The following is a 55,711-nucleotide window of genomic DNA, read 5'->3' as shown; positions in this document are numbered from 1 at the left end:
GAGCGTTTTCGCGGGCAGCGGCGCGCTCGAAGCGGCACTCGCGCCCCATACCGGCAACGCGCTCGGACACGCGCTGCTTGGTATCGCGCTGCGCGCGCTAGGGCGGGGCGCATTCGTCGTTTCGCCCGCGCTCGTGCTGGCCGGCTTGCCCTGGCTGCTCGGTTTTTCCTGGCGCGGTACGCTGCGCTGGGCCGATCGCGCTTTCGGCCTCGGTTTGAACATCGGGCTCGGCCGCACGTCCTCGGGCGCCGCCGGCGTGCGTGACGACGAACCGCGCCTGGCACGCAGCGGCCTGAACAGCTCGGTCATTCCCACGACGACGACGAACGCGATGGCCCCGAAATCGACGGGCCGCTACGCGCGGCCGACGGCATGGCAGCCGCCGCCGGCCGCGGGCGTGAAGGCACGTAGCGCCGCTGCGTCGAGCGCGGTGCGCGGCAGCGGTATTTCGCGCGACGGACGAGGCGCGCAGGCCAAGCCGCTCGAGCCGCCTTCAACGGTCCCTCGCGGCACGCCGCACGGCCCCAATTGGCGCTCGAGCGACGCCCCCGGTGGGACACGCGCTCCACGCCCAGCGCAGAACCACACGGTCACGCCGCTGAGCGCGGCCGCAACGTCGCATCGTCGGCCCGCGCCGCCGGCAGCCCAGAGCCGCACGATCGGTGCGCAAGTCCTGCCGCTCGCGGGCGGCAGCGCAGCGACGGCCGCCGCCGCGACCGGCTACGCCGGAGCACGCGTCGCGCAGACGGCCATGAGGAGCAGTGCGCCGACGATGGCATCGGCCTCGGCGGTGCCACATGGTGCGCCGGCAGCCGTGCAGCGAAGCGACGGCCCTTCGCAGCAGCAAGCCGACCAGCGGTCGGCTGGACCGACGCAGATGCCGCAAATCGAGATCGCGCGTCGCCCCGAGGCAACGGCCGCACCGGCGCGCGGGGTGCTCGAGACACTGAAGGCGATCGAAGCTAACGCCGCGCAGTGGACCGCACTCGCGAGCTCGAGCCTGGCGCGACGTGGCGCGGCCGCTGGGCCGCAACCAGCCGCCTCGCCCGAAACGCCGGCCCGTGCCGACACGGGCACCGCGGCACCGGCACGGGCCAGCGCACCCATCGCGGACCCACCGCTCGCGAGCGACGAATCGAACGAACCACCGCCATACACCCCTTCCGCCCCGGCGCGGATGGAAGACGACGAGTGGCCAGACGCCGCTTCGAACACGGCTTCGCCGCCGAATGCCGCGGCGACGGAGGCCGCCCGGGCCCCCGAGGCGGCGCTAGCGAGCCCGGTGGTGCCGGCCGCACCGGTACTGATAGAGCTTGCGTCATCCCCGAAGCCCGAAGCGCAAGCCGCCGCGGCGATGCAAACACCGCCGCCGGCCCAACCGATGGCGCCTCCGCCGGTCGAGCCGGGCCTGGCCGTGCCCAGCGCATCATCCGCGCCGATCGTCACGCACACCGCGCCGGATCTCGACGAAGCGCCCCCGGCGGCCACGTCATCCGTCGCCGCGCCGATGCCGGCAGTAGTAGCGCCGGCCGATTCGCCTACCGTCGCGCCGCCTGAGCCGGCGGCCGTTGTGGCAACATCCGCCGTTACGGAATCGACCGCAGCCGCATCGACCTTCACCGCATCCCCGGCCGCCTCGTCCGCCGACGAAGACTCCGCCGAACCCGTTTCGCGCGCCCCGCTGCGCGGCCACGCCCCGACGGAATTCACGTTCCAGGCACCGGCCGCATCGGCGGTCGAGTTGCCGTCGCTCGAGCTGCTCGAGCCCGCGGCGGCGGAGACGGAAGAAATCCCGGCCGAGCACCTCGCACAAACGGGGCAATTGATCGAGCAGCGCCTGCAGGAATTCAAGGTGCCGGTCGCCGTCGTCGGCGCATCAGCCGGCCCCGTCATCACGCGCTTCGAGATCGAACCGGCGCTCGGCGTGCGCGGCAGCCAGATCGTCGGATTGATGAAGGACCTGTCGCGCGGGCTCGGGCTCACGTCGATCCGCGTCGTCGAAACGATCCCCGGCAAGACCTGCATGGGCCTCGAGTTGCCGAACGCGAAGCGGCAAACGATCCGGCTCTCGGAGATTCTCGCGGCCGCTCCGTATCGCCATTCGGCCTCGAAGCTGACGCTTGCGATGGGCAAGGACATCACGGGCCATCCGATCGTCACCGATCTCGCCAAGGCGCCGCACATGCTCGTCGCGGGCACGACCGGCTCGGGCAAATCGGTCGCGATCAACGCGATGATCGTGTCGCTGCTGTACAAGGCCACGCCCGAGGAAGTCCGGCTGATCATGATCGACCCGAAGATGCTCGAGCTGTCGGTCTATGAGGGCATCCCGCATTTGCTCGCGCCCGTCGTCACGGACATGAAGCTCGCCGCCAATGCGCTGAACTGGTGCGTCGGCGAAATGGAAAAGCGCTACCGGCTCATGTCGGCCGTCGGCGTACGCAATCTGGCGGGCTTCAATCAAAAGCTGCGCGACGCGCAGGCCGCAGGCAAGAAGATCGGCAATCCGTTCTCGTTGACGCCCGACGCGCCCGAGCCGCTTTCGCCGCTGCCGCTGATCGTCGTCGTCATCGACGAACTCGCCGATTTGATGATGGTGGCGGGCAAGAAGATCGAAGAGCTGATCGCGCGGCTCGCTCAGAAGGCGCGCGCTGCCGGCATCCACCTGGTCCTCGCCACGCAGCGTCCGTCCGTCGACGTCATCACGGGGCTCATCAAAGCGAATATTCCGACGCGTGTCGCCTTCCAAGTGTCCTCGAAGATCGATTCGCGCACGATTCTCGATCAGATGGGCGCCGAATCGCTGCTGGGCCAAGGCGACATGCTGTTCCTGCCCCCCGGCACCGGCTATCCGCAGCGCGTGCACGGCGCGTTCGTGGCGGACGAGGAGGTGCACCGCGTCGTCGAGCATCTGAAGCAGTTCGGCGAACCGGAGTACGTGGAAGGCATCCTCGACGGGCCGGCAACGGAAGGCGCGGCGCAGGACTTGTTCGGCGACGCGCCCGATGCCGAAGCCGATCCGCTCTACGACGAAGCCGTGGCCTTCGTCGTGCGCACGCGCCGCGCATCGATCTCCGCCGTCCAGCGGCAGCTCCGGATCGGCTACAACCGCGCGGCCCGTCTCGTCGAGCAGATGGAAGCGGCGGGACTCGTTTCGTCGATGGGCGTCAACGGCAGCCGGGAAGTCATCGCGCCGCCGCCTTCCGAGCCCTGACCGGCCGCGCCGCGTAAAACATGCGCGGCAATTGCAAGAATTATCCGCCGCCGGCCCTATTTCGCTGCGAAGCGGCAATGCGCCGTGGTAAAAGCCCGTGGACGGCATGCGAATGCCGTCCGATGGCCCGGCACGACAGTTGCATACTGGGTCGAGACAAGTCGCCGCGCCGGAATCGGTCGTAGGCGCGGTCGTGCGCGGCCTTCGATCGCAGTGCCGACGATATACGTTCATCCCCTGCCGCCCCGCCCCCCGTGAGGCGGTAGCTTCGAGCCTACGCGCTTGCTCTGACGCGTAGGCTCTTTTTGTTTATGCCGGCCGCGCGTGCGGCGTGGGACAGCGCGCCTACGATGACGGCGTGAACTTGAAGTCGACCGGTGAGCCGATGGACAGACGCGTCGGGTCGGCGAGCAAACCCGTGACCGGATCGCGCCGGAAGACGTACGCGCTGTCGCTATCTTGGTTGCCGACGATGAGCCAGCGGCCCGTCGGATCGATCGCGAACTCGCGCGGCGTCCGCCCGAGCGTCGATTGCCTGCCGACGAGCTTCAGCGAGCCATCTTGTGCATCGACCGCAAAAATGACGATTTCATTCGCGTCCCCTCGGTTCGTCGCATAGAGAAACTTGCCGTCTGGCGACAAATGAATCGCGCCGGCGCCGATCTTGCCGGCGAAGCCGCGCGCCGCGAGCGGCAGCACCTGAAGCGGCGCGAGCTTGCCGTCCGCATACCGCAGGGTCGTCACCGTACCAGCCAGTTCACTCGTCAGATACGCGTCGCGCCCGTTCGGTGCGAACACGAGGTGCCGCGGGCCCGATCCGGCCGGCATCTGCACATATCCTTCCGGCACCGGGCTCAGCAGGCCGCGGCTGCCGTCGTTCGTGTAACGGTACTCGTAGAGTTTGTCGTTGCCGAGATCTTGTGTAAAAAGGTAATGGCCGTCGGGCGTAAACACCGTCGAATGGACATGCGCATTGTCCTGCCGGCCTTTCACCGGCCCTCCCCCCTCATGGTGCACGACGAGCACGGCCGCGCCGACGTGACCGTCCTCCTGCAGCGGAAAGACGGCAAAGCTGCCGCCCGGATCGGCGGCGACCGAATAGTTCGCTGTCAGCAGATAACGGCCGTCGGGCGAAAACGCCAGATAGCACGGGTCATTGCCTTCGGAGGAGACGCGATCGAGGAACGTGAGTTGACCCGCGCGCGGATCGAATGCGAAGGCGCTGATGCCGCCGCGTTCGCTCGCCGGGCCAGTGTCGCCGGGTAATTCGTTCACGGCATACACGTAGCGCGCATCCGGCGTGACGACGAGGTACGACGGGTTGACGGTCTGAACCGAAGAAACGGGGCTGACCTGGCCGGTGGCCGAATCGAACCGGTAGACGTCGATGCCGCGACTCGTGCCATGCGTATAAGTGCCGATCAGTAGGTCGTAAATGGGGCCGGGCTGAATAGAGCCTCCTGCCTGAGCGGTCGGCGCATCCTGCGCGCTAGCGGTGGCGGCTCCCAATGTCCAGGCGAACAGGAACCCCGCGAGCCAGCCCCGAGCGCCGCTCGAGCGCGAGCGTGCCCCCCAAGGCGACGCGTGAACGACGTTGGACATGTCAACCCTCCGTTGAGCATCCGACCCCATGCACTGCGCCAATCTGAGGAAATACGCAGCGGGCCGGTACTTTGCATGGGGTCCGAGTGGGGCGCGCGCCGCTTCGTCTCGCAAGCACGCAAAGGGCCTGAGCGGACGCCGCGCGCCGACTCGATTCCTACAATTCCAAAGGAAGTCAAAGGAGCCGTTATGAATATCTTCGTCAGCTTGGGTCCGATCGCCGCGCTGATCGCGGGCGTTTTGATTCTGATCGTGCCGCGACTGCTCAACTACATCGTCGCGTTGTATCTCATCATCATCGGCTTGCTGGGGCTGCTGGGGCCGGGCGCCCACTCACTGCATCTTTGAGCGAGCGCGCCGAGCCCGTTACCGCTCAGCCGTTGACGAACTGCTCGAGCCGCAGCTTGCCCTGCAACGACAAGCCGCCGACGGCATATTGGCCGTCGCCGTCGCGATGGCGCTTGAAGCAGGCTCGCTCGATCAAAAACGCCGCGGCCGTTTCCATGGCGTTGCGCGTCAACCCGAGCGTACGGGCGTCGAGAGCGAGCAAGGCGTCGTCGCTGAGCTCTCGTGCTGCGGAAAGGATCGTGATGCAATCGACCTTCGACGGATTCTGCATGGCGTCGTTTCTCTCTATGAGGTTTGATGACAGGCGCAATGATGGCCGCGTACGCAACGCGCTCTGGATGGCTTGTTCTATCGGAAGCGCACGGCCGGAATCCCCGAACTCCGATTGTAGCCAGCGATTGCGCGCCACGCCAACGCAAAATCGTTTTCGCGGCGAGGCGGCCACCCCGAGGCGTAAGCTTTGCTCGATCTCGCGCGCCGGCGTGTACGCTCGCCCGCATTCGGCATCGCATTCATATCGGTAGTTGTATCGACGTTCGCCCCTCGAGCAGGAGAACAACCAACACCATGCCTGCGCACATTGAAGACTACGCACTCGTCGGCGACGGCCATACCGCCGCCCTCATATCGCGCGACGGCTCGGTCGACTGGCTGTGCTGGCCGCGCTTCGATTCGGCGGCCTGCCTCGCCGCTTTGCTCGGCTCCGAAGAGCACGGCACCTGGTACATCGGCCCAACGGCCGGCGAGCCCGTTACGCGCACGCGGCGCTATCGCGGCGAAACGCTGATTTTAGAAACGGATCACGAGACGCCCGACGGGGCCGTCACGGTGATCGACTTCATGCCGCCCGGAGACGGCCGTTCAGAGCTCATTCGCATCGTCGTCGGCAAGCGCGGCACAGTCCCGATGCGCATGTCGTTGACGTTGCGCTTCGACTATGGCTTGTCCGTGCCGTGGGTCACGCGGCTGGCGCGTGTCGGCGAGCGCCGCGGCAATGGGATCAAAGCCGTGGTGGGGCCGGATACGGTCGTGCTGCGCACACCGGTCGAGTTGCACGGCGAGAACATGCACACGGTGGCGGAATTCACGGTGTCCGAAGGGCAGCGCATTCCGTTCACGCTCTCCTATTCGGCCTCGCATCAACGGTTGCCGCCGGCGAGAGACCCGCTCGCCATGCTCGAGCATACCGAGCGCTATTGGCATGACTGGATCGCCAAGTGCGGCGTGCGGGGCCGCTACGCCGAGCCGATCCGCCGTTCGCTGATCACGCTCAAGGCGCTGGCCTACAAGCCGACGGGCGGTATCGTGGCCGCGCCCACGACGTCGCTGCCCGAACGGCTTGGTGGCTCGCGCAATTGGGATTACCGGTTCTGCTGGCTGCGAGACGCGACGATCACGCTGCTCGCCCTGATGCGCTGCGGCTACTACGACGAGGCCCGCGCATGGCGCATCTGGCTCGAGCGCGCGCTCGCGGGCTCGCCCGCGCAAGCCCAGATCCTGTACGGCGTCGCGGGCGAGCGGCGCGTGCCCGAAACGGAGATCGACTGGCTGCCGGGCTACGAGGGTGCCCGGCCCGTGCGGATCGGCAATAAGGCCGTCGGCCAACTGCAGATCGATGTCTATGGCGAAGTGATGAACGCATTGCATCTCGCACGGGTCGGTGGGCTGCACGCCGACGAAGACGTGTGGACGCTGCAATGCCTGCTGCTCGAACATCTGGCGACGATCTGGGCGGAGCCCGACGACGGGCTCTGGGAAGTGCGCAGCGGCCCGCGCCAGTTCACGTTTTCGAAGGTGATGGCCTGGGTCGCGTTCGATCGGGCGATTCGCTCGGCGGAAAAGTTCAAGCTGCCCGGACCGATCGACCGCTGGCGCGCCCTGCGCGATCGCATCCACGCCGATGTCTGCGACAAAGGATGGAACGAGGAACGCCGCACGTTCACGCAGGTGTACGGCGGGGACGAACTCGACGCGAGCCTGCTCCTGATGCCGCTCGTGGGCTTCTTGCCGCCCACCGATCCGCGCGTCACGGCAACGACCGCGGCGATCGAGCGGGACTTGACCTTCGACGGATTCATCCGCCGCTACCGCACGCACAAGGTCGACGACGGCATGCCGCCCGGCGAGGGGGTCTTTCTCGCCTGCAGCTTTTGGCTGGTCGACAACCTCGCGCTGCAGGGCCGCATGGATGAGGCGCATGCGACGTACGAGTGCTTGCTGCACCTCGTCAACGACGTCGGCTTGCTCTCGGAGGAGTACGATCCGCAGACGAAACGCTTCACAGGGAATTTTCCGCAGGCGTTTTCCCACGTCGCGCTCGTTCATACGGGTTTGAACCTGATGCGTCACGAGGAATCGATCGCGCGGGCGACAGGTCATCCGGTCGGCGATGGAACCGGCAAGCGCCGCGACACCGGGAGCGATAGCGACGCCGATGCGGACAGCGGGGCGCTCTAGCGTTCCCCAATTTCGGCGGTGCGTGTCGGCCGATCGGCGCGCACGCACGCGCCCGTATGCCGTGCATTACTGCGAGAGCGCGCCGTTATCGGCACGATTGCTGCGAAGCAGTATTCGGGAAAGTACCCGGCCGGCGCCCTGAATTGCTGCATTGCACCACGCCCCTTTCTCCTTTATCATCGATTTGAGCAATTGAGTAGTACTAGTAAGGTAAGTAAGGTAAAACCGCCACGAGCAACCGTTCGGTCCCTTCAGCCGCGACGCCGAGCGCCGCATTTCGATAGCCCCGTCCCTACCCCGCGGGAGCCTCATACCATGCTTTACCAGTTTTACGAGTTCCAGCGTGCGCTCTTCAATCCGCTGACCGCCTGGGCGCAAGCCGCCTCGAAGTCGTTCGCCAATCCGGCGAGCCCCTTCGCCTACGTGCCCGGCGCGACGCGTCTATCGGCGGGCTATGAATTGCTCTACCGGCTCGGCAAGGATTACGAAAAGCCCGAGTTCAACATTCATCAAATCGTCAAAGACGGTCACAACATTCCGATCATCGAACAAACGATCATCGAAAAACCGTTCTGCCGGCTGCTGCGCTTCAAACGCTTCGCGGACGATCCCGATGCCGTCGCGCAATTGAAGGACGAACCGGTCGTGCTCGTCTGCGCCCCGCTGTCGGGCCACCATTCCACGCTGCTGCGCGATACGGTGCGCACGCTGCTGCAAGACCACAAGGTCTACATCACCGATTGGATGGACGCGCGCATGGTCCCGCTCGAGGACGGCCCGTTCCATCTCGACGACTACGTGGCCTACATCCAGGAATTCATCCGCCACATCGGCGCGAAGAACCTGCATGTGCTGTCCGTCTGCCAGCCTACCGTGCCGGTGCTGGCGGCCATCTCGCTGATGGCGAGCCGCGGCGAGGACACGCCGCGCACGATGACGATGATGGGCGGCCCGATCGATGCGCGGCGCAGCCCGACGTCGGTCAACTCGCTGGCCATGCAGCGCTCGTATCAGTGGTTCGAGAACAACGTGATCCACACCGTGCCGCCGAACTATCCGGGGGTCGGACGTCACGTCTATCCCGGTTTCTTGCAGCATGCGGGCTTCGTCGCGATGAATCCGGAGCGTCACGCGGCCTCGCACTGGGATTTCTACCAGAGCTTGCTGCGCGGCGACGAGGACGATGCCGAGGCGCATCGCCGTTTCTACGACGAGTACAACGCGGTGCTCGACATGGCCGCCGAGTATTACCTCGACACGATCCGCATCGTGTTCCAGGAATTTAGCCTCGCCGAGGGCACCTGGGAAGTCGACGGCGAACTCGTTCGCCCGCAGGACATCAAGAACACGGCGCTGTTCACGATCGAGGGCGAACTCGACGATATCTCGGGCTGCGGGCAAACGCGCGCCGCGCACGATCTGTGCACCGGCATTGCGGCGAAGAACAAGCACCACTTCACGGCCGAAAAGTGCGGGCATTACGGCATCTTCTCCGGCCGCCGCTGGCGCACGATCATCTATCCGCAATTGCGCGACTTCATTCTCGAGCACAACAAGGAAACGAAACGCTCGCGCGAGCCGGTCGAGGCCTAAGCGAAACGAAGCGAATCGAAGCGAAATGGCCGCGCGGCGCCGCCAAGGCGCGGCCGGCCATTTCGTCATTTGCGCATCAGGTAGGCGAGCAGCAACTCGGTGTTCATGCGTACCATCTCCGCGCGCTCCGACGCGGAACTGAAGTCTCGGCCCAGCGAAGCTTCGAGCGTGTAGCGATTCGACACGATGTAATAGCCAAGGCCCGAGAGCGCGACGTACAAGCGCAGCGGATCGATATTCGAGCGAAACAGCCCCGCGCGTTGCCCGCGATCGAGGATCGAAGACAGCGTCGTCACCATCGGCGAAATCATGTCGCGAATGCGCGGCGATTTTTGGATATAGCGCGCTTCGTGCAGATTTTCATTATTGATGAGGCGCAGCAAGTCGGGATGATCGCGGTAGTAGTCCCAAACGAAGTGGGCGAGCCGCGTGATGGCTTCGACGGGGGCGATACCGTTCAGATCGAGCGTCTTTTCGGCTTCCGTGAGTGCGCCGAAGGCATGCTCGAGCACTGCCGTGAATAGCTGCTCTTTGCTACCGAAGTAGTAATAGAGCATTCGCTCGTTCGTCTCTGCCCTGCGGGCAATCTGATCGACGCGCGCGCCGAACAAACCACCATTCGCGAATTCTTCGGCCGCCGCGAGCAGAATACGGCGCCGCGTCCCTTCCGGATCTCTTTTGATTTTCGATTGATTCATGGTGGCCTTTTTGCTTCGTGAGCCGCGTTGCCCCGCCACGCCACCGGCCCTCCTCCACCCATGCCGGCAACATGAACGAGCGCGCCATTTTTTTCGGAAACTGCGTGCGTCTCGTGCGAAAAAGCGCTTCGATTATGGCACAAGGGCCACCGATCGCAATCCGGGAAATCGGCGATAATGCGCTCTTTTCCCGCACGCCGAGCGCACCGCCGCCGCGCCGCGGCCCATGCATCCTCGGGCCGGCGCCCGCGCGGCCCGCGTGCTTTCCGATGTTCCGAACGTGACCGATCGTGTGACTCTCGCAGACCGCATCGAGGATCTGCTGCCTCAAACGCAATGCACGAAGTGCGGCTTTGCCGGCTGCCGGCCCTATGCCGAAGCCGTCGCCCAAGGCGAGGCCGGTTATAACCAATGCCCGCCCGGCGGCGCGCAAGGCATCGCGCGCCTAGCCGGCCTGCTCGGCCAACCCGTGATCCCGTTGAACCCCGCGAACGGCGAGGAGCGGGCGCGTCCCGTGGCCGTCATCGACGAAACGCTTTGCATCGGCTGCACGCTCTGCATGAAGGCGTGCCCCGTCGATGCGATCGTCGGCGGGCCGAAGCTCATGCATACCGTCGTCGCCGAACTGTGCACGGGGTGCGATTTGTGCATACCGCCCTGCCCCGTCGACTGCATCGAGATGGTGCCCGTGACGGGCGAACACACCGGCTGGGATGCATGGAGCGACGCGCAGGCCGCGGCGGCTCGCCTGCGGCACGATCGACGCTCGGCGCGGCTCGAGCGCGAGCGGCAAGCCACGCAGGCGCGCGCCGCGGCCCGTCGCGCCGAAACGGCCGCCGGCACGGGCGGCTCGCCGGCTCGATCGCCGTCCGACGACGAGGCCGCGAAAAAACGCGCCATCATCCAAGCCGCGCTCGAGCGCGCACGCCAAAAGAAGGAAGCGCTCGCGGCCCCGGGCGCTGCGCCGGCGCGCCGGCCGGACGCCGGTGCGAGCGACGGCTCCACCGCGCCAGGCGACGCGCCGCCCGACCGCGACGATCGCTAGCTTGTCCCGCCACCGCCCGCACGAGCGCCCATGAACGCACAAAAACGACGCGCCATCTACGAGACGCTGCAAAGCCTCAATCCTCACCCGACGACCGAGCTCGAGTACGAGACGCCGTTCGAGCTGCTGATCGCCGTGATGCTGTCCGCCCAGGCCACCGACGTCGGCGTCAACAAAGCCACGCGCAAGATGTTCCCCGTGGCGAACACGCCGCAGGCCATGCTGGCGCTCGGCGAAGCGGGCGTCACCGAGTACGTCAAGACGATCGGGCTTTATCGAACCAAGGCGAAGAACGTGATCGCCACGAGCCGCATCCTGCTCGAGCAGTACGGCGGAGAAGTGCCGGCCGAGCGCGAAGCGCTGGAAGGCCTCCCCGGCGTGGGCCGCAAGACGGCGAACGTCGTGCTCAACACGGCATTCGGCCAGCCGACGATCGCTGTAGATACGCACATTTTCCGCGTCGCGAATCGAACGGGCCTGGCACCGGGCAAGGACGTGCGCGCCGTCGAAACGGCGCTCGAGAAGTTTACGCCGCCCGAGTTTCGGCACGACGCGCACCACTGGCTGATCTTGCACGGCCGCTATGTCTGCAAGGCCCGCCGGCCCGAATGCTGGCATTGCGCGATCGAGCCGCTGTGCGAGTATCGTCCGAAAACGCCGCCGCCCGAGCTTTGAAGCCCGGTGTTGCCGCCGAGCAGCCCGCCTATCGATTCAGAGATTCGCTTCGAGCGAAACGGCCTCGTCGCGCGGCCCGCCGCCGGCGCGAACGAGCCAGAGCACGGCCGCAAGGACGGCCACCCCACCGAGCCACTGAAGCGGCATCAAGCGCTCACCGAGCAAGATCGCCGCGAGCAAAACGGTCACGACGGGCTCGAGCGTGGACAGCATCGACGTGCGTGCCGCCCCGAGCCGCGTCAGTCCCGCGAAAAACGCGAGCATGGCGGTAACGGTGGAGACGAGCGCAATCGCGACGAGGGCAGCCCAGGCCGACGGGGTGGCCGGCAGATGCGGCGGTGCCCCCGCAAGCGTGCGGACGATCGATACGCCGCTGAACACGGCGCCCGCGGACAAGCAGACGATGGCCGTCGTCGCGAGCGGATCGACGCCGCGCGTGATCCGCGCTCCCGCCACGATGTAGAGCGAATAGATCACGGCGGATGCCAGCGCAAGACCGATGCCGAGCGAATCGCCATGACCGCCGCCGACCATCAACGCCGAGCCTGCCAGGCACAGCACGAGCGCGGCCGCCTTGACGCGCGTGAGGCGCTCTCCGAGCCAGAGGGCGGCCAGCACGGTGACGAAGGCCGGATAGAGATACAGCAGCAGCGCGACGAGGCTCGCCTCGGCATGCAAAAGGGCGATGAAGTAGCTGAGCGACTGCCCGACGTAGCCAAGCGTGCCCATCGCCACGATGCCCGCAAGCGTGCGCCCCCGCGGCCAGCGCACGCCCCGCCGCCGCGCGAGCGCCGCGAGCAGTGTCCCGCCGATGAGAAAGCGCAAGGTCAGCAGGCCCAGCACATCGGTGCCGCCCGCGTAGGCATAGCGGCCGAAGATCGGCATGGCGCCGAACGACGCGGCGGACAACGCTACGAGCAAGGCGCCGCGCACCGTGTCGGCGCGCGATTGAGTCTCAGGAGCTGGCATTAGGGACGCAGATTAGGGAGGCAGTAGTGTCTCGGTTGCTATGGTTGCGTACGCTGTGCTCGTCGCTCCCCTCGCACCGGACACGGCGGCCGCCGAACGCCCGACAGGGGACGAAGCGCGAGCCCGTGAATTCTACCCGCGCGCGGCCGAGCGAGCCGGCAAGCGTGCGCGGCGGCGCAGCGTAAAATAGCGGCTTGCCCGTGAACGGCGGATGCGATGCGCCGCACGTCGTCCGCCGTACCGCGCTACCCGCAGAGCACCTCAGCTGAGCTCACTACCTTAACGAGAAAGTCGATCCCCACGATGTTCAATCCGAGCCGCGACGAAGTCCGACGTTTTTTCATCGATACCTGGCGCAAGCAGCGCTCGGGCGAGATTCTGACGCCGCTCGAAGCCATTGCAGCCGATTGGATCGTCGAGCACCCGGAGTACCACGCCGAGTTGTCGGACGAGTCGGCGGCGGCGGCCGACTATGCGCCCGAAGCGGGCCGTACGAATCCGTTCCTGCATCTGTCGATGCATCTCGCGATCAGCGAGCAGCTTTCGATCGATCAGCCGCCCGGCATTCGCGCGGCCCACGAGCGGCTCGCCGCTCGGCTCGGTTCGACGCACGAGGCCCAGCACGCCATCATGGAGTGCCTCGGGGAAACGATCTGGGAGGCGCAGCGCAACAACACGCCGCCCGATACGGACGCCTATCTGGCCCGCATCGAACGGCGAGCATCGAGGGATTGAGGGATCGGCGATGAACTGCGACACGTTGTCGCAGGGACGTTTTCGGGCGCTCGATAGCCCGATTTGCAGCTGATTTGCGGCTTATACGCAACAAAAAACACCCCGCGAGAGCGGGGTGTTTTTTTTCGGGCCAATCTCGGCGCCCGGCAACCAGCGTCGCCGGCGTTACTTCTTGTCGACGAGATCGCCAGGAAGCGATTCGAGGTACGCGCCGATGTCCTTCATGTCGCTCAGCGACAAGCTTTGCACCTGGGCCTGCATGATCGCGTTGCTGCGGCCGAAGTCCGGGTTGCCCGTGCCCGTCTGGTATGCGCGCAGGGCCCAATAGATGTAGTCGGCATGCTGGCCGGCCAGCTTCGGATAATCGCCGCTGACCGGTTTGTTGAACGTGGCCCCGTGGCAGGCCGCGCAGTTGTGCGATTCGACGAGCGCCTTCCCGTTCTCGATGCTGGCTGCGTGGGCCGTGCCGATAGCGCCCACGGCCGCCACGAGCGCTGCTCCCGCAGCTTTGGCAACGAAGCGCAGTGCCTGATCAGGCTTGTTCATGAATTCTCCTATCCCGCGAAATGAGGTAGCTGAAAGCGGCCGCGAGGACGGTCACTTGTCGGGATTGTTCGGCGACGACGCCGTTTGCGAGGCGTAGTACGCGGCGATATCGGCGATGTCCTGGTCCGACAGCGAGGACGCGACCGCATGCATCGTCTGGAAGTGGCGATCGCCCTTCTTGTACTCGTGCAGCGCGTTCTCGAGGTATTGCCGATTCTGCCCGCCGAGCTTGGGCACGCGATAGACCTCGGGGAACGCCGTGCGGTACTCCGGAATGCCGTGGCAACCGATGCACATCGCAACCTTGCCCTGGCCCGCCTTTGCATTGCCGACGACATCGGCCGCCTGCGCGCTCACCGCAAACCCCGCGAGCGCGACGAGCGCTGCGGTCACGACGTGTTTGCCGACGAAAGAGTTCATAGGTTCTAACCTGGCTTGAGGGGAAACGAGCGCCCGCGTAAAACCTGCGGGCAATGGCGCTGCGCCGTTCTTGTTGTCGAAATCGCAACGAGCGGCCAAAAAAATCGCGGCAATTGTACCGCGCCGCTCGGCTGGGCGTCCACCCGGCCACGCCGGGCCGTCGCCCCGCGCGAGCCGTCCGACACGATAAAGCGGAGCGGCAAAGCTGCCTAGCCCATCTGACTTATACTGGGCTTTTTCTCACTAGAGCAGGCCGCCATGCGCTTCGAAGGCTCGTCGCAATACGTCGCCACCGACGATCTCAAGCTCGCCGTCAACGCGGCCATCACGCTCAAGCGTCCGCTGCTCATCAAGGGCGAGCCGGGCACGGGCAAGACGATGCTCGCCGAGGAAGTCGCGGCCTCGCTCGGCATGCCCCTCTTTCAGTGGCACATCAAATCGACGACCAAGGCGCAGCAAGGCCTGTACGAGTACGACGCCGTCTCGCGCCTGCGCGATTCGCAGCTCGGCGACGCGCGCGTGCAGGATATCGCGAACTACATCGTCAAAGGCGTGTTGTGGCAGGCGTTCGAGTCGGACGTCCCGGCCGTGCTCCTCATCGACGAAATCGACAAGGCCGACATCGAATTTCCGAACGATTTGCTGCGCGAGCTCGATCGCATGGAGTTCCACGTCTACGAGACGCGCGAGATCGTGCGCGCCAAGCACCGGCCTCTCGTCGTGATCACGTCGAACAACGAAAAGGAGTTGCCCGACGCATTCTTGCGCCGCTGCTTCTTCCACTACATCCAGTTTCCCGATCCCGTCACGATGCAGCGCATCGTCGACGTCCATTACCCGGGCATCCGCGAGGAACTGCTTCGCGCGGCGTTGACGAGCTTTTTCGACTTGCGCGGGGTGTCGGGCCTCAAAAAGAAGCCGTCGACCTCGGAACTGCTCGACTGGCTCAAGCTGCTGCTCGCCGAAGACATCCCGCCCGAAGCACTGCGCTCGCCCGATCAGAAGCAGATCGTGCCTCCGCTCGCGGGCGCGCTGCTGAAGAACGAGCAGGACATGAGCCTCTTCGAGCGCCTCGTCTTCATGAATCGCCACAACCGCTAGCGCGGTTCGGATGTTCGCGCACAAAGAGGCACCGGCATGCTGATCGACTTTTTCTATTCGCTGCGCGCCGCTTCGCTGCCGGTGTCGGTCAAGGAATATCTGACGCTCGTCGAAGCCCTGCGGGCAAGCGTGATCGCACCTTCGCTCGACGAGTTCTACTATCTCGCGCGTCTCACGCTCATCAAGGACGAGCGCTACTTCGACAAGTTCGATCAAGCGTTCGGCGCCTACTTCCGCGACGTGCAGCAACTGACCGACGAGGCCTTCGACCTTCCGCTCGACTGGCTCGAGCAACGCCTGCGCCGCGACCTGACGCCCGAGGAAAAAGCGCAGATCGAAGCGATGGGCGGCCTCGACAAGCTCATGGAACGGCTCAAGGAATTATTCGACGAGCAGGAGGAGCGCCACGAAGGCGGCAACAAGTGGATCGGGACGGGCGGCACGTCGCCGTTCGGCAATGGCGGCTATAACCCCGAAGGCGTGCGCATCGGCGGAAAGCCGGCCGGCAATCGAACGGCCGTCAAGGTCTGGGAGGCCCGCGGCTACCGCGACTACGACGATCAGGTCGAGATCGGCACGCGCAACATCAAGGTCGCGCTGCGGCGGCTGCGCCGCTTCGCGCGTGAAGGAGCGGCCGAAGAGCTCGATCTGCCCGACACCATTCGCAGCACGGCGGCCAATGCGGGCTGGCTCGACCTGAAGATGGTGCCCGAGCGGCACAATACCGTGAAGGTGCTGATGCTGCTCGACGTCGGCGGCTCGATGGACGATCACATCTTGCGCACGGAGGAGCTGTTCTCCGCGGCGAAGGCCGAATTCAAGCATCTCGAGTTCTACTACTTCCACAACTGCGTCTACGACCATCTCTGGAAGAACAACCGGCGCCGGCACGTCGAGCGCATGCCGACCTGGGACGTCCTGCACAAGTACACGCCCGATTACAAGCTCATCTTCGTCGGCGATGCGACGATGAGCCCCTACGAGGTGCTGCAGGCGGGCGGCTCCGTCGAATACAACAATCCCGAAGCCGGCGCCGTTTGGCTGCGCCGGCTCGCCGATCGGTTCGAGCACCATGCATGGCTCAATCCGGAACCGGAAGGATTGTGGGAATATCGGCAGTCCGTCTCGATCATCCGTCAGTTGCTCGGCGACAGGATGTATCCACTGACGCTCGCGGGCCTGGAATCCGCGATGCGCAAGCTCAGCAAGTAGCGCATCGTGCCGCACGTCGAACCCGATCGCTCGCTGCCGCGCGCGGAATCGTCGACACACTGCCTCGCCGCTGCGCGTCCTCGTCCGGTCCCTTCGTCGTTCAGTCGTTTTTGGTCGTTTAGTCGTTTAGTCGATTAGTCGTTCAGCCGCTCAACCCGCCACACCACCGATGACTTCCCCCCACGCCCCCAACCTGCCCGACTCGCCCTCGCTGCGCCGCACACTGCTGCAACCGCTCGCCGACACGTCGCTGCACGCGATCGTCGCCGGCTTCATCGCCATGATGACGGGCTACACGAGTTCGCTCGTGCTCGTGTTCCAAGCCGGCCGCGCCGCGCAATTGTCCGACGCGCAAGTCTCGTCATGGATCTGGGCGCTCTCGATCGGCATGGCCTGCTCGACGATCTTCCTCTCGCTGCGCTTCCGCACGCCCGTGGTCGTCGCCTATTCCACGCCCGGCGCGGCACTCTTGATCGCGGCGTTGCCGCATGTTCCCTATGCCGACGCGATCGGCGCCTTCATCGTCAGCGCCGTGCTGATCACCGCGGTCGGGTTGACGGGATGGTTCGACGCGCTGATGAAACGCGTGCCGGCCGGCATCGCCGCGGCACTGCTCGCCGGCATCCTGTTCGAGATCGGCATCGAAATCTTTCACGCGGCGCAGTATCAAACGACGCTCGTGCTGACGATGTTCTTCGTCTATCTGTTCATGAAGCGCCTCGCGCCGCGCTACGCCATCTTGTCCACGCTCGTCGCCGGCACGGCTGCCGCGGCCGCCCTGGGGCTCATCGATTTCAGCCGGTTTCACGTCGCGCTGGCGCACCCGGTGTTCACGATGCCGCACTTCTCGCTGTCGGCCGCCGTCAGCCTCGGCGTGCCGCTGTTCGTCGTCGCCATGGCATCGCAGAACATGCCCGGCCTCGCCGTGCTGCGCGCCGACGGCTACGCGACGCCGTCGACGCCGCTCGTCTCGACGACGGGCATCGCCTCGCTCCTGCTGGCTCCGTTCGGCTCGCACGGCATCACGCTGGCGGCCATCACGGCGGCCATCTGCACGGGCCCGGAGGCGCACGAGGACCGCAACAAGCGCTACACGGCGGCGATCTGGTGCGGCCTGTTCTATCTCGTGGCCGGCATCTTCGGCGCGACGATCGCCGCCTTGTTCGCCGCGCTGCCGAAAGCGCTCGTCGTCTCGGTGGCCGCGCTCGCGCTGTTCGGCTCGATCATGAGCGGCCTCACGAACGCGATGAGCAGCGTGCGCGAGCGCGAGGCCGCGCTCGTCACGTTCATGGTGACGGCCTCGGGGCTCACGCTGCTCTCGATCGGCTCGGCATTCTGGGGCCTCGTCGCGGGCGTGCTCACGCAGCTCGTGCTGAACGCGCGGCGCGCGTAGAGAAGGTGTGCGGCCAGCGCCCCTTTCGCTGGCCGGCGTTCGCCACCTGAACCCGAGAGGCCTAAAATAGTCAGATTCGTAGCGGGTGGCGCCGTTTTGACGGTGCGACCCTGATCCAACCCATACAGGAGACGCTTCGCGTCAACGAACCGCCATGACCAATGCTCTCGACCAACTGAAGCAGTACACGACCGTCGTCGCGGATACCGGCGATTTCCAACAGTTCGTGCAGTACAAGCCGCGCGATGCCACGACGAACCCCTCGCTGATCCTGAAGGCGGTGCAAAAGGACGCATACAAGCCGCTGCTCGAGGAAACGGTGCGGGCCCACGCGAGCAAGCCGGCCACGGCGATCATCGACCACCTGCTCATCGCGTTCGGCCGCGAAATCCTCAAAATCATCCCGGGCCGCGTCTCGACCGAAGTCGATGCGCGGCTCTCGTTCGACGCCAAGCGTTCGATCGACAAGGCGCACGAGATCATCAAGCTCTACGAAGCGGACGGCGTCGAGCGCGAGCGCGTGCTGATCAAGCTCGCCTCCACGTGGGAAGGCGTGCGCGCCGCGGAAGCACTGCAAAAGGACGGCATCAACTGCAACATGACGCTGCTGTTCTCGCCGGTGCAAGCGGCAGCCTGCGCGGAAGCCGGCGCGAAGCTGATCTCGCCGTTCGTCGGCCGGATCTACGATTGGTACAAGAAGCAAGCGGGTAGCGACTGGAACGAGGCCACGATGGGCGGCGCGAACGATCCGGGCGTCCAGTCGGTGCGCCGCATCTACGCCTACTACAAGCACTTCGGCTACACGACCGAGGTCATGGGCGCGAGCTTCCGCACGACGAGCCAAATCGTCGAGCTGGCGGGCTGCGACTTGCTGACGATCAGCCCCGATCTGCTGCAAAAGCTGCACGACAGCGACGAAAAAGTCGAGCGCAAACTGTCGCCCGAGGCCAGCGCCGGGCAGAAGATCGAGCGCATCGCGGTGGACGAATCGTCGTTCCGCTTCCAGCTCAACGACGATGCCATGGCCACCGAAAAGCTCGCAGAAGGCATCCGCGCCTTCGCAGCCGACGCGATCAAGCTCGAAAAGCTGATCGACGCGCTGCGCTGAGCCGGGCCGGCCGATCGAAGCGATGTCCTCGTAAATCTGACTCCGGTTTGAAACCCCGCCCTCCGGGGCGGTGAGCCGAAACCCCGGCCTGAAGGCCGGTTGTGGACAGTTGCTAGGAGGGAACGATGATGGTGGTTCAACCTTATCTGTACTTCAACGGCCGCTGCGACGAAGCGCTCGCGTTCTACGAGCGAGCGCTCGGCGCCGAGGTCACGTTCAAGATGCGCCACAAGGACGCCCCCGGCGAACATGCGGCCGCCGGCGAAGCGGGCGAGCGCATCATGCACGCGTCGTTCAAGGTGGGGCAGAACACGCTGATGGCTACCGACGGCATGCCGGGCGAAACGACGCCGGCCACCTATTCGGGCTTCAGCATCTCGGTGTCGCTCGATAGCGTGGCCAAAGGCGAAAAAATCTTCAACGCGCTAGCCGAAGGCGGCGCAGTGCGCTTCCCGTGGCAATCGACGTTCTGGGCAAAAGGCTTCGGCATGGTCACCGACAAGTTCGGCGTGCCGTGGATGGTCAATGTCGAGAACAAGGAGCCCTGAGCGAACGGCGATCTCATTCGCCTAACGTGCAACGCAGGGGCCCGCGCATCGCCCCCGAGCAGCCGAGGGTTCCGGCGTGCGGCCGCGAGTCCGCGCCGCCCAGCCGCGAGGCACGGCTGTGGCCGATATCAACGAGCGCGATGCATTTGCGCCCGGGCCGAGGCGTCGCCTTCGATGTGCCAGTGGCGCTCCGTATCCGCCAGCAGGGCTCTCAACGCATCGACCTGCTCAGCAAACCACCCGGCGACCCAGCGCGGCCCCGGCAGCGCATCGTCGGGCGCCACACGCGCACCGCTCCCCTGCTCGTTCGAATGCGCCGTGCGCCCGCCGGGCAGCGGCGCCGCGAGGCGTTGTCCGGCCCGCGATTCCGAGCCGAAGCGCAACGCGCGCGCCATCGTCAGCAATGCCGCCCGGTCGGCGTACGCGTCATCGGGCTCTCCCGCCGCCTGCGGATGCATGGCCGCGCTCGTCGACATCATTTCGAGCGCGCTCAGCGTCGAACGATGCAGGCGCTGAATCGCTTCTAGCCGCTTGAGCGGAATGTCGACCTCTTTCGCCACCGACGGCATCAGCGAGCGCAGCTTGACTAGGCGGCCGTTGAGCTGTGCGAAGGCGGCAACGTGCGTCTCGACGTCGAGCGGCTGCCCGCGTGCGATACGGGCGCGTATGCGCGCGCATTCGCGCAGGTTGCGGGCGAGCAGATAGCGCCACGAGTAGGTGGCGTAAAGCGGCAACGCAAACGAAAACGCGAGCGCGACGGCGATGCCGATCAGCACGTTCAGCGTCCGCCATAAGCCGGTCGCGACGGTGCTGTCGCCGTGCCCCGCGACGATGCAGACCGTGATGGCGGCGAGGAGCGCGATATAGCCGGCCTGGCCGATCGCGTAGTAGCCGCAAACGCCGGCCGCGATCGACATCAGCACGTAGTGGAGCGGCATCGAGCCGATCGAGTGCAACTGGGCGATCAGCAAGAGGCCCACGAGCGCGCCGAGCAACGTCCCGAGCGCGCGGTCGGCCGCCTTCTTGCGAATGTTGCCGTGATGCTGCAGGCCGCCGATCACGACGAGGACCGTCACCGAAGCCCAGATGCCGTTCGGCACGTGGATGCCCGAGGTGACGAGGATCGAAACGAGCATCGCGAGCCCGACCCGCACGGCGTGCAGCATGCTCGCGTGCCGGTATCGGTAGTAAGGCGAGACGATGACGCTTGCGAGCGACATCGCAAGCCATCGGAAGGGGCGGAAGCGTTTGATCACGGGCTCGATTGTCGGCTAAACGCGGCAGCGCGTCGATATGCGCGACGAACTTGCCGCACGCAACGCCAAAAGGGGCAGCACGAGGCTGCCCCTTTTGGCGTACATCGATCCAATCAGAGCCTGGCTCGAAGCCTACGCACCGTCCGCAACGTGCGAGCGGCGCGCAGCGTCTTCAACCTTCGACTACGTCGAGGTAGTCCTCCGGCCGCGTACGGTCTTCGGCATGGCTCATGCCGATGGCACGCACCGCGAAGCTGACGACGATCGCCACCACGAGGTTCACGACCAGCGACCACACCGCGGCATAGCCCGGGATCGCATAACCGCCGAAATGCAGCGCGTAGATCGAGCTCTTCAGGCCGGTCGACCCGGCCATCCAGGTGCCCACGGCGATACCCACCGCCCAGCCGGCCAGCAGGCCGCGGGAATCGAGCTTGCGCGTGTAAAGGCCGAGCACGATGGCCGGCAGCGTCTGGATGATCCAGATCCCGCCGAGCAGCTGCAACTGAATCGCGTAGGTGAGCGGCAAGCCGAGAATGAAGGCCACCGCACCGACCTTGACGATCAGCGACACGAGCTTGGCAACGCCCGTTTCCTGCTCGTGCGACATGTTGCGGTTCACGAACTCCTTGTGGATGTTGCGTGTGTACAAGTTCGCCGCGGCGATCGACATGATCGCGGCGGGGACGAGCGCGCCGATGGCGATCGCCGCGAACGCCACGCCGACGAACCACGACGGGAAGAAGTGCAGGAACAGCGCCGGCACGGCGAAGTTCGGGCCGAACGCCTTGAAGTACGGCGCAAATTCGGGCATATCCTTCACGCCCGAGGCCAGCGCCATGTAGCCGAGCAGCGCGAGCAGACCGAGCACGAGCGAGTACGCGGGCAGCATCGCCATGTTGCGGCGGATCGTGTTGCCCGAGGACGACGACAGGATCGCCGTGACCGAGTGCGGGTACAAGAACAGTGCAAGCGCCGAGCCGACGGCCAACGTCGCATAGGCACTGTACCCGTTCATGCTGGCGACGTCAGGCGCCTTGAGCAGCAGCTTCGCCGGCGGCACGACGCTGAAGATGTGGCCGAAGCCGCCCAGCTGCGCCGGAATGACGATGATCGCGGCAATGATCGTGATGTAGATCAGCAAGTCCTTGACCACGGCGATCATGGCCGGTGCGCGCAGCCCCGACGTGTACGTGTAGGCCGCCAAAATCGCGAATGCGATGATGAGCGGCAGATCGCCGACGAAGCCCGAGGTATCGAAGCCGAGACCGCCGATCACCACTTCGATGCCGACGAGCTGCAGCGCGATGTACGGCATCGTGGCGAGGATGCCGGTTACGGCGACGGCCAGCGCCAGCGTGCGGCTGCCGTAGCGTGCGCTCACGAAGTCGGCCGACGTCACGTAGCCGTGGCGCTTGGCGACGGCCCACAGCTTCGGGAACACGACGAACGCGAACGGATAGATGAGGATCGTATAGGGCAGCGCGAAGAAGCCCGTGGCACCCGCGCCGAACACGAGAGCCGGCACCGCCACGAACGTGTAGGCGGTATAGAGATCCCCGCCGAGCAGGAACCAGGTGACGATCGTGCCGAAGCGGCGGCCGCCGAGGCCCCACTCTTCCAAATGCGCGAGATCTCCGCGCCGCCAATTCGCGGCGACGAAGCCGAGGATCGTCACCCCGATGAAGAACAGGACGAAGACAAATGTAGCCGTGGCGTTCATCGCGCGTCTCCGGAAGAGGCGCCCGGCGTCGAACGCGATTTGGTCTTGAAATAGACGACGGCAGTAATGACCGCGCTCACGAGCACCCAGAACAGCTGGTACCAGTAGAAGAACGGGAAACCCGCCACTTGCGGTTCGACCTTGTTGTACGACGGCACCCAGATCATGGCGATCCAGGGTATTACCAGCAACCAGAGCCAATGTTTCGAGGCTCGATTGGCGTCGGCATTGTGAGCCATGACGTCTCCTCTTTTACTCTTTATCACCCCGCGGGCAATCCCTTTTGGGGGATCTTCCGTATCTTGACCGGCCCGAAACCCGCATGGCGAGCGGCTGGCCGGCATCTTCAGCTTAATTAAGCTCTGAGAGAGTATAAGACCCTTGCCCGCGTGGTCAAGCGGGGGCTGACCCGGGGAGCGGACGAGCGGACGAGCGGATGGACTCGCCCGCGACGCTATGTGGCGCGATGGCGAGCGCGCGTTCCCCGAAGCTCCATGAACCGGTTAGATCTCGAACGTCGGAGACGCGGGCGACCGCGCGTTCGCCCGATCCGCAGCATGCACCTCGCGCAGCGCCTTCACCCAACGCCGCGCAGGCAAGCCGAGCCGGTCCTCGATCAACCGCGCACGGCCCGTGAGCGCCGCATACGGAATCGCGAGCGCCGGGCCCGAGAAGGCGAGCGCGATGCGATTGCCTTCGTGCACCTCGGGCAGCGCGATCACGCGGCCGTCGAACGCCGCATTCAAGTGCTTCATGTTGCGCACGAAGCTCGGGTGATCGCCGAACAGGTTGATCGTCGCGATGCCCGCGCCCGTCAAGCAGGCGCGCACGGCGCGATAGAACGCGATCGTGTCGTGCACGGGACCGCGTGCCGTCGCATCGTACAGATCGATCTGCAGTGCGCCGATCGTACCGTGGTTGGCTCGGTCGTTCACGAAATCCCAAGCGTCCATTTCGTGCACGGTCAAGCGCGAATCGTCGTGCGGCAGCGCAAACATCGTGCGCGCGGCCACGACCACCGCGGGGTTCAGCTCGACGGCCTCGACGCGGGCGCGCGGCAAGAAGCGGTAGGCGAACTTGGTCAAGGCCGCGGCGCCTAGGCCCAGCTGGACGACGCGCTTCGGCGTCGCGAGAAACAGGAGCCACGCCATCATTTGCTGCGCATATTCGAGCTCGATGCGGTCGGGCTTGCTGATGCGCATGGCGCCTTGCACCCACTCGGTGCCGAAGTGCAGGAAGCGCACGCCGCGCTCCTCGGAAAACGTGACGGGTGCGAAACGCGGCTTGCGCGGCATCTCGATGCGCGCGGGCGCGTCGCCGTCGAGATCCGCGGCTGCGGCGACGCGTGCCGCCTTGGAAGAAGCCGCCGTTTGCGCGCGACGGGCGCGCTTGCCTTGCTGCTCGTCGGCTCGGCCGCGTGCGAATGCGCGCGCTTCGGCGGAAGCGCGCTTGATGAGATCGGTCATGGAAAGATAAGTAAGCGCCAAGCGCCGGGTTGAATCGGCGAGAGGATAGCACTGCTGCGCAGGCGAGCCGCAACGAGAGAACCCGCGGCCCGCTTTGCGCCCCCTAGCGCCGCACTAGCGCCCGCCCTTAGCGCGCCAGCCGCGTGAGGCGCCGCGCGATGAAACGCGGCAGCCGTAGCACGAATTCGGCCAACAGCCGCAGATACATTCCGACGAGCAGCACGTTGGTGCGGCCATAGCGGAAATGCGAAACGCCGCCTTCCTCGCGCTTGAAGTAGCGCACGGGTGCATCGATGTTGATCGGCCTCACGCCTTCCCAGCACAAACGCACGGCCGCCTCGGGATCGAAATCGAAGCCGCGCATCCCGCGCCGATTCGCCATCAGCGCGCGCAACGGAGCGATCGGATAGACGCGGAACCCGAAGAGCGAATCGCCGATGCCGGCCCACAGCGTTTCAATGTTGGCGCACAAGTTCGAGAGCTTGCGGCCGAACACGCGCTCGCGCGGCGCACTTTCGTCGAAACGCGGACGCCCGAGCACCATGCAATCGGGCCGCGACAGCGAGGCCGCCATGAACGCGCCGATCAGCTCGGCCGGGTGTTGCCCGTCGGAATCCATCGTCAGCGCGTGCGTGAAACCCTGCGCCGCCGCCTCGTCCAGACCCGCCAGCACCGCCGCGCCTTTGCCGCGGTTATGCGGCAAGACGATCACGCGCAAGCCGGGATCGTCCTTTTCCATCGCCGCGAGGCGAGCGGCGCTGCCATCCGTGCTGCCGTCGACGACGACCCAAACGGGCGTCCACTGCGCACGCGCCTGGCGCACCGTGTCGTCGACCTTCGTTCCCGGGTTGTAGCTCGGAATGAGGACGAGATGAGTCGTCGAGGCTGCCACCGAAACCCTCACCCTGCCGCCATGCCCGCATCGTCCGCTTGCCGCAGCATCCGGCGGCGCGCCCGCCAGGCCCGCCACGAACGCGGCGCCGCCAGCACGGCCGACAGATAGTAGATGGCCTTGAAGAGGCGCAGCGACGGCCAAATGGGCGTATCGCCGAAAACGTCTCCGGCGAGCACCGACATGAGCGCCTCTTTCACGCGGAACACGTTGCGCGGATTCATGAACAAATCGCGCATCGCCGGGGCCGTCATCCGGTAGATGAACCACGAGAACACTTGCGGCCCGCGACGGATGCCGCGGTCGAATTTCGCGAGCGCCGCCTCGGCCCGAGCCGGATCGCGCAGGCATGCGTCGATGGCTTCCGCGCCCATGAATGCGCTTTGCATCGCGAGCATCACGCCCGTCGAGAACACCGGATCGATGAATGAGAAGGCATCGCCGAGCAGCAAGAAATTGCGCCCATGCGTCACCTCCCCCGAATACGAGAAGTTGCCGGTGGCTTCGACGTCCGAGACCAGTTGCGCGTTCGCGAGCCGCTCGGCAAGCGGCGGACACAGCGCGATCGTTTCGAGAAAGAATGCCTCGAGCGACGCGCCGCGCGGGCGCTGCTTCAGGTAGTTAGGCCAGACGACGGCACCGATGCTCGTCGCGCCGTCGGCGAGCGGTATGAACCAGAACCAGCCGTGCTCGAACCAGTAGATCGTGATGTTGCCTTCGTCGGCGCCCGAATGGCGCCGCGCGCCGCGAAAGTGCGCATACAGCGCGCTGCTGTTGTGCTTCTCGTTGCGCCGTTTCGTGCGCAACCGATTGGCGAGCAACGTATCGCGCCCCGATGCGTCGACGACGAAACGCGCGCGGCATCGGTATGCCTGGCCATCGTCGCGCGTCGCGCTCAAGAGCGCCCCGCTGCCGTCCTCGAGAAACTCGACGTCGCGCACTTGGCACCCTTCCACGACGTCGGCGCCGTGCGCTGCCGCATTGCGCAACAAAATCTCGTCGAGTTGCGAGCGCCGCACCTGATAGGCGTAGGGCATCGACTTATCCCACGCTTGTGCGAAAGCAAAGCGCTCCAACCGATCGCCGTGCTGCGGCGAAACGAATTCCGCGGCCGGCTTCACGATGCCGATCTCGCGAACGGCCTCGCCCACGCCGAGCCGTTCGAACAGCCGCAAATTGGCCGGCAGCAGCGACTCGCCGATATGAAAGCGCGGGTGGCGCGCCTTTTCGAGCAATTGAACGCGATACCCGGCATCGGCCAGCAGCGTGGCCGCCGTCGAGCCCGCGGGCCCGCCGCCGATCACGGCGACGTCCCAGTGCGGCACTTGCTCCCGGCGCTCCTCGCGCTCCTCGCTTGATCGTATCGTCACGGATTAGCTCCTCGCTGCCGGGCGGGCCGCCCGGCCCGGTCAAAGGTGAGCGCAGCCGGCACGCGCCGCGGCAGCGGACGCCGCACCGCCGCGCGCCATTCGGCTTTCATCGTGGCGCGGATAGCGGCATTCAGCGAACGCGATGGTCGGCGACATAGGCCGCCAACGAGCCGAGCGTCGCGAAGATTTTCGCATTGTCGGGATTGTCCGAGCGCAACTCGAAGCCGAACTTCTTCGAGATCAGCAGTGCGATTTCGAGGATGTCGATGGAGTCGAGCCCGAAGCCTTCGCCATAGAGGATCGTATCGCCGGATACGTCGGTGATCCTAACGTCCTCGAGATTCAATTCCCGAATCATCAGCTCGGCGAGTTCTCTTTCCAGTTCATTCATCATACTGACAACGGACTTGACTGCGGGGAGATGCGGCTCGCACCGTGCCGACGCCTGGCCAGCCGGTGAAGCCGCGTGCAGGCCCTCCCAGCAATAAGGGGGCCCGTTCAGGTGAGCGATTCTAGATGATGCGTTTCGTGACGTATACTTGGAAAGGTTACTGAATGACGCAGCCGAACAACCGTTCGTCTTCGCCGAAACGTCATGCCGATGGGCGTCCCGCCTGGGCGCACGGGCAATGCGGCCGAAATGGGCTGCCACGGGCGCGCCGATGCCCGTACAAAAAAGGTTACAAAACGAATTCACCGGCGCCACGCGAACTCCGTATGATCCGATCGAACACAGCAGTCATCGTGGCCGGCGAGCATTGCCGGCGGGTTATCACCATGGTATTCGGTTCCTTTTCTTTCGAGCGGTTTCATCGGGGTGTCATAAAGCATCGTGTGAGCCGGGGAGGCATCGCGTGACGCCGACGGGATCGATCGTGCGCACAGCGGCCGGTGTGGCGCTCATCGTCGCCTATGAGGCCGGAGCGCATCACGCCGTCGCCACCCCTGGGCTCGAAGGCCTCGGGCTGACGCTCGTGCTCGCCCCCGCGGCCCTCCTCGCCTTCGGCGCGGCGCTGCGCTCGCCGCGCCGCTTCCTGCTCGTGCCGCCCGTGGCCATCGCCGCCGCCGTGCTCTGGATGTGGCGCGGCACGCTCGTGCGCCACTACGAATGGGGCCTTTTTCTCGAGCACGTACTGTTCAACGGCGCGCTCGGCTATGTGTTCGGCAAGACGCTCGCGCCCGGTCGGGAGCCGCTGTGCAGCCGGTTCGCCGCCGTGGTTCACGGGCGGCCGCTGGCGCCGGAGATTGCCGCCTATACGCGGCGCATCACGGCCGCGTGGACGTGTTTTTTCGCCGTCATCGTGATCGTTTCGGCGCTGCTGTTCGCGACGGCTTCGATCGAGGCGTGGTCGACGTTCGCCAATTATTTGACGCTGCCGCTCGTGGCAACGATGTTCGTCGCCGAGCACGCATGCCGGCGTTTCGCGCTGCCCGGCGTGCGCCGCTCGAGCATCGCGGAAAGCTTTCGCGCCTATCGACGCTCGACGCGAGCGGGGCTCGCCCCGTTTCGCTGAGCGCCATCCGGCCCGCTAAAATCGCCAACGACCGCGCCCGGTAACCTGCCTTTAGACGTTATGCCGCATTTCCCGCTCGTTTCCCACGCTTCGCCCGATCGAACGATCGCCTGGCGCGACGGCACGCCCGTGGCGGTGCGCGAATTTCTCGCCGACGTCGGCGCACTGGCCGCCGCATTGCCGGAAGGCGAGCACGTCTTCAACGTCTGCAAGGACCGCTACCGCTTCACGGTCGGACTCGCCGCCGCACTGCTCGCCGGCAAGGTGAGCCTGCTGCCGTCGAGCCATACGCCTGAGACGGTGCGGCAACTGAAACAGTTCGCACCGGATGCGTTCTGTCTGCACGACGCGGACGACTGCACGGTGGAGCTGCCGCGCTTTCGCTACCCGCTCGCGTTGGAGAACGCCGCATTCGTCGATGCGACGCCCCCGCAAATCGACGGCGCGCGCGTGATGGCCTATGTCTTCACGTCGGGATCGACTGGCCGGCCGGTGCCGCATCGAAAAACGTGGGGGTTCCTCGTCAAGAACGTGCGCGCGGCGGCGGCACGGCTCGGCGTGCTCGGCGCCTTCGACGCCACGCTCGTCGGCACCGTCCCGCCGCAACACATGTACGGTTTCGAATCGACCGTCTTGCTGGCGCTGATCGGCGGGCTGGCCTTCAGCAACGGCCAGCCGTTTTATCCGGGCGACGTGCGCAGCGAGCTCGCCGCCGTGCCGGCGCCGCGCATCCTCGTCACATCGCCGATTCATCTGCGGGCACTGCTCGCTTCCGAGCCCGCATTGCCGCCCGCATCGCTGATCCTGTGCGCGACGGCGCCGCTTTCCGAAAAACTCGCGGCGCAAGCGGAGGCCCGTCTCGCGGCGCCGCTGATGGAAATCTACGGCAGCACCGAGACTGGCCAGATTGCGACGCGACGCACGGCTCACGGCGCCATCTGGCAATTGTTCCCCGAAGTGACGTTGACGGCCCGCGAGCCATCCGCCGATAACGACGACGATGGCGAGCAAGTCTGGGCCGCCGGCGGCCATGTCGAGGAGCCGATTCAAATGGGCGACGCGCTCGAGCTCATCGACGACACGCATTTCCTACTGCATGGACGCAAGGCGGATCTCGTCAACATCGCGGGCAAGCGCACCTCGCTCGCTTATCTGAACCACCAACTGACGGCCATCGACGGCGTCGACGACGGCGCATTCTTCATGCCCGACGACGCGGAGCCGGAACGGCCCGTGCCGGGCGACGAGAGCAGGCTGTCCGTCAAACGGCTCGTCGCGCTCGTGGTTGCGCCGACGCTTTCGCTGGCCGAACTGCAACGGCGCCTGCGCGAACGCATCGATGCCGCGTTCATGCCGCGCCCGCTGCTATTCGTCGACGCCCTGCCGCGCAATGGCACGGGCAAGCTGCCGCGTGATGCACTCGCGCCGCTCGTGGCGGCGTTGCTCGAGCGACCGGCCGGCATTGCCGGCGGCACCGGCAGCACCCTCGATGAGCGGGAACGGCAAGCAGGGCAGCGTGGGCAACCCGGCGAACCACACGGGCCAATCGAGTTCGAGATCGCGGCCGACCACCCCGCCCTTCCCGGTCATTTTCCGGGCCGGCCGATCGTGCCCGGCGTCGTCTTGCTCGATTGCGCGATCGAGCGAATCGGCAAAGCCCTCGGGCGGCCGCTCGATGCCTGCGACATCGGATCGGCGAAGTTCACGGCGCCCGCCGCGCCGGGCGAGCCCCTCATGCTCTCGTTCTTGCGCGACGAGCGCGGCGCGATTCGATTCACGATCCGTGCAGGCGAGCGCACCGTGGCCACCGGCGTGCTGACGGAGCGGACATCGTCATGAGCCTGCACGCTCGATCCGATCGCTCGATCTGGGCTCAGCGCGAAGAGCGCGGCAACTTCGCCGCGCTGCGCCTCATGACGAGGATTTCGCTGCGACTCGGGCGACCGCTCGGCCGCGTGCTGCTGCGCGCCATCGTCTTGTATTTCCTGTTCCTCGCGCCGGCGGCAAGGCGCGCCTCGCGGACCTATTTGACGCGCGTGCTCGGGCGGCGCGCGCGTTGGCGCGACGTTTACCGGCATCTGTTCGTGTTCGGCACGACGATCCACGATCGGGTCTACCTGCTCAATGAACGCTTCGATTTATTCGATATCCGCGTCCATGGCGGCGAGCTCGTCGATGCGGCGCTCTCGGGGGGGCGCGGCGCGATGCTCATCGGCGCGCATTTCGGCAGCTTCGAAGTGCTGCGCACGATCGGACGGACGCGGCCGAATCTGCGTGTGGCGATCATGATGTACGAGGAGAACGCGCGCAACGTCAATGCCGCCCTGGCCACCGTCAATCCCGCTGTCAAACAGGACGTCATCAGCCTCGGCCGCCCCGAGGCCATGCTCGAAGCGCGCGAATATCTCGACGGCGGCGCGATGATCGGCATGCTGGCCGACCGCACGCTGCGTCAGGACGGCGGCGACACGCTGCTGCCGCTCGAATTCCTCGGCGCACCCGTGGGATTTCCGTTGGGCCCGATGCGAATGGCGGCCATGCTCAGGCGGCCCGTGATCTTCCTCACGGGCGTTTATCGCGGCGGCAACCGCTATGACGTCCATTTCGAAGCGCTCGCCGATTTCTCCGATACCGCGCGCGCGCAGCGCTCCGAGCAGGTCGAAGCCGCGGTGCGACGCTATGCGGCGCTGCTCGAACGACACTGCCGCAGCGCGCCGTACAACTGGTTCAATTTCTTCGATTTCTGGCGCGAAAGCGAAAAGACGGAAACGACCGGCAGCGCAGCATCGGTGCACGCGCAACGCGCCGCATCGCCGCCGTCAAGGACCTTCGACGCATGACACCCTCGCTGCCCCGCACCGCCCGCACGCGCCGCCTCGGTCGAGCGCCGGCCGCCGCCCTGGTGGCCGCCTTGTGCCTGGCCATGCCGTTTCACGGCTTCGCCGCGGCGGCCGCCGCGGGCGGACAAGACTGGACACTCGACCGGTTGATGTCGACGCTCGCGCAACGCAAGGCTGGGCGCGCGAGCTTCGTCGAAACGCGATATCTCTCGATCGCGGCCAAGCCGATCGAGTCGTCGGGCGAGCTCGCGTTCGCAGCGCCCGATCACCTCGAGAAGCTGACCGTGAGCCCGAAGCCCGAGCGGCTCGTCGTCGACGGCGACAAGCTGACCATTACGCGTGAAGGACGGACGTACACGATCTCGCTCACGCACTACCCGGAGCTCGATGCGTTCATCGAAAGCATCCGCGCGACGCTTACCGGCAATCGTTATGCGCTCGAGGAACGCTACAAGGTGTCCATCGGCGGGCACGGCGACGATTGGACGCTGACGCTGACGCCGATCGATTCGCGCATGCTCAAAGCCGTGCGCACGGTCACGCTCGACGGCACGCGCGATTTGCTGCGCACCGTCGTCATCGAGCAACCTGACGGCGATCGCTCCGTCATGCGGCTCAGCCACGCGGCGAACGAGTGATGCGCAACGAGACCTCGAGCCGATCCCATGCGCGGCTTCGCGCGCTGCTGACGCGGCGTGCGGTGCAAGCATGGCTGCTGTTTCTGATCGGCTGCGCGCTCGTCGTTCAGCGCGCCCACTTCACGGCGGACCTGTCGGCGTTCCTGCCGCGCGCACCGAGCGCCGAGCAGCGCGTGCTCGTCGATCAATTGCGCGACGGCGTGATTTCTCGGCTCATCCTCGTCGCCATCGAAGGTGGGGACGCCGCGACGCGCGCAGACATCTCGCGCGGCATGGCCGCCACGCTGCGCCGCGATCCGCGCTTCGTCGCGGTGAACAACGGCGAGAGCGTCGGTCAAGCGCGCGACGAGCGCTTCGTCTTTGCACACCGCTATGTATTGAGTCCCGCCGTAACGCCGCAGCACTTCTCGACGCAGGGGCTCCACCGCGCGCTAGGCGAAAGCCTCGACTTGCTGAGCTCGTCGGCGGGGCTCATGACGAAGGCGCTGCTGCCGCGCGATCCGACCGGCGAAACGATGGCCATCGTGAGCCAATTCGACGGCGAAGCGCAGCCCGCGTTGCAAGACGGCGTCTGGGCCTCGCGCAGCGGCCAGCGCGCCGTGCTCGTCGCGCAAACATCGGGCGCCGGCTCCGATACGGACGCGCAGGAAGCCGCGATCTCGGCCATCCATGCGGCATTCGACGCGGCTACGAAATCGCGGCCCCATGCCGCGTCCTACCGGCTGCTGCTGACCGGGCCCGGCGTGTTTTCGGTGCGCACGCGCGACGCGATCAAGCACGACGTCGAACGCTTGTCCTCGCTCAGTCTCGGCCTCATCGTCGGCTTGCTGCTGCTCGTCTACCGCTCGCCGCGCACGCTCGCCCTCGGGCTCGTGCCCGTCGTTTCGGGCATCGCCGCCGGCCTCGCCGCAACGAGCCTCGTCTTCGGCACCATCCACGGATTGACGCTCGGGTTCGGCACCACGCTGATCGGCGAGGCCGTCGATTATTCGATCTACCTGTTCGTGCAATCGGCACGTCCCGGCTCGTCGCAGCAGGGCCGCATGCCGGCGCGCTCGAGCGACGCCGTTCGTGCGTGGATCGGCGCCTATTGGCCGACGATCCGGCTCGGCATGCTGACATCGGTCTGCGGCTTCGCATCGATGCTGTTCTCGGGCTTTCCCGGGCTCGTGCAACTCGGGGTCTACTCGATCGCGGGGCTCGTTGCGGCAGCCACGGTCACGCGGTATGTGCTGCCTCACTTGCACGAGCGGGCCGTGGCCGTGCGCGATCTGTCGCGTCTCGGCGCCACGTTGGCGCGCGCAGCGCGCATCGCGCCGCGGCTGCGCTGGCCGTTCGCCGCGCTGATGATCGGCGCCGTGGCCGTGCTCGCACTGCACCGCGGGCAACTCTGGAGCCAGGAGCTCGCTGCGCTGAGCCCCGTGCCCGCATCGAGCCAGGCGCTCGATGCGGCGCTGCGCGCCGACGTGGGCGCGCCCGACGTACGCTATCTCGTCGTCATCTCCGGGCCGACCGAACAGCGCGTACTCGAAGATTCGGAAAAGATCGCCGCCCGGCTGCAACCGCTCGTCGATTCGGGCGTGCTCGCCGGGTTCGAAAGCCCCTCGCGCTATCTGCCGAGCGATGCCGTGCAACGGGCGCGGCTCGCCAGTTTGCCGCCGGCGGACGTGCTCGAGGCACGAATGCGCGCGGCTGCCGCCGATCAAGCCATCGAGCTCAAACCCGACGTCTTCGCACCGTTCATCGCGGACGTCGAGCAAGCGCGCAATGCGCCGCTGCTCACGCGGGCCGACCTGCGCGGAACGTCGATGGGACTGGCCGTCGATGCGTTGCTCACGGAACGTTCGGGCAAGTGGCAAGCGGTGCTTTCGTTGCGCGCGCCGAGCGCAACGAAAGCACCGGCACCGGCAGCGGCAACGGCGACGACGCTCGCGGCATCGGCCGCGCAGCAAGCGGCAAACGCGGATGCAAACGCGGACACAAACGCAGACGCAAACGAGCCGAGCCTCGACGCCGGCCGAATCGAGGCGGCCGTCGCGGCGGCCGGCGTGCCCGGCGCGCTCTTCGTCGATCTGAAACGAGAGGCCGATGCGCTCTACGTCGGCTACGTGCGCGAGGACATCCGCTTGTCGCTCGTCGGGCTCGCGGTGATCATCGTCCTGCTCGCCGCTTCGCTGCGCGACGCCGGGCGCGTCGCGGGGACACTCGCCCCGCTGCTGGCCGCCGTGCTCGTGGTGACGGCCGGCTTCGCACTCGCCCGCGAGCCGCTCACGATTCTGCATTTGATCGGGCTGCTGCTCATCGTGGCGATCGGATCGAACTATGCGCTTTTCTTCAATCGCCCCCAAAGCGCCTCGCATTCGGCTTCGTCGGACGCACCGCATTCGATCGCACCGCAAACGCTCGTCTCGCTGCTGATCGCGAATCTCGCCACCGTCGCGGGCTTCGGGCTGCTGGCGCTCTCGCACGTGCCGATGCTCGAGTCGTTCGGGCTGACGGTAGGCCCCGGCGCGATGCTCGCCCTGCTCTTTTCCGCGATCCTCGCGCCGCGCAATGCGCAAGCGAGCGAAGCGCGGATGCGCCCGGCACGGGCAAGTCACGCCGCGGCGGCGACGGCCGATGCGCCACGCAGAAGGACCTCATCACCATGAATCCCACGTTACGGCCACTGAGCTCGCCCACGTCGAGCATATCGGCCGGTTCGCCGCGCCGTTGGCGGCCGACACCCGCCATCTCGGGCATCATCGCCACTCACGCGGGCGCCGCCGCGCTGGCGGCGGCCCAGCCGGCCTGCTGGCCCTATGCCGCAGGCGCCGTCGCCGCGTCTCATGCCGTGATGGCGACGGCTGGTCTCTGGCCGCGCAGCGCCTTGCTCGGTCCGAACTGGACGCGGCTGCCTGAGCACGTAGGCGCGCGCATCGCGATCACGATCGACGACGGCCCCGATCCCGAAGTCACGCCACGCGTCCTCGATCTGCTCGATCGTTACGACACTCGGGCGACATTCTTTTGCATCGGCGAACTTGCGCTACGCTACCCGAGCGTCGTTCGGGCGATCGTGGCCCGCGGCCACGCCGTCGAAAATCACAGCCAGCATCATCGGCATCATTTCTCGCTGATGGGGCTGCGCGCGATGCGGCGCGAGATCGAGGCGGCGCAGCAGACGCTGAGCGGCTTGACCGGCGAGCCGCCGCTTTTTTTCCGCGCGCCGGCCGGGCTGCGCAACCCTTTCCTGGAACCCGCGCTATGCGGGCTCGGACTGCAGCTCGCCAGTTGGACGCGGCGCGGATTCGACACGCGCGCACGCAATGCCGAGTTGGTCGCCGGCCGGTTGCTGCGCGATCTTGCGGCGCGCGACATTCTGCTGCTGCACGATGGCAATGCGGCCCGCGACGCGCAAAGCCGCCCCGTCATCCTCGACGCGCTCGAGATCGTTTTGCGCGGCGTACGCGATGCCGGGCTGTCGTGCATGACGCTGCGCGCGGCGCTCACGAACCCGCTAACGGCTTCCCCGCTCGTGCGGCCCGCCGAAACGACGGCAGTACGCGGTTCCCGTTGAATCGCATCGACTACAGGGATCGACCGACGTGAACCCATTGGAACTCACCCACTTCACCGCGACGAGCTGCATCGGCCGGGGGCTCGTCCCGACCTTGCAAGCGCTGCGCGAGCCGCGCAGCGGGCTCACGCCGTGCCGATTCGAACGTGCCGAGCTCGACACGTGGATCGGCGAAGTCGAGGGCGTCGACGACGAACCCGTTCGCACCGACCTGCGCGATTTCGATTGCCGCAATCACCGGCTCGCTCAATTGGGCCTGCAACAAGACGGCTTCGCCGATGCGGTAAGGGACGCGATCGCGCGTCATCGTGCCGAGCGGATCGGCGTGTTCCTCGGCACGAGCACGTCGGGCATTCTAGAAACCGAGCAGGCCTATCGCCGCCGCGATCCGCAAAGCGGCGCGCTGCCGGCCGATTTCCGCTACGCGCAAACGCACAACTGTTATTCGCTGGCGGCGTTCGTGCGAACCTACTTCGGGCTCGCCGGGCCGGCCGCGTCGATTTCGACCGCCTGCTCATCGGGCGCCAAGGTATTCGGCTCCGCGCGGCGCATGATCGAAGCGGGACTGATCGATGCCGCCATCGTCGGCGGCGTCGATTCGCTCTGCTTGACCACGCTTTACGGCTTCAATTCGCTCGAGTTGCTTTCGCGCGAGCCGTGCCGTCCGTTCGATCTTGCGCGCCGCGGGATCTCGATCGGCGAAGCGGCCGCCTTCGCATTGCTAGAACGCCCTCGCGGCACGCAGGACGACGCCGTGCTACTGCTCGGCATCGGCGAATCGAGCGACGCCCATCACATGTCGAGCCCGCACCCCGAAGGGCTCGGCGCACGGCTGGCGATCGAGGGTGCGCTCGCGGCGGCGGGTCTGTCCGCTGCCGACATCGACTACATCAATCTGCATGGCACGGCGACGCCGAGCAACGACGCGGCGGAGAGCCTCGCCGTCAACGCCCTGTTCGATGCAACGCCATGCAGCTCGACCAAGGGCGCGACAGGTCATACGCTCGGCGCCGCCGGCGCGCTCGAGGCGGTGATCTCCGCCCTCGCGCTGCGCCATCGGTTCCTGCCGGCCGGCGTGGGGTCGAGCGCGCCAGACCCGGCGTTGAACCTGCGTTACGTCTTGGACAGCACGAACGCCGCCGTGCGCAACGTGCTCAGCAATTCCTTCGGCTTCGGCGGCACCAATTGCAGCCTGATTCTCGGCCGCGCCGATGCGGCTCGCGAACGGAGCGCCACGCGATGAAGACGATCAGCGTTCATATCGATGGCGTGGGGCTGATCGGTCCTGGGTTCGCCAACTGGCCGCAAGCGGTGCAGGCGCTGACGAGCACCGCCGAGTACGCGCACGCGCCCGCCGTCATTCCGCCGCCGGCCGCGTTGCCGGCTGCGGAGCGCCGCCGCACGAGCGCGACGGTCAAGCTCGCGCTCGCCGTCGGCGCCGAAGCGGTGCAAGCCGCCGGCCGCGATGCGGCCCAGCTCGCCGCCGTTTTCGCCGCATCGGGCGGCGATGGCGAAAACTGCCATGCCATCTGCGACATGCTGGCCGGCGAAGACCGGTTCATCTCGCCCACGCGCTTTCACAATTCGGTTCACAACGCACCCGCCGGATACTGGAGCATTGCCGCGCACGCGATGGCCGCATCGCACGTGCTTTGCGCTCATGACGGCAGCTTCGCCGCCGGGTTGCTCGAAAGTGCATGCCAAGCGGCCGTCGATGGCCACGATGCGCTGCTCATCGCCTCCGATACGGGATACCCGCATCCGCTCAACGCGTTCCGCCCGATCCGCGATGCATTCGGCACGGCTCTCGTCCTCGCGCCGATCGAGACCGCGCGCACGCTGGCCCGCATCGACATCGCACTGACGGACGCACCGGCCACGATGCTGACGCGCGCACCGCTCGAAGCCATCCGAACGGACAATCCGGCAGCGCGCGCGCTGCCGTTGCTCGAAGCGCTGGCGATGCGGCGCCGAGCGGCGGTCGTGCTCGACTATCTCGACGAACTGCGCGTGCGGATCGACGTGACGCCTACCGATACTCGTAAGGAAACCGCACAGCCATGAATACGGAACGACGGCTCGTCGCGCCGCTCGATCGCGCTTGGATCGCCGCGCATATTCCTCACAGCGGCGCGATGTGCCTGCTCGACGAAGTCGTGCGGTGGGACGACGAAACGATCGAGTGCATCGCGACGAGCCACCGCGAGCCGCACAATCCATTGCGCAAGGACGGCCGGCTCGGCGCCGTCTGCGGCATCGAGTACGCCGCCCAGGCAATGGCGGTGCACGGCGCCGCGCTCGGTGCGCAATCCAATCGGCCGCGCGCGGGATTTCTCGCGAGCGTGCGCAGCGTGAAAATGTCCGTGGCGCGACTCGATACGTTTGCCACACCGCTCGACGTGACGGCGGCACGGATCGGCGGCGACGCCGACAACGTGCTTTACCGCTTCACTGTGCGCTGCGGCGCGCAACTGCTGCTCGAAGGACGGGCCGCGGTGATCCTCGACGCTCGCACTGCGATCGTTCGATCTCACGACGTTTGAAAGGAGAATGCTTTGAAGAAAATCCGCCCACTGCTGCTCGCCATCTTCGTCGGCACGGTTCTGAGTCCTACCGCGCATGCGGACGTGAAAACGACGGCTCATGAAGCAAAGGAAAACATCAAGGCAGCCGGCAAGAAGTTCGGCGAGGACACGCGCGAAGCGGCGCACGAAATCGGCCACACGGCGAAGGCCGCCGGCCACGCGGTGGCGAGCGGCACGCGCCGGGGCTACTATGCGACGAAGCACGCGATTCGCAAGGCCGTGGGGAAAGACGACAGCGGCGCGGCAAGCGAATAGCACCGAGGCCGATGCGCGAGTGCGGCGAGCCGGCGGTGAGCGCCGTGGCGCATTGCCGCCGGCGGCCGATCGCTACCGGCGGATGTGACGCATGGCGGTTCGGGCTCGCGCTAACCGCTAGTCCGAGTCCGAGTGCCGCTCCGCCGAGTTCGTAATGGCATGGCCGCCCTTCGAAATGTCCTGGCCGGCCCCCGCCACCGTGTTGCACGCAGCCAGCAAGACCGTGGATGCGAGCGCAAAGAGTGCGATGAGTCGTGTCATGAGTCTTCTCCCTTGGCAAGCGTACCCGTCTCTCAGCAAGGGCCATGCCCGGCAGTCCATGCGCCCACGAAAGCAGCGATGAAGTAGCAATGCAATGGCGCGGCGCGACACCTTCGCCGCGCGTAAGCCCCTTCGCGACGTTCTCTCCTCGTAGACCCGCCTTGCCCCGTTCGCTTCGTGAAGATGGCGCGAACGACTGACGTTTTGGCAGCGCTGGCTGTAGATCAAATTCCTCCGATCAATAAACTGTAGGGCCGTGCACTCGCCGAGTGGTTCGCTGGGTTCGCACATGCCGCGTGGGGTCTGCGCGAATAACCGGGGGTACACGAATGCCAGCGCTTTCGTTGATGACACAACCATGCCGCACGCGGCGCATGCCGCCGCACGCGCTCACCGCGCTCTTCGTTGCACTGTCGCTCGCGATGCCGGAGATCGCCGATGCCGCCGGACCACTGCCGAGCGGCGGACATTTCGCCGCCGGCGCCGGTTCGATCAACGGCAATGCCTCGTCGCTGACGATCAATCAAACATCGTCGAAGGGCGTCATCGATTGGAGCAGCTTCTCCATCGGCACGAGCAACCGCGTCGACATCATCAATGGATCGGGCGCAACGCTGAACCGTGTCACCGGCGGCAATCCGTCATCGATTTTCGGCACGCTCTCATCCACCGGCAGCGTCTACCTGATCAATCCGCAGGGCATCGTCATCGGCTCCGGCGGCGTCGTCGCGACCGGCGGCCGCTTCGTCGCCTCCACGCTCGATATCGAAAACAGCGCCTTCATGCAAGGCGGTCCACTGACGCTCTCGGGTACATCGGCCGGCACGGTCGTCAATCTCGGCAAGATCGCCTCGAGCGGCGGCGACGTCTTCCTCGTCGCGCGCAATAGCGTCGCCAACCTCGGCGAGATCCGTGCACCAAAGGGCACGGCTGAGCTTGCCGTGGGACAAAGCGTGCTGTTACACGATTCATCCACGAGCAAGCAAGTCTTCGTGCAGACGGGCAGCCGCGGCACCGTCGTCAATCAAGGCACGATCGAAGCTGCGCAAATCAGTCTGCAGGCCGCCGACGGCAACGTGTTCGCACTGGCCGGCAACCACGCTGCGCTTCGTGCCACCGGCACGGCCACGCGCGACGGCCATGTGTGGCTAGTCGCCGACACGGGCCAGGTCACGCTGAACAGCACCATCGACGCACGCAACGCAGACGGCAGCGGCGGCACGGTCGATACGAGCGCGGCCAACTTGCGAATCGTCGACGATCCGACGGCCCCGACCGTCGTGACGGCCGGCAAGTGGAACATCACCGCGCCGCGCTTCACCATCGATGGACTGGCGGCCCCCGTGTTTCAGCGCAGCTTGAACCACGGCACGTCCATCGATCTTCAAACGACGGGCGCGGGCGGCGATATCGATGTGGCCTCGAGCATTCATTGGACCGGCGCCGCATCGCTGACACTGCGCGCTTATCGTTCGTTGACGATCGAAGCAGCCGCGAGCTTGAAGAACGTCGGCAACGGCAATCTCACGCTGCGTGCCGATTCGACTGCCATCGACAACGGCGGCAGCGTCACGAACAATGGGACGATCGACTGGTCGGCAAGCCAAGGCTTCGTCAGCGCACTCTACGATATGAACGGCAGCTACCGCCCCGGCAAACTGCTGGCCAACAAGACGTGGACATCGCCGGCCTACAGCGGTCTGCTCACGCAAATCACCGGCTACAAGCTCGTCAATTCACTGGCTGACCTCGAGCATGTCTCAGCCGACCTCGCCGGCAACTACGCGCTCGGCAAGGACATCGATGCGAGCGCGACGAGCAACGGCTCGTATGTCGCAATAGGCAACGGCAACACACCTTTCACGGGGCAGTTCGACGGTCGGGGCCATACGATCCGCTCCCTTACGTTGCAGGGGGAAACGGGATACGACAACCCGGTCATGTTGGGACTGTTCGGCACGTTGGGGGCAACCGCCATGGTGCACGATCTGAACGTCAACGCTAGCGTATCGGTCAAGGATTCCGGACAATTCAAATCCGGGTTGCTAGGTGTGCAGGGATTCCTGGCCGCGAACAATGACGGCACCGTCTTACGCGTGAACACGTCTGGCAGCCTGAACGACCTCTATGCCGGCGTCTGGTACGACGGCACCACGGCGGGCGGCCTCGTGGGCGTGAACCACGGAACGATCGAACGTTCGTCGAGCAGCGTGAACAGCTTCACGGGCGCAAAGATGGGCGGCCTCGTCGGAGAGAACGACGGTTTGATCGCCCAATCGTACGCGACGGGCACCGTGCATACGACCGACATGGTCGGCGGCGCCGCCACCACGTCGGGCGTGTCGGGCGGTCTCGTCGCCGTCAACAACGGGACGATCACCCAATCGTATGCAACCGGTGCGGTGACGGCCGAGTGCGAGACCTATGCGTGCGGTGCAGGCGGGCTCGTAAACACGAACAACGGGACGATCAGCCAGTCGTTTGCGACCGGGCTCGTGACGGGCAACATGGATCCGGACACGGGCAACGCCGTGAACAATGGCATTGCAACGGTCAACAGCGGCAACATCGGGCACGACGTCTACTGGAACAAGGACACCACGGGGTCCTCGGTCGGCGTCACCTCCGGCACGCCTTTACCGGCCTCGAACGGCCTAACGACTGCCCAGATGTCGGATGCCGCAAGTTACTCGGGTTGGGACTTCAGCTCGAATGGCGCTTGGGCGCTGCCGGCCGGCGCCACGCATCCAATCTTGCGGTGGCAGGTGGAGCAACCGTCGAGCCAGTGAACGGAGGCACACGCGCAAACGGCCGGGCCGTTAGACCGGCCGTTTGCGAAAAAGCGAGCGATCAAGCGAGTTCGAAGCGTCCGAGGTTCATCACCTTGGCCCAAGCCGCGACGAAGTCCTCGACGAACTTCTCCTTGCCATCCTCGCTCGCATAGACCTCGGCGTAGGCGCGCAGCACCGAGTTGGAGCCGAAGATCAGATCGCTGCGCGTGCCCGTGTACTTGACGGCGCCCGTCGTGCGGTCTCGGCCTTCGAACAGTTCGGCCTCGCTATCCACGGGCGTCCACACGGTGCCCATGTCGAGCAGATTGACGAAGAAATCGTTGCTGAGCACGCCGACTTTATCCGTGAAGACCCCGTGCCGGCTCGCGTCGAAGTTGGCGCCGAGCACGCGCAGGCCTCCGATCAGCACGGTCAACTCGGGCGGCGTCAGCGTCAGCAACTGGGCGCGATCGATCAGCAGCACTTCCGTCGGCGCGCCGCCCTTGCCGTTGCGGTAATTGCGGAAGCCATCGGCGCGCGGTTCGAGCACGGCGAACGAGTCGACATCGGTCTGGTCCTGCCGCGCATCGACACGGCCCGGCGTGAACGGCACATCGACTTTCACGCCGGCCTCCTTTGCCGCCAGTTCGACGCCGACGCAACCGGCCAACACGATCACGTCCGCAAGCGAGGCCTTCCCCGACGCCTTTTGAATCTCGGCCAGCTTCGGCAACACGGCTACCGCACGGGCATTCACTTCCCAATCCTTTTGCGGTGCGAGCGCAAGACGCGCGCCATCGCTGCCGCCGCGCTTGTCGCCGCCGCGAAACGTGGACGCCGACGCCCACGCAGCCGACACGAGTTCGCCGATCGACAGATTCGCGGCAACGACCCTTGCCTTCAGATCGGCGATATCGGCTTGCGTCGGGTCATGCTCGGCCGCAGGCAACGGGTCTTGCCAAATCAGATCTTCAGCGGGCACCTCGGGGCCGAGATAGCGCGCCTTGGGTCCCATGTCACGGTGCGTCAGCTTGAACCACGCACGCGCGAATGCATCGGCGAACGCCTGCGGATCCTCGTAGAAGCGCTTCGAAATCTTGCCGAACTCCGGATCGAAGCGCAGCGTGAGGTCGGTCGTGAGCATCGTGGGCTTGTGGAATTTACCCGGGACATGCGCGTCCAGAATGATTTCCGGTGCGTCCTTGGCCACCCATTGCTTGGCACCGGCCGGCGATTTCGTGAGTTCCCATTCGTACTTGAACAGGTTTTCGAAGAAGTTGTTGCTCCACAACGTCGGGGTTTTGGTCCACGTCACCTCGAGGCCGCTCGAAACCGTGTCCTTCCCATGCCCTTGTCCGAAACCGCTCGTCCATCCGAGCCCCTGCGCTTCGATCGGCGCGGCCTCGGGTTCGGGGCCCTTGTGCGATTCGGGCGCCGCGCCGTGCGCCTTGCCGAACGTATGGCCGCCGGCGATCAGCGCGACGATCTCTTCGTCGTTCATGGCCATGTTGTTGAACGTGGCGCGGATGTCCCTCGCAGCCGCCATGTAGTCGCCGCTGCCGTTCGGACCTTCGGGATTCACGTAGATGAGGCCCATGTGCGTGGCACCCAATTCGCGGTCGAGATCGCGCTCGCCCGTGAAGCGCTTGTCGTCGGCGAGCCACTTCGTCTCGGCTCCCCAGCTCACGTCGAAGTCCGGCTCCCAAACGTCCTCGCGCCCCGCGGCGAAGCCGAACGTGCGAAAGCCCATGGATTCGAGCGCCACGTTGCCCGCCAGAATGAAAAGGTCCGCCCAAGAAATTTTCTGGCCGTATTTCTGCTTGATCGGCCACAGCAGGCGACGCGTCTTGTCGATGTTGACGTTGTCGGGCCAGGAGTTGAGCGGCGCGAAGCGCTGTTGCCCACGGCCGCCGCCTCCGCGGCCGTCCGACGTGCGATAGGTGCCTGCTGCGTGCCATGCCATGCGGACCATCTGCGGGCCATAGTGGCCGAAGTCGGCCGGCCAAAAGTCTTGGCTGTCGGTCATCAGCTTGACGAGATCCGCCTTCAACGCGCGGTAGTCCAATTGCTTGAACGCTTCGGCATAGTCGAATGCCTCGCCCAGCGGATTGGACTTGTTCGAATGCTGGTTCAGCAGATCGACACGCAATTGGTTCGGCCACCAATCGTGGTTGGCGGTGCCGGCGCCCGCAACGTGATGAAAGGGGCACTTGGCTTCGGTCGTCATAGCGTCTCCTGGGTCGAGAGGAAGTTGAGCGGTCAGTACCCGAAGTTACCCGCCACCACGACATTTATCAAATTGAACGAAAAATATTTCTCAATAGATTTATTCAATGATAACGACAGAGGCGATGTTCCCGTGCGCAGCACCGGCGAACGTGCCGACAAGCTTGCAGGTTGAATCTCCGCGACGAGCGACTATGTGTTGAACAGCGCCGTATAACGGCGCTGCATTTCGTCGGGCGTCAGTGCTTCGATCTGTTGGCCGAGCAGCCATTCGTGCCCGAACGGATCGCGAACGGTCGCCGTGCGCTCGCCGTAGAACTTATCGGTCAGCGGGCGGACGACGGATGCGCCGGCCTCGACCGCCTGCTGCAAAAGCTGATCGACGTCATCGCAGTGGATATGCAACACCGCGGCGATCGCGCGATCGTCCGTGGGCGCCAGCATCCCATATTCCGGATACTCGTCCGATAGCATGACGGTCGCTGGGCCGATCTTGACTTCCGCATGACCGATGCGGCCGCTCGGCTCGGTCAGGCGAAACAACTCGATGCCGCCAAACGCGCGCGCGTAAAACTCGATGGCCTGCGCCGCGCTGCGCACGCGCAGGTACGGATAGACTTCGTGGATCGTACTCATCGTCACCTCCGGCTTGCTTGCGTGGGACAACTACGAAAGGCCGGCGCGATCCCGCGCACACGCTCGCTATCGTCAGGCCGGCCGGCGAAACTCGTTTTCCACCCAGCTTGCGGCGCTGGCCTTGCTGAGCTTGAAGTTTGCGGCCACCTGCACGCGCGCGAGCTGTTCGCCAAAAGCATCGAGCGCAGTCAGCAGCGCATAAGGCTCGTCCTCGTCGGGAACGATGTCGAGCGTGATCTCCCATTCGCCCTCGCCCGTCGCGGCCGGCACCGTCAAGCTTTTATGCAGCTGCGCGCGCAGTTGCTGCTCGTGCCGGCGCAATACCTCGGACGCCGTCTTCACGAGGGTATTGAAAGCGGACACGTCGAGCGGCTTCGGGTCCTTCTTGTTGCGGCCCATCGTCCACGGACCGACCAGCGCAGGCTCGGGCTCGCCATCCTTGATCATCTCGACGGCCCACCCATCGTCGTCCTCGTTCTTGATGACGCGCGCAGTCCAGCCCCCATCGCGCCAGAGCGTGTCCTCGTGCAGCGATTCGGGCGCCTCCTCGATATCGCTTTCGGGGGCGCAATCGGCGGTGCGATTGATGACGGTGTCGGATGAGGGAAAGCGGGTGTCGGACATGAGGGATCGAGTAATCTGGTGCGGGGATACGGCACGATGCATGGGATTTTACCTGCCCCCGCTGATTAGCCGGAGCACGCGAATACTTGTCCGAACGGCCGACGAACGCATAAGCCCTTCCGGCAACGCGTCCCGCACCGTCAGTTCATCCGGTCCAGCAATCGAAGCCCATCGGGCCAATCGCCCAGGTCGCTCGCCGCATTGATATGCCCTCTTGCGCCCAAGTCGACGAATTCGCTTCCCCATGCAGCCGCGCAGGCTCGCGCGTGTTGCGCACTTCCATACGGATCGTCGGTGCTGGCCACGACGATCGTAGGAAACGGCAATCGCTGGCTCGGCAGCGGCTCGAACCCGCTCGTGGCCGCGCGGGGAAATGCCGGTGCGGCAGGGTCGGGCACGGCCACGAGCAGCGCGCCGCGAATCGCGCGACCGTAGCGGGCACCCCAATGCGCGACGGCGAGACACCCGAGGCTGTGCGCGACGATGATCGGCGCCGAGCCGTTTGCCGGCAGCTGCCGTTCGATTTGCGAAACCCAGTCGTCGCATGCCACGCGATCCCAATCGTCGACCGACAGGCGCTGCCAATCCGGATGCGCGGCTTGCCACAAGCTCTGCCAGTGCAATGGGCCGGAGTTGCCGATGCCGGGAACGATAAAAACGGGATAGTCCATCTGCCGAATCTCCATCAACGAAGGGGGTCCAGTGTAAAGCGCCGCCGAATCAGGCAGCCATCGAACCGTCAGGCAGGCATCGCAGGCATATCGTCACCAGTCGTATTTGGCGCTGGCCAGCACGGTTCGCTCGTTGCCGAATGCGCAGATCGCATACGACTGGCAGCCGCTGACATAGCGACGGTCGAACATGTTCGCCACGTTCAGCGAGAAGCGCCAGTGACGAAGGGCATAGTGCAGCGCCGCGTCGTACAGCGTGTAGCTCGGGATCGTCAGCGAGTTGTCCGGGGCCCCCGCTGATGCGCTTTGATAGCGGACTCCACCGCCGATGCCGAGCCCCGCGAGCGCTCCCGTGCGCCATGTCCAATCGGCCCACAGCGATGCCATCTCGCGCGGCCGCGGGATGTCGACAGGCCATTTGTTCAGCGATGCGTCGTTCGCCTGCACGTTTTTCACGTCCTGATAGACGTACGATGCGATGATTGACAGTTCGCGCGTCACGTTTCCGATCGCACTCAGCTCGATCCCGCGCGAGCGCACTTCGCCCGTTTGCACGGAGGACGTACCGGTCGGATCGAGAGTCGCCGGCGCGGGCGTCACCACGTTCGTCTGGTCGATCTGGTAGGCGACCGCACTCAGCATCAGATTCTTTCCGGGCGGCTGCCAGCGCAGGCCTGCCTCGGTCTGCCTGCCACGCGTGGGGCTCGGCAGTCCGCCGCCGAACATCTTCACGCCGATGACAGGATTGAACGACGTCGAGTAGCCGATGTACGGCGACAAGCCGTAGTCGCCGCGATACGTGAGGCCCACGCGGCCGGAGAAAGCACTGACGTCTTGCTTCGTCTGTGTCCCGGCCCCGAGGTCGTCCTGCCGAACGTTGACCCAATCCTCGCGCCCACCGAGCGTCAAGGTCCAGCGATTCCATTTGATCTGGTCCTGTGCGTACGCACCGACCGTGTTCATTGCCGTGTGCAGATCGGGGTGGCCCAGTGACGTCGGCCCCGAAAAGATCGCGGTCGTCACCGGCGCGTACACGGGATCGTAAAGATTCAGCCGCGGCGCCAGTGCGAGCCATTCGCTGTCGGTCGTCGTCTGCCGGTTGTACTGGAAACCGAGCAGCACCGTATGCTCGAGCGGCCCCGTGCCGACGCGCGCCTTGGCGTTGTCGTCGATGTCGAAGCGGCCGTAGTTGAGCTGAAAGAGGCCTGCGTACCGCGTGATGTCGGTCGTGCTGCGAGGGGCAAGGCCGGCGCCGAAGACCGAAGCATCATCGAGCGACAGGTGCATCCAGCGCACGTTCTGGCTAACCGTCCAAACCGAATCGAGGTCGTGCGATAGCTGATAGCCGAGCGACCACTGTTTTTTCCGGTAGTCATTGAAGCCCGGGGCGCCGGTGTAGACGTCCTGCGTCAATTGCCCATTCGGGTTCGGCAGTACGGTGCCCTGCGCGGGCAGGAAGTTGTGCGAAAAATCGTTGGCATCTTGCAGATACGTCGCGGTGAGCGTCAACGACGTTGCCGTATCCGGCCGCCAGCGCAACGACGGCGCAATCGCGACGCGCCGGTCCCCGTTCGGGCCGGTCAGCGCATTGCCGTCGCGTGCAACGCCGACGAAGCGATAGGCATACTTGCCGCTCGGATCGAGCTCGTCGCCGACGTCGAACATCGTCTCCTTGCGCGCGTAGTTGCCGATCCGCACGCCCGCCTCGCGCACGCGCTCGCCGTCGGCCTGCTTCGTCCGCACGTCGATGATCGCGCCCGGATCGCCGGCTCCGTACAGCACCGACGCCGGCCCGCGCAACACCGTTGCGCTATCGATCGCGTACGGGTCGACGCGCCAGTCGGCGATCGGTGTCGTATTCGGCGCTTGCAATCCATCGATGAACAGCGCGGGCCTGAAGCCTCTCAGCGACGCATAAAGGTCCGAGCGGTTGTCCGACCCGTACGAGGCGAAACCAGGCAGATAGCGCAGCGCCTCGTTGAGATCGGCCGAGCCGGTCGCCTCGATCTGCTGCCCGGTGACGACGTTGATCGTTTGGGGAATCTCGTTGATCGGCGTATCGGTTTTCGTGCCCGTCTCGGTGCGTTTGCCGACGAGCCCGGCCGACGGTCCGTCGGCCACGCCTTTCACCACGATCTCGGGCAACACGGTGCCCGCCGCCTCTGGAGCGTCGGCAGGTTGCCGGGCCTGTGCGCATGCATGGCCAGCGGCCGTTGCACACCCTATTGCAGCACCGGCGAGCAGGGGCCCGAGTCGCAAGAAGCCGCGCTGCACGGCCTGCGGAATCGGCGCCACGGCCTGCGGAATCGGCTCGATCGGCCCGACGAGGCGAGGCCGGGCCGTCACTTCACTGTGAACGTGTAGTGTCCCTGCGTGCGATGCCCATCCGCAGCGACCGCGACCCACGAGACCGTGTAGATGCCCGGCGTCAGCGAATGCAGTGCGACCGACATGCGCTTCTTGTTCGACGCGTCGACGACAGCCTTACCGTCGGAGACGGCCTTGCCGTGTGTGTCCTTCACGGTGATCGAGCTGAAAGCGGGTTCGAGGCTGTCGTCGAAATCGATGACGACGTCCTTCTGCGAGGTCGCGACGGTCGCACCGGCCGCTGGGGTCTTGTGCGTGGGGTAGGCGTGCGCCTGCGCGAGTTGGCAGCCGGCGATCAGCAGGGCGGCGACAGCGGCGCGCACAGTCGTGTGCAGTTTCATGGCAGAGCTCCTCGCAGGTCGGAACGGCGTGTGCCGATCATGTTCTTCGCGATATCGTCGAGGCACAGGTGGGCCGGTGCCTGCACCCAGGCCGACGATTCGATATCGACGCGGTGACGATCGGGGCGGCGCATTATGCCATGCGTCGCCTGCGCCGTTGCCTCGACCGCGGACACCTCATACCGCCGTTGCGACAACACGCTATCGACCGGGGCGCTAGGCCCGCTGGCTAAGATAGCCGCCGTCCTGCCCACCGAATTGCGTCGCGAGTTGGAGGAATCTTCGCTGCTGGTGGGAGCGCCGCTGACGAGGCCTACTCAGATCGTCCCGCAGGATTTTCTACGCGCGGCGGTCCGTGCAGAGCAAAAGCTCCGCATTACTTACGTGGACGGACATGGTCTCCGTTCGCAGCGCATCGTTTGGCCGTTTGCCTTGGTGTATTTCGACCAGGCGCGCGTACTGATGTGTTGGTGCGAGCTTCGAGACGATTTTCGGAATTTCCGTACGGATCGGCTCCGCAGCGTCGAACAGATGGCGGAGCGCTATCCCAAGCGGCGTTCCACGCTGCTTCGTGAATGGCGCAAGCTGAACCAGATCGCCAGTCGCACCCTACTGCCAGAACCTGACAGCATGGATCGTTAGACTCGAGCTCCTTTCTCAGCAAGGAGTTCACGATGAAGTTCGCATCGGTGCGCGTGGTTACCGCTTCGCCTGCGGAACGCCCCTGGCGAAACAGTTACAAGATAAGTGTTGACGCCGATCCATCCGGCGGGGTACCGTTCGCTTCGAAGTTCAAGAAGTTCGATTGCTGTTCATCAATTGCTCGCTCCTCTGCGGTATTCGTTGTCCCTCTCCCTCCTTGAAGCTTCCCGCGCTCTGAAATGGAGCACATTTTTTGTATTTTTTTCCTCGAGGATTCTTCATGGAAACCGGCACCGTTAAGTGGTTCAATGACAGCAAAGGCTTTGGCTTTATCACCCCGGATAAGGGCGGTGACGACCTGTTCGCCCACTTCTCCGAAATCAGGAGCGAAGGCTTCAAGACGCTGGCTGAAAATCAAAAAGTAAGCTTCGAAACGAAGCAAGGCCCGAAGGGGCTGCAAGCGGCCAACATCAAGCCGCTGTAAAGGTGAAGGGCCCGGTTCGTCTGTGACGGATACCGGGTTGCAGGAACACCCTCGTGGAGCTTTGTCTCCCTCAGTTGGCGCCCCACCCTGCTTGGCATCCGTCCATTCAGCAGCGTGCCGGCGCCATACGCCTCGTTGCGCCTCGTTGCGCCTCATTCGCCCGTCAGGCTTAAACGCCATTTTTCGCATTTCGACTGCCGAGGAATTCGGCTCGAATGGCTTTGAATCGGCGCGCCCGTACACTTGTCGCACGGCATGTGTGCACTCAAATATCATTAAATTAAAATGCAGGACAAGCAAATTCGACATTACAACGGCTATGCCGTCCAACCTTCGGCGCATCGTTTGCCCGATGGTAGCTTTTCATCCAACCTATTGCTCGAACTCATCGACGGCGAGCGAGCCGAAGGCCGCTACCGGTTTTATTCGCTCGATTACTTCAAGAGCGAAGAGCAAGCGTTGCAGCACTCGACCCAGTGGGCGCGCAACTGGGTGGACATGCGCGGTTGAAGACGGCGCCACAGTTCGAAACACTTCACGCACTGGACGCGCCAGGCGGGTGCAGCAAAACGCGCCCAAACATCACGCGGGAACCCGCGCTGCGCATCGTCGGCACGCATCGCCGACAACACTACTTCCTTCTGGCCCCGCCGATAGCGGTGGGATAGATAGCGGCCTTCGGTTACAATGCACGATTGGTTCGCTTCGCACAGCGCCGAAAAGACGCGTGTTGGTTGGTCGCGAATCCGCCTTTGATTGATAGCGACAGCACTCGCTGGACTGCATGCCGCGACGCGCATCGGACCGGTATTGCGAGCCGCCGCGTCTGCCCCATCCCAACCTCATTCGCCGTCCGGGCGTCGGCCGTGACCTCGTGCCACAACGCCGCGTACACATCCACATCACGATTCGCCATTGCTGGCGGATCTGGACCAAGGAAAATAGTGACTATCGTAATTCCGAAACCCGACGAGCCCGTGGAAGTTGCGTTACGCCGTTTCCGTCGCGCGATCGAGCGCACAGGCCTGATTCCGGAGCTTCGTGCCCGGACAGCCTATGAAAAACCTACAACAGAACGCAAGCGCAAAAAAGCCGCCGCAGTGGCACGCCTACGCAAGCAGATCAAGCGGTCGTTGCCGCCCAAAAAGCGGTACTGAGCGGGAGCTGCCGGGCAGCCTTGCTGAAGCGGCACGTCCGGCGCCCGGCCAGAATTTCCGCATCGCTGATTTGGAATTTGCATGCAGGCCGGGATCCCGTCGGATGCATAGTGAATATCTCGGCCCAGTTTTAGCAGCTGCTGCCATAGCGCCACGCGCAGGAGCACCGCGAACCCGCCCGCAGTGAGCGCCGCCCCGCCCACATCAACGCGTACGACGCTTGCCCCGGAGCACGGATTCCGCCGCACGCAGTTCCTCGATCGCGCGCAGGCAACGCTCGTAGTAGATCTGCCCGTCCTCGGTCAGGGCAACGACAACAGCCGCGGCACGGTACCGGCGTCATTGAGGCGCCCGACACATCGCCGACCGACAGGGAGAACCGACCATGAGATCGCTAGCCGCTCCATCCGCGAGGGCTCAGGTTCGTTTCGATGAGCCAAAATCTAGCTCGATCGTGCTAGGAACTCGCGGCGGTTCATCTGCGATCGACCGCTATCCACGCGTGTGCGGGTTACGTCCATGGATTCGGAAGGTGCTGCACACCATCGTGCTAAATTTTAGCTGGATCATGCTAGAATCTAGCATATGGCACAGCTCGGCGATGCCCTCTTCTCCAGGGCGCAGCAACCCATTTTGGCATGCCTGTTCGGGCGGCCCGAACAATGGTTTCACGTCCAAGAGCTGATTCGACTCACCAGTCTCGGCAGCGCCACCGTCCAACGCGAATTAAATCGTCTCGAAAAGGGCGGTCTCATCGAAACGCGCCGCGTCGCAAACCTCAAACAAGTGCGCGCCTACGAAGGTAGCCCCATTTTCGATGAGCTGCGTCTCATTGTTCTCAAGACTTTTGGGGTCGTTGAGGTTCTCCGCGAAGCGCTATCGCAGCTGGCTTCCGACATCGAACTCGCCTTCGTGTACGGATCGGTGGCTCACGGCCGTGACCGCGCCAGCAGCGATATCGACGTCTTGTTGATCAGTGAAACCCTCAGCTATGGGCAAATCATGGCTGCGCTCGGGCCGGCTGAAAAGCAGCTAGGCCGCGCAGTGCAGATTACCCAGTACACTCTCGATGAATTCCTGGAGCGAAAGCGCAAAAGTCATCCCTTCGTTGCCGAAGTGCTGCGGCGGCCGAAGCTGATGGTCATAGGTACAGAGGATGACATCGACGACATTCGATAACCTAGTACGCATTGGAAAATTGAAGCCCTTCGCGGCGAACCGCACCGAGTTTGAGCACTTGCTCAGTCTCGCGCGAACCTTGCTAGGGACGGTCACGACTAGCTGCACAATGGCTACGGAGAGTCAGTTCATTCTCACTTATGACCGCAACGCTTCCCACGCCTTCAACTTCTCGGCATAAGGCACAGCCGCATAAGCCGGGCTGCTCGACGGCAGCTTGATGAGATCAAGCAATAGTCGGCGCTCGGCCAGCGCCTGCATCCCAATCTTCGCAGCCGTCAGTGGCCGGCTGGGCTTCGCGCGCGTATTGCGAAGGTGTCCTCCCTACATGCCGCGTGAAGGCGACGCTGAAGGTGCTGGCGGAGCTGTAGCCAACGCGCTGTGCAATCTCTGCGACGCGGCCTTCATTACGGCGTAGCAGGTCCTTTGCGAGCGCCATGCGCCAGGTGAGCAAATACTCCATCGGCGCCACGCCGACCGCGCGGTTGAAGCGTTCGAAGAAGGTTGAGCGCGACAGTGCGGCCTCTTTCGCGAGTTCGGCAATCGTCCACGCGCGTGTAGGGTGTTCGTGCATAACGCGGATCGCGGCCGCGAGGCGGCAATCGGACAACCCGCGAACTAGGCCTGGTGACGCAGTCGTTTCCGCCGTGGACCGCAGCGCCTCGATGAGCAGCACTTCCAGCAGTCGTGACAGCACGACCTCACGCGCCGGCCGCTGCTCGCGTGATTCATCTCGTACAAGTTGTACGAGGGTGGCCAGCCGCTCTTCACCGCGGACATGCACGAGTTGCGGTAGCAATGAGACCAGCAGGGCTGCATCTGGCGAACCGAAGCTGCAGTGGCCGACCATCATTCGCGAATCGACTGGGCTGTCCGACTCCCCGATTCTAAATTCATTGTTGCCGAGCGCGATCGGCTCTTGCGTTTGAACGGCCGGCGGTGGCGGCACGAGGCTGGACATCGCGACGCCGTAGGCCGCGGGAATCAGCACGAAATCGCCCGAGACGAGCTCAATGGGCTCGTGCCCGTCGATCGCCATGCGGCACGCGCCCTCGAGGATCACACAATAGAGCGACTGACCGGCATCCGAGCGGATAACGCGCCAAGGGCTGGCGCCCAGGACCAATTTGGAAAACCGGGCGCCCGGCTGTAGGAGCGTCACAACTTCGGCTAACGGATCGATCACTTCGGACTTTTACAAACGAAATTCGGATTAATGATTGTAGTAAGTACGGTCATCGCAGTCTATCGTAGGGGGCATACGCAAACCGTCTCACATAGGAGTTCCCATGAAAACCCGGCACGCATTGATCATGGCTTGTACGCGCGCGAGCGCACTAGGATAAGGAGATTGCTATGCAGGACAAACCCGTTGCTCTCGTAACCGGGGCGAATCAAGGAATCGGTCTTCAGATTGCGAAGGATCTAGCGGTAGGCGGCATGACTGTGCTGGTAGGGTCGCGCAGCCTCGAACGCGGCGAGGCTGCGGCCAGGGAAGTTGGGCTGGGCGCGTTCGCGCTCCAGCTCGACGTGACGGATCCGACTTCGATCACATCCGCGGCGGAGCGCGTCCGAAATGAGTTTGGCCGCCTTGACGTTCTCATCCAGAACGCGGCCATCTCGAATACGAAGAAGCAGCCCGGTCAGTCCGTCGAGGAGTACGCAAAGTCGACGCGCCCGAGCAACGCGGCGCTAGATGAAATGCGCGCGGTATGGGACACCAACGTATTCGGCGTGCTCGCTGTGTACCAGGCGATGCTGCCGCTTTTGCGCAAGACGCCAGGCTCCCGCATCGTCAACGTGTCGAGTGGCGTTGGGTCGTTGACGACGAACTCGGACCCGGCCTTCCCCTACCGCGCGATCTTCGGCCCCGTCTACCCGGCATCCAAGACGGCTCTCAACGCTTTGACGGTCGCCATGGCGATCGAACTCGAGCCAGAAGGTATCAAGGTCAATGCCGTCTCCCCGGGTTTTACCAGGACGAACCTCAACGGATATGCGGGCACCGAGACCGTCGAGGAAGGCGCTCGCGAGGCGGTGCGCCTTGCGCTGCTCGGTCCGGACGGCCCCACAGGGACGTTCACGCGCTGGAAAGGGGAAACGATCCCATGGTGATTTAAGTCTGGTGCGCGGGTTCGGAGGGATCAATGGATCGGGCTCTGCCGAGAGCATCGTCTTTCGGCGACGCTACGCCGCCAACCGCTTACGCAACGCCTCCCACGCCCTTAGCTTCTCGGCATAAGGCACGACCGCATACGCCGGGCTACTCGAAGACAGCTTGATTAGATCGAGCGAAATGCGGCTTTCCGCCAATGCTTGCATTCCGATCTTCGCCGCCGTGCCGCCGTTGAACGCAACCGCAGCAAGACTCGGCAACCCAGCCACGAGCGTGGCCAGATCGTTCGTCGCATGATCGCGAATGCGGCTATCGAGACTGCCTTCTCTTTTCGCCTTCGCAATCACATCCCACAACCCCACCCGATGGTCGAGCAGCGCTTGCAGCCGCGCCTCGTACGCCATCCCCGGCAACGCCACCCCAATCACATCCCCCATCAAATGCCAAAACCGATTGATATTTTGGTTAATTTGACATCAGGTACGGCATCGCTACCCCCCGTGTAGATCCGCACGCTCAGGTCTGCGCCGATAGAACAAACAACAGCGCTAACAGGTGCGCTGCCGCAAAGCGCAGCCGCTAGCTCGATCTACGCAGAGTCCCATCACGAAAGGCTGGCATTCGGTCTTAGAAACAAGCGAATGCACCACGAGACCGACACTCCCCCGTTAGCATCTAGCGATTTCTCAAGCCTCCACGTGGTCCGCGCCGCCGTGTGCAAGCAGATGGCGGATTTCTGGGTCGAAGTTGAAGCGATTCTTGCGAGAAGGAGCAGTCAGCATGAGTACAGCCAACGTCTTGAAGGTCGGGATTGCGTCATTGGAGCAATACAAAGCTCGGACGATGGCAATCGCCCGAGGTGACTATGTGCCCAGCCCGGATGAGCCCAAAGTCTGGTTCCAGTCGCTCGAAACGCTGGCACAGGTGCTTTCCGACAGAAACCGCTCGCTGCTTGCGTTGATCGCCGAGACGAAGCCCGCGTCACTGAGCGAATTAGCGGAACGCTCGGGCCGTGCGAAGTCCAATCTATCGCGAACGTTGCGGACAATGGAGCAATACGGGCTCGTTCGTTTCGAAGAAGGCGAGGGTCGAGAAGTGGCGCCGCGCGTCAACTACTCAGGCGTGGAGCTGGAAATGTCATTCGCATAATGGCGGCGGCAACTGCAGGAACGTCGAGATGCGGATCGCGTTGAACCTCATCGTCATTTCAACGCCGACGGCAGCGCCCCGCCGATGCCCACCGCTGCCTCGTCTGTCCAGGGTCTATTGTGATCAGGCAAGCAGATATTCGCGCGCCAGCGTTCGCGCACGATGCAGGCGGCTTTTAGTCGCCGGGACGGACGAGCCGAGACGCGCAGCGATCTCGCCGATCGTGAGTTCCTCGAAGTCGCGGAGCAAGAGGACATCGTGCGCTGCGTCGATTGCTGCTCGCTTTTCTTCGTCGAGAGACATGTCACCGCTTCTGTTGTTTCGCGAGACGCCGTCCCACCATGGCGCAGGCTGGGCGAAACCCCACAAGGCCGGACATGGTCACGCCGGCGACGACGACCGCGCCGACGATTCCAACTATACCTTTGAGAAGCAAGATCGAAAGCGCCGCACCAACGGCACCGAGCACAATGCGGACCACGCGTTCCCAGCCGGGAACATTCTTGACGTAAAACATGGGTTTGCTTCCTTTCTCAAGCTGAGAGACGACCTCTCCGGAAGCTAAGAGGCGGTGCCGACGCGATCTGGTTCGCGTCCCAATTTATTTTTTCGACATGCCGGTGTCGGAACGCCCCAATTGCTGCTCGGCATCCGCCATAGCCCGCGCAATCGATGAGCCAAAATCTAGCTCGATCGTGCTAGGGATTAGCGCATCATCAAAATCCGGCCGCAAAATCAAGTCTATCGCGAACACTCGGGACAATGGAGCGATACGGGCTCGTTCATTCGAAGAAGGCGTGGGGTGAGCAGTCGCGTCGCGCGTCAACTACTCGGGCGTTGAGTTGGAACTGTCGGTTGCGTCAAATCCCAGTTTCACCGATGGCAAACGACCGGTGGAGCGAATCTATTTGAGCGAAGCTACGCCGCCAACCACTTGCGCAACGTTTCCCACGCCCTCAACTTCTCGCCATAAGGCACAGCCGCATAAGCGGGGCTGCTCGACGGTAGCTTGATGAGATCGAGCGATAAACGACTTTCCGCCAACGCCTGCATACCGATCTTCGCCGCCGTGCCGCCATTGAACGCAACAGCCGCGAGATTCGGCAACGCAGCCACGAGCGCCGCCAGATCATTCGTCGCGTGATCACGGATCCGGCTATCGAGACTGCCCTCGCGCTTAGCTTTGGCAATCACATCCCACAACCCCACGCGGTGATCAAGCAGCGCTTGCAGCCGCGCCTCGTAATCCATGCTCGGCAGCGCTTCGCCAATCACATCCCCGATCAAATGCCAAAACCGATTCTGCGGATGCGCGTAGTACCGGC

General features: G+C 64.9%; 55 protein-coding genes and 3 pseudogenes (1 of these 58 cut by a window edge). 31 read left to right on the top strand and 27 right to left on the bottom strand.

What is annotated here, in order from left to right; translation table 11 throughout:
• On the top strand, positions 1–3,214 hold the 3' portion of the coding sequence (locus ACTHNZ_RS00405) for a DNA translocase FtsK (protein ID WP_440540506.1). It extends 140 nt beyond the left edge of the window; the window shows 3,214 of its 3,354 coding nt (coding positions 141–3,354); the start codon falls outside the window, past its left edge; its stop codon occupies positions 3,212–3,214.
• A gap of 345 nt (positions 3,215–3,559) precedes the next feature.
• Here ACTHNZ_RS00405 and ACTHNZ_RS00400 read toward each other — a convergent pair whose 3' ends face one another.
• Positions 3,560–4,816, bottom strand: coding sequence for a lactonase family protein (locus ACTHNZ_RS00400; RefSeq protein ID WP_440540505.1), 1,257 nt, complete (start codon positions 4,814–4,816; stop codon positions 3,560–3,562).
• 189 nt (positions 4,817–5,005) lie between these two features.
• On the opposite strand from ACTHNZ_RS00400, the gene ACTHNZ_RS00395 reads away from it, so the two are divergent.
• Entirely contained in the window at positions 5,006–5,164 is a 159-nt protein-coding gene (locus tag ACTHNZ_RS00395; protein WP_440540504.1) for a DUF3096 domain-containing protein, read from the top strand.
• 25 nt (positions 5,165–5,189) lie between these two features.
• On the opposite strand, the gene ACTHNZ_RS00390 is transcribed toward ACTHNZ_RS00395, so the two are convergent.
• Complete coding sequence (locus ACTHNZ_RS00390) at positions 5,190–5,435, bottom strand: hypothetical protein (RefSeq protein WP_440540503.1); 246 nt, start codon at positions 5,433–5,435, stop codon at positions 5,190–5,192.
• 296 nt (positions 5,436–5,731) lie between these two features.
• Between ACTHNZ_RS00390 and ACTHNZ_RS00385 the strand changes: the two genes are divergently transcribed.
• Positions 5,732–7,621 (top strand): glycoside hydrolase family 15 protein, encoded by a 1,890-nt coding sequence (locus ACTHNZ_RS00385; protein ID WP_440540502.1) that lies wholly within the window; start codon positions 5,732–5,734, stop codon positions 7,619–7,621.
• Positions 7,622–7,936: 315 nt separating this feature from the next.
• Complete coding sequence (locus tag ACTHNZ_RS00380; RefSeq protein WP_440540501.1) at positions 7,937–9,214, top strand: polyhydroxyalkanoate depolymerase; 1,278 nt, start codon at positions 7,937–7,939, stop codon at positions 9,212–9,214.
• A gap of 65 nt (positions 9,215–9,279) precedes the next feature.
• Here the strand turns inward: ACTHNZ_RS00380 and ACTHNZ_RS00375 are convergent, their stop codons facing one another.
• The gene (locus tag ACTHNZ_RS00375; protein WP_440540500.1) at positions 9,280–9,912 is read right to left on the bottom strand and encodes a TetR family transcriptional regulator; all 633 of its coding nucleotides are present in this window, start codon (positions 9,910–9,912) and stop codon (positions 9,280–9,282) included.
• Positions 9,913–10,192: 280 nt separating this feature from the next.
• Here ACTHNZ_RS00375 and rsxB point away from each other — a divergent pair, with 280 nt between their 5' ends.
• Complete coding sequence (gene rsxB, locus ACTHNZ_RS00370) at positions 10,193–10,957, top strand: electron transport complex subunit RsxB (RefSeq protein ID WP_440540499.1); 765 nt, start codon at positions 10,193–10,195, stop codon at positions 10,955–10,957.
• 30 nt (positions 10,958–10,987) lie between these two features.
• A complete protein-coding gene (nth, locus tag ACTHNZ_RS00365; RefSeq protein ID WP_440540498.1) occupies positions 10,988–11,632 on the top strand; it encodes an endonuclease III in 645 nt (214 codons plus the stop codon).
• A gap of 36 nt (positions 11,633–11,668) precedes the next feature.
• Here the strand turns inward: nth and ACTHNZ_RS00360 are convergent, their stop codons facing one another.
• The gene (locus ACTHNZ_RS00360) at positions 11,669–12,601 is read right to left on the bottom strand and encodes a DMT family transporter (RefSeq protein WP_440540497.1); all 933 of its coding nucleotides are present in this window, start codon (positions 12,599–12,601) and stop codon (positions 11,669–11,671) included.
• Positions 12,602–12,904: 303 nt separating this feature from the next.
• Here ACTHNZ_RS00360 and ACTHNZ_RS00355 point away from each other — a divergent pair, with 303 nt between their 5' ends.
• On the top strand, positions 12,905–13,336 hold the full coding sequence (locus ACTHNZ_RS00355; RefSeq protein WP_440540496.1) for a DUF1841 family protein: 432 nt from the start codon (positions 12,905–12,907) through the stop codon (positions 13,334–13,336).
• Between the two features lie 165 nt (positions 13,337–13,501).
• On the opposite strand, the gene ACTHNZ_RS00350 is transcribed toward ACTHNZ_RS00355, so the two are convergent.
• Both ACTHNZ_RS00350 and ACTHNZ_RS00345 read right to left on the bottom strand, forming a co-directional pair.
• Positions 13,502–13,882, bottom strand: a complete 381-nt coding sequence (locus tag ACTHNZ_RS00350; RefSeq protein WP_440540495.1) for a c-type cytochrome — start codon at positions 13,880–13,882, stop codon at positions 13,502–13,504.
• Positions 13,883–13,933: 51 nt separating this feature from the next.
• Positions 13,934–14,302: a c-type cytochrome gene (locus ACTHNZ_RS00345; RefSeq protein WP_440540494.1), complete on the bottom strand. Its 369-nt coding sequence runs from the start codon at positions 14,300–14,302 to the stop codon at positions 13,934–13,936.
• A gap of 258 nt (positions 14,303–14,560) precedes the next feature.
• On the opposite strand from ACTHNZ_RS00345, the gene ACTHNZ_RS00340 reads away from it, so the two are divergent.
• From ACTHNZ_RS00340 to ACTHNZ_RS00320, 5 genes are all read left to right on the top strand, one after another.
• Entirely contained in the window at positions 14,561–15,403 is an 843-nt protein-coding gene (locus tag ACTHNZ_RS00340; protein WP_440540493.1) for an AAA family ATPase, read from the top strand.
• A gap of 36 nt (positions 15,404–15,439) precedes the next feature.
• Entirely contained in the window at positions 15,440–16,615 is a 1,176-nt protein-coding gene (locus ACTHNZ_RS00335; protein ID WP_440540492.1) for a vWA domain-containing protein, read from the top strand.
• Positions 16,616–16,784: 169 nt separating this feature from the next.
• The gene (locus ACTHNZ_RS00330; RefSeq protein WP_440540491.1) at positions 16,785–18,008 is read left to right on the top strand and encodes a benzoate/H(+) symporter BenE family transporter; all 1,224 of its coding nucleotides are present in this window, start codon (positions 16,785–16,787) and stop codon (positions 18,006–18,008) included.
• A 154-nt stretch (positions 18,009–18,162) separates the two neighbouring features.
• Positions 18,163–19,116 carry a transaldolase gene (gene tal / locus ACTHNZ_RS00325; RefSeq protein ID WP_440540490.1) on the top strand — a complete coding sequence of 318 codons (954 nt, stop codon included), beginning with the start codon at positions 18,163–18,165 and terminating at the stop codon, positions 19,114–19,116.
• 128 nt (positions 19,117–19,244) lie between these two features.
• On the top strand, positions 19,245–19,664 hold the full coding sequence (locus ACTHNZ_RS00320) for a VOC family protein (protein ID WP_440540544.1): 420 nt from the start codon (positions 19,245–19,247) through the stop codon (positions 19,662–19,664).
• A 128-nt stretch (positions 19,665–19,792) separates the two neighbouring features.
• Here the strand turns inward: ACTHNZ_RS00320 and ACTHNZ_RS00315 are convergent, their stop codons facing one another.
• The 7 genes from ACTHNZ_RS00315 to ACTHNZ_RS00285 form a co-directional block, all read right to left on the bottom strand.
• Positions 19,793–20,884 (bottom strand): FUSC family protein, encoded by a 1,092-nt coding sequence (locus tag ACTHNZ_RS00315; protein WP_440540489.1) that lies wholly within the window; start codon positions 20,882–20,884, stop codon positions 19,793–19,795.
• A 208-nt stretch (positions 20,885–21,092) separates the two neighbouring features.
• Positions 21,093–22,643, bottom strand: a complete 1,551-nt coding sequence (gene mctP / locus ACTHNZ_RS00310) for a monocarboxylate uptake permease MctP (protein ID WP_440540488.1) — start codon at positions 22,641–22,643, stop codon at positions 21,093–21,095.
• Positions 22,640–22,882: a DUF3311 domain-containing protein gene (locus tag ACTHNZ_RS00305; protein WP_440540487.1), complete on the bottom strand. Its 243-nt coding sequence runs from the start codon at positions 22,880–22,882 to the stop codon at positions 22,640–22,642. The genes mctP and ACTHNZ_RS00305 overlap by 4 nt, the downstream gene beginning before the upstream one ends.
• Positions 22,883–23,146: 264 nt before the next feature.
• Positions 23,147–24,109, bottom strand: coding sequence for a spermidine synthase (locus ACTHNZ_RS00300; protein ID WP_440540486.1), 963 nt, complete (start codon positions 24,107–24,109; stop codon positions 23,147–23,149).
• A 127-nt stretch (positions 24,110–24,236) separates the two neighbouring features.
• On the bottom strand, positions 24,237–25,001 hold the full coding sequence (locus ACTHNZ_RS00295; RefSeq protein WP_440540485.1) for a glycosyltransferase family 2 protein: 765 nt from the start codon (positions 24,999–25,001) through the stop codon (positions 24,237–24,239).
• An 8-nt stretch (positions 25,002–25,009) separates the two neighbouring features.
• Entirely contained in the window at positions 25,010–26,371 is a 1,362-nt protein-coding gene (locus ACTHNZ_RS00290; RefSeq protein ID WP_440540484.1) for an NAD(P)/FAD-dependent oxidoreductase, read from the bottom strand.
• A gap of 130 nt (positions 26,372–26,501) precedes the next feature.
• On the bottom strand, positions 26,502–26,843 hold the full coding sequence (locus ACTHNZ_RS00285; protein ID WP_440540543.1) for a phosphopantetheine-binding protein: 342 nt from the start codon (positions 26,841–26,843) through the stop codon (positions 26,502–26,504).
• 382 nt (positions 26,844–27,225) lie between these two features.
• On the opposite strand from ACTHNZ_RS00285, the gene ACTHNZ_RS00280 reads away from it, so the two are divergent.
• From ACTHNZ_RS00280 to ACTHNZ_RS00235, 10 genes are read left to right on the top strand one after another with little or no spacing between them, the layout of a single operon-like run.
• Entirely contained in the window at positions 27,226–27,885 is a 660-nt protein-coding gene (locus ACTHNZ_RS00280) for a hypothetical protein (protein WP_440540483.1), read from the top strand.
• Between the two features lie 60 nt (positions 27,886–27,945).
• Complete coding sequence (locus ACTHNZ_RS00275) at positions 27,946–29,724, top strand: AMP-binding protein (protein ID WP_440540482.1); 1,779 nt, start codon at positions 27,946–27,948, stop codon at positions 29,722–29,724.
• On the top strand, positions 29,721–30,725 hold the full coding sequence (locus tag ACTHNZ_RS00270) for an LpxL/LpxP family acyltransferase (RefSeq protein ID WP_440540481.1): 1,005 nt from the start codon (positions 29,721–29,723) through the stop codon (positions 30,723–30,725). The genes ACTHNZ_RS00275 and ACTHNZ_RS00270 overlap by 4 nt, the downstream gene beginning before the upstream one ends.
• On the top strand, positions 30,722–31,363 hold the full coding sequence (locus ACTHNZ_RS00265) for a LolA-related protein (RefSeq protein WP_440540480.1): 642 nt from the start codon (positions 30,722–30,724) through the stop codon (positions 31,361–31,363). The genes ACTHNZ_RS00270 and ACTHNZ_RS00265 overlap by 4 nt, the downstream gene beginning before the upstream one ends.
• Entirely contained in the window at positions 31,363–34,014 is a 2,652-nt protein-coding gene (locus tag ACTHNZ_RS00260) for an MMPL family transporter (protein WP_440540479.1), read from the top strand. Before ACTHNZ_RS00265 ends, ACTHNZ_RS00260 begins: the two co-directional genes overlap by 1 nt.
• Positions 34,011–34,922, top strand: coding sequence for a polysaccharide deacetylase family protein (locus ACTHNZ_RS00255; RefSeq protein WP_440540478.1), 912 nt, complete (start codon positions 34,011–34,013; stop codon positions 34,920–34,922). Before ACTHNZ_RS00260 ends, ACTHNZ_RS00255 begins: the two co-directional genes overlap by 4 nt.
• A 28-nt stretch (positions 34,923–34,950) precedes the next feature.
• Positions 34,951–36,165: a beta-ketoacyl-[acyl-carrier-protein] synthase family protein gene (locus tag ACTHNZ_RS00250; protein ID WP_440540477.1), complete on the top strand. Its 1,215-nt coding sequence runs from the start codon at positions 34,951–34,953 to the stop codon at positions 36,163–36,165.
• Positions 36,162–36,986 carry a beta-ketoacyl synthase chain length factor gene (locus ACTHNZ_RS00245; RefSeq protein WP_440540476.1) on the top strand — a complete coding sequence of 275 codons (825 nt, stop codon included), beginning with the start codon at positions 36,162–36,164 and terminating at the stop codon, positions 36,984–36,986. Before ACTHNZ_RS00250 ends, ACTHNZ_RS00245 begins: the two co-directional genes overlap by 4 nt.
• Entirely contained in the window at positions 36,983–37,465 is a 483-nt protein-coding gene (locus ACTHNZ_RS00240; RefSeq protein ID WP_440540475.1) for a hotdog family protein, read from the top strand. Before ACTHNZ_RS00245 ends, ACTHNZ_RS00240 begins: the two co-directional genes overlap by 4 nt.
• A gap of 12 nt (positions 37,466–37,477) precedes the next feature.
• Entirely contained in the window at positions 37,478–37,762 is a 285-nt protein-coding gene (locus ACTHNZ_RS00235; protein ID WP_440540474.1) for a hypothetical protein, read from the top strand.
• 117 nt (positions 37,763–37,879) lie between these two features.
• Here ACTHNZ_RS00235 and ACTHNZ_RS00230 read toward each other — a convergent pair whose 3' ends face one another.
• Positions 37,880–38,023 (bottom strand): entericidin A/B family lipoprotein, encoded by a 144-nt coding sequence (locus tag ACTHNZ_RS00230; RefSeq protein ID WP_440540473.1) that lies wholly within the window; start codon positions 38,021–38,023, stop codon positions 37,880–37,882.
• Between the two features lie 347 nt (positions 38,024–38,370).
• On the opposite strand from ACTHNZ_RS00230, the gene ACTHNZ_RS00225 reads away from it, so the two are divergent.
• Positions 38,371–40,812 (top strand): two-partner secretion domain-containing protein, encoded by a 2,442-nt coding sequence (locus ACTHNZ_RS00225; protein WP_440540472.1) that lies wholly within the window; start codon positions 38,371–38,373, stop codon positions 40,810–40,812.
• 61 nt (positions 40,813–40,873) lie between these two features.
• On the opposite strand, the gene katG is transcribed toward ACTHNZ_RS00225, so the two are convergent.
• The gene (katG, locus tag ACTHNZ_RS00220; RefSeq protein ID WP_440540471.1) at positions 40,874–43,021 is read right to left on the bottom strand and encodes a catalase/peroxidase HPI; all 2,148 of its coding nucleotides are present in this window, start codon (positions 43,019–43,021) and stop codon (positions 40,874–40,876) included.
• 24 nt (positions 43,022–43,045) lie between these two features.
• On the opposite strand from katG, the gene ACTHNZ_RS00215 reads away from it, so the two are divergent.
• On the top strand, positions 43,046–43,195 hold the full coding sequence (locus ACTHNZ_RS00215; RefSeq protein WP_440540470.1) for a hypothetical protein: 150 nt from the start codon (positions 43,046–43,048) through the stop codon (positions 43,193–43,195).
• Between the two features lie 17 nt (positions 43,196–43,212).
• Here ACTHNZ_RS00215 and ACTHNZ_RS00210 read toward each other — a convergent pair whose 3' ends face one another.
• From ACTHNZ_RS00210 to ACTHNZ_RS00190, 5 genes are all read right to left on the bottom strand, one after another.
• On the bottom strand, positions 43,213–43,656 hold the full coding sequence (locus ACTHNZ_RS00210; RefSeq protein WP_440540469.1) for a VOC family protein: 444 nt from the start codon (positions 43,654–43,656) through the stop codon (positions 43,213–43,215).
• Positions 43,657–43,728: 72 nt separating this feature from the next.
• Entirely contained in the window at positions 43,729–44,280 is a 552-nt protein-coding gene (locus ACTHNZ_RS00205) for a hypothetical protein (RefSeq protein ID WP_440540468.1), read from the bottom strand.
• Between the two features lie 140 nt (positions 44,281–44,420).
• On the bottom strand, positions 44,421–44,951 hold the full coding sequence (locus tag ACTHNZ_RS00200; protein ID WP_440540467.1) for an RBBP9/YdeN family alpha/beta hydrolase: 531 nt from the start codon (positions 44,949–44,951) through the stop codon (positions 44,421–44,423).
• A 93-nt stretch (positions 44,952–45,044) separates the two neighbouring features.
• Positions 45,045–47,210, bottom strand: a complete 2,166-nt coding sequence (locus ACTHNZ_RS00195) for a TonB-dependent siderophore receptor (RefSeq protein WP_440540542.1) — start codon at positions 47,208–47,210, stop codon at positions 45,045–45,047.
• 83 nt (positions 47,211–47,293) lie between these two features.
• Positions 47,294–47,659, bottom strand: coding sequence for a copper resistance CopC family protein (locus tag ACTHNZ_RS00190; protein WP_440540466.1), 366 nt, complete (start codon positions 47,657–47,659; stop codon positions 47,294–47,296).
• Positions 47,660–47,929: 270 nt separating this feature from the next.
• On the opposite strand from ACTHNZ_RS00190, the gene ACTHNZ_RS00185 reads away from it, so the two are divergent.
• The 4 genes from ACTHNZ_RS00185 to rpsU all read left to right on the top strand — a co-directional run bounded on the left by ACTHNZ_RS00185 (position 47,930) and on the right by rpsU (position 49,942).
• Complete coding sequence (locus ACTHNZ_RS00185; RefSeq protein WP_440540465.1) at positions 47,930–48,301, top strand: helix-turn-helix transcriptional regulator; 372 nt, start codon at positions 47,930–47,932, stop codon at positions 48,299–48,301.
• A 280-nt stretch (positions 48,302–48,581) separates the two neighbouring features.
• Positions 48,582–48,785, top strand: a complete 204-nt coding sequence (locus tag ACTHNZ_RS00180; RefSeq protein ID WP_027797648.1) for a cold-shock protein — start codon at positions 48,582–48,584, stop codon at positions 48,783–48,785.
• Positions 48,786–49,070: 285 nt separating this feature from the next.
• Positions 49,071–49,295, top strand: a complete 225-nt coding sequence (locus ACTHNZ_RS00175; RefSeq protein WP_440540464.1) for a hypothetical protein — start codon at positions 49,071–49,073, stop codon at positions 49,293–49,295.
• Between the two features lie 434 nt (positions 49,296–49,729).
• The gene (gene rpsU, locus ACTHNZ_RS00170; protein ID WP_440540463.1) at positions 49,730–49,942 is read left to right on the top strand and encodes a 30S ribosomal protein S21; all 213 of its coding nucleotides are present in this window, start codon (positions 49,730–49,732) and stop codon (positions 49,940–49,942) included.
• A gap of 213 nt (positions 49,943–50,155) precedes the next feature.
• On the opposite strand, the pseudogene ACTHNZ_RS00165 reads toward rpsU, so the two are convergent.
• Positions 50,156–50,248 (bottom strand): annotated as a pseudogene (locus ACTHNZ_RS00165) (LysR family transcriptional regulator); the annotation flags it as partial.
• A gap of 279 nt (positions 50,249–50,527) precedes the next feature.
• Here ACTHNZ_RS00165 and ACTHNZ_RS00160 point away from each other — a divergent pair.
• Positions 50,528–51,121 (top strand): nucleotidyltransferase domain-containing protein, encoded by a 594-nt coding sequence (locus ACTHNZ_RS00160; RefSeq protein ID WP_440540462.1) that lies wholly within the window; start codon positions 50,528–50,530, stop codon positions 51,119–51,121.
• Between the two features lie 138 nt (positions 51,122–51,259).
• Here ACTHNZ_RS00160 and ACTHNZ_RS00155 read toward each other — a convergent pair.
• Together ACTHNZ_RS00155 and ACTHNZ_RS00150 are read right to left on the bottom strand one after the other, a co-directional pair.
• Positions 51,260–51,400, bottom strand: a pseudogene (locus tag ACTHNZ_RS00155) (DNA-deoxyinosine glycosylase); the annotation flags it as partial.
• Positions 51,348–52,307 (bottom strand): AraC family transcriptional regulator, encoded by a 960-nt coding sequence (locus ACTHNZ_RS00150; RefSeq protein WP_440540461.1) that lies wholly within the window; start codon positions 52,305–52,307, stop codon positions 51,348–51,350. The pseudogene ACTHNZ_RS00155 and the gene ACTHNZ_RS00150, both read right to left, overlap by 53 nt.
• Positions 52,308–52,477: 170 nt before the next feature.
• Between ACTHNZ_RS00150 and ACTHNZ_RS00145 the strand changes: the two genes are divergently transcribed.
• A complete protein-coding gene (locus ACTHNZ_RS00145) occupies positions 52,478–53,236 on the top strand; it encodes an SDR family oxidoreductase (RefSeq protein WP_440540460.1) in 759 nt (252 codons plus the stop codon).
• A 72-nt stretch (positions 53,237–53,308) separates the two neighbouring features.
• Here the strand turns inward: ACTHNZ_RS00145 and ACTHNZ_RS00140 are convergent.
• A pseudogene (locus ACTHNZ_RS00140) lies at positions 53,309–53,692 on the bottom strand (DNA-deoxyinosine glycosylase); the annotation flags it as partial.
• Positions 53,693–54,017: 325 nt separating this feature from the next.
• Here ACTHNZ_RS00140 and ACTHNZ_RS00135 point away from each other — a divergent pair.
• Positions 54,018–54,386, top strand: coding sequence for an HVO_A0114 family putative DNA-binding protein (locus ACTHNZ_RS00135; protein ID WP_085230266.1), 369 nt, complete (start codon positions 54,018–54,020; stop codon positions 54,384–54,386).
• Between the two features lie 123 nt (positions 54,387–54,509).
• On the opposite strand, the gene ACTHNZ_RS00130 is transcribed toward ACTHNZ_RS00135, so the two are convergent.
• The 3 genes from ACTHNZ_RS00130 to ACTHNZ_RS00120 form a co-directional block, all read right to left on the bottom strand.
• On the bottom strand, positions 54,510–54,689 hold the full coding sequence (locus ACTHNZ_RS00130) for an RNA polymerase sigma factor (RefSeq protein WP_440540459.1): 180 nt from the start codon (positions 54,687–54,689) through the stop codon (positions 54,510–54,512).
• Between the two features lies 1 nt (position 54,690).
• Positions 54,691–54,903 (bottom strand): YgaP family membrane protein, encoded by a 213-nt coding sequence (locus tag ACTHNZ_RS00125; protein ID WP_440540458.1) that lies wholly within the window; start codon positions 54,901–54,903, stop codon positions 54,691–54,693.
• A gap of 401 nt (positions 54,904–55,304) precedes the next feature.
• Positions 55,305–55,711, bottom strand: a 407-nt coding sequence (locus ACTHNZ_RS00120; RefSeq protein ID WP_440540457.1) for a DNA-deoxyinosine glycosylase, incomplete at its 5' end; no start/stop codon positions are given.

Origin of the sequence: Trinickia sp. (genome assembly GCF_051953955.1) — a bacterium.
Lineage (GTDB): Bacteria > Pseudomonadota > Gammaproteobacteria > Burkholderiales > Burkholderiaceae > Trinickia.
This window is presented reverse-complemented; position numbering and strand designations above follow the sequence as displayed.

Excerpts from the sequence above, each read along its gene's own strand:
- ACTHNZ_RS00360 (WP_440540497.1), bottom strand. The coding sequence starts at position 12,601 with ATGCCAGCTCCTGAGACTCAATCGCGCGCCGACACGGTGCGCGGCGCC.
- ACTHNZ_RS00350 (WP_440540495.1), bottom strand. The coding sequence starts at position 13,882 with ATGAACAAGCCTGATCAGGCACTGCGCTTCGTTGCCAAAGCTGCGGGA.
- ACTHNZ_RS00260 (WP_440540479.1), top strand. The coding sequence starts at position 31,363 with ATGCGCAACGAGACCTCGAGCCGATCCCATGCGCGGCTTCGCGCGCTG.
- ACTHNZ_RS00400 (WP_440540505.1), bottom strand. The coding sequence starts at position 4,816 with ATGTCCAACGTCGTTCACGCGTCGCCTTGGGGGGCACGCTCGCGCTCG.
- ACTHNZ_RS00135 (WP_085230266.1), top strand. The coding sequence starts at position 54,018 with ATGAGTACAGCCAACGTCTTGAAGGTCGGGATTGCGTCATTGGAGCAA.
- ACTHNZ_RS00390 (WP_440540503.1), bottom strand. The coding sequence starts at position 5,435 with ATGCAGAATCCGTCGAAGGTCGATTGCATCACGATCCTTTCCGCAGCA.
- ACTHNZ_RS00275 (WP_440540482.1), top strand. The coding sequence starts at position 27,946 with ATGCCGCATTTCCCGCTCGTTTCCCACGCTTCGCCCGATCGAACGATC.
- mctP (WP_440540488.1), bottom strand. The coding sequence starts at position 22,643 with ATGAACGCCACGGCTACATTTGTCTTCGTCCTGTTCTTCATCGGGGTG.
- ACTHNZ_RS00255 (WP_440540478.1), top strand. The coding sequence starts at position 34,011 with ATGAATCCCACGTTACGGCCACTGAGCTCGCCCACGTCGAGCATATCG.
- ACTHNZ_RS00125 (WP_440540458.1), bottom strand. The coding sequence starts at position 54,903 with ATGTTTTACGTCAAGAATGTTCCCGGCTGGGAACGCGTGGTCCGCATT.
- ACTHNZ_RS00205 (WP_440540468.1), bottom strand. The coding sequence starts at position 44,280 with ATGTCCGACACCCGCTTTCCCTCATCCGACACCGTCATCAATCGCACC.
- katG (WP_440540471.1), bottom strand. The coding sequence starts at position 43,021 with ATGACGACCGAAGCCAAGTGCCCCTTTCATCACGTTGCGGGCGCCGGC.
- ACTHNZ_RS00375 (WP_440540500.1), bottom strand. The coding sequence starts at position 9,912 with ATGAATCAATCGAAAATCAAAAGAGATCCGGAAGGGACGCGGCGCCGT.
- ACTHNZ_RS00225 (WP_440540472.1), top strand. The coding sequence starts at position 38,371 with ATGACACAACCATGCCGCACGCGGCGCATGCCGCCGCACGCGCTCACC.
- ACTHNZ_RS00385 (WP_440540502.1), top strand. The coding sequence starts at position 5,732 with ATGCCTGCGCACATTGAAGACTACGCACTCGTCGGCGACGGCCATACC.
- ACTHNZ_RS00355 (WP_440540496.1), top strand. The coding sequence starts at position 12,905 with ATGTTCAATCCGAGCCGCGACGAAGTCCGACGTTTTTTCATCGATACC.
- ACTHNZ_RS00305 (WP_440540487.1), bottom strand. The coding sequence starts at position 22,882 with ATGGCTCACAATGCCGACGCCAATCGAGCCTCGAAACATTGGCTCTGG.
- ACTHNZ_RS00145 (WP_440540460.1), top strand. The coding sequence starts at position 52,478 with ATGCAGGACAAACCCGTTGCTCTCGTAACCGGGGCGAATCAAGGAATC.
- ACTHNZ_RS00240 (WP_440540475.1), top strand. The coding sequence starts at position 36,983 with ATGAATACGGAACGACGGCTCGTCGCGCCGCTCGATCGCGCTTGGATC.
- ACTHNZ_RS00160 (WP_440540462.1), top strand. The coding sequence starts at position 50,528 with ATGGCACAGCTCGGCGATGCCCTCTTCTCCAGGGCGCAGCAACCCATT.
- ACTHNZ_RS00340 (WP_440540493.1), top strand. The coding sequence starts at position 14,561 with ATGCGCTTCGAAGGCTCGTCGCAATACGTCGCCACCGACGATCTCAAG.
- ACTHNZ_RS00315 (WP_440540489.1), bottom strand. The coding sequence starts at position 20,884 with ATGTCGCTCGCAAGCGTCATCGTCTCGCCTTACTACCGATACCGGCAC.
- ACTHNZ_RS00380 (WP_440540501.1), top strand. The coding sequence starts at position 7,937 with ATGCTTTACCAGTTTTACGAGTTCCAGCGTGCGCTCTTCAATCCGCTG.
- ACTHNZ_RS00330 (WP_440540491.1), top strand. The coding sequence starts at position 16,785 with ATGACTTCCCCCCACGCCCCCAACCTGCCCGACTCGCCCTCGCTGCGC.
- ACTHNZ_RS00320 (WP_440540544.1), top strand. The coding sequence starts at position 19,245 with ATGGTGGTTCAACCTTATCTGTACTTCAACGGCCGCTGCGACGAAGCG.
- ACTHNZ_RS00300 (WP_440540486.1), bottom strand. The coding sequence starts at position 24,109 with ATGACCGATCTCATCAAGCGCGCTTCCGCCGAAGCGCGCGCATTCGCA.
- ACTHNZ_RS00245 (WP_440540476.1), top strand. The coding sequence starts at position 36,162 with ATGAAGACGATCAGCGTTCATATCGATGGCGTGGGGCTGATCGGTCCT.
- ACTHNZ_RS00335 (WP_440540492.1), top strand. The coding sequence starts at position 15,440 with ATGCTGATCGACTTTTTCTATTCGCTGCGCGCCGCTTCGCTGCCGGTG.
- nth (WP_440540498.1), top strand. The coding sequence starts at position 10,988 with ATGAACGCACAAAAACGACGCGCCATCTACGAGACGCTGCAAAGCCTC.
- ACTHNZ_RS00130 (WP_440540459.1), bottom strand. The coding sequence starts at position 54,689 with ATGTCTCTCGACGAAGAAAAGCGAGCAGCAATCGACGCAGCGCACGAT.
- ACTHNZ_RS00270 (WP_440540481.1), top strand. The coding sequence starts at position 29,721 with ATGAGCCTGCACGCTCGATCCGATCGCTCGATCTGGGCTCAGCGCGAA.
- ACTHNZ_RS00230 (WP_440540473.1), bottom strand. The coding sequence starts at position 38,023 with ATGACACGACTCATCGCACTCTTTGCGCTCGCATCCACGGTCTTGCTG.
- ACTHNZ_RS00265 (WP_440540480.1), top strand. The coding sequence starts at position 30,722 with ATGACACCCTCGCTGCCCCGCACCGCCCGCACGCGCCGCCTCGGTCGA.
- ACTHNZ_RS00190 (WP_440540466.1), bottom strand. The coding sequence starts at position 47,659 with ATGAAACTGCACACGACTGTGCGCGCCGCTGTCGCCGCCCTGCTGATC.
- ACTHNZ_RS00200 (WP_440540467.1), bottom strand. The coding sequence starts at position 44,951 with ATGGACTATCCCGTTTTTATCGTTCCCGGCATCGGCAACTCCGGCCCA.
- tal (WP_440540490.1), top strand. The coding sequence starts at position 18,163 with ATGACCAATGCTCTCGACCAACTGAAGCAGTACACGACCGTCGTCGCG.
- ACTHNZ_RS00175 (WP_440540464.1), top strand. The coding sequence starts at position 49,071 with ATGCAGGACAAGCAAATTCGACATTACAACGGCTATGCCGTCCAACCT.
- ACTHNZ_RS00210 (WP_440540469.1), bottom strand. The coding sequence starts at position 43,656 with ATGAGTACGATCCACGAAGTCTATCCGTACCTGCGCGTGCGCAGCGCG.
- ACTHNZ_RS00345 (WP_440540494.1), bottom strand. The coding sequence starts at position 14,302 with ATGAACTCTTTCGTCGGCAAACACGTCGTGACCGCAGCGCTCGTCGCG.
- ACTHNZ_RS00180 (WP_027797648.1), top strand. The coding sequence starts at position 48,582 with ATGGAAACCGGCACCGTTAAGTGGTTCAATGACAGCAAAGGCTTTGGC.
- ACTHNZ_RS00395 (WP_440540504.1), top strand. The coding sequence starts at position 5,006 with ATGAATATCTTCGTCAGCTTGGGTCCGATCGCCGCGCTGATCGCGGGC.